The organism is Pseudomonas sp. GW821-FHT10B02 (assembly GCF_059415665.1).
Genome location: NZ_JBWKNR010000013.1, coordinates 171727 through 229397, shown reverse-complemented (window position 1 = coordinate 229397; position 57671 = coordinate 171727). Strand labels below are relative to the sequence as shown.

Here is a 57671-nt window from a genome sequence, read left to right as displayed (position 1 = left end):
ATTTATGGCATGGCACTGGGCGGCATGAACCTCCTCTTCTATATGTCCTTGCGCACAGTGCCACTGGGGATTGCCGTAGCCCTGGAGTTCACCGGCCCGCTTGCAGTGGCTCTGTATGCCTCGCGGCGAGCGGTGGACTTCCTCTGGATCGGCCTGGCCGTGGCGGGATTGTTGCTGCTGATCCCCATTGGCCAAACCGGCGGCGGAATCGACCTGATCGGCGCTGGTTATGCGCTGGGCGCCGGCGTATGTTGGGCCCTGTACATCCTTTATGGTCAAAAGGCAGGGGCCGAGAACGGCATTCAGACTGCGGCGCTAGGCGTAATGATTGCCGCCCTGTTTGTAGCGCCCGTCGGCATCGCCCATGCAGGCAGCGCATTGCTCAACCCGGCACTACTGCCGATCGCTCTTGGTGTCGCGATACTCTCAACCGCCCTGCCCTACAGCCTGGAGATGGTCGCGCTCACACGTATGCCTACCAGGACCTTTGGCACGCTGATGAGCATCGAACCTGCTTTTGGCGCACTCTCGGGATTGCTGTTTCTCGGGGAAGTCCTGAGCGTTACGCAATGGCTGGCCATCGGGGCGATCATTGCCGCGTCAGTGGGGGCAACACTGTCAATGCGCAAGGAAAGCCCGGCCCTGATAGCCGCTGACTGATTTGAGAAATATTTGCATTTAAATCAAAACTGGTCATTGTGCCGAGCATCTACGATCTTTAAGCTGTCATGGAACGTCAATCTTGGTGTTATCTAATTGACAAGACAGGGACGCAAGAAGCATCAGGAATAAGCTACAGACACAGACCCGGGCGACAGATCCGGCACGTATTAAGGACGGGAATGAAACGAATTTTGCTCATCCTGGCCATGTTGGCCATTGCTGGGTGCGCGGCGACTGCGAAAACTGAAGTCAAGCGCGGCAAGAAAGGCCTGCATATCAGTTGCTCGGGCCTCTCGTCATCCTGGGACAAGTGCTATAGCAAAGCGACCACGGCCTGCGGCGAAAAAGGCTACAAGGTGATCGCCCGCTCTGGCGACGACGACGCGGAGTCTGGCGACTTCCTTTTCGGACTCAACCCGGCCGGATACACCAGTCGCAGCATGATCGTGATCTGCAAATAAAGAACATTCAGCACAAAGGGCAGCCAGATGGCTGCCCTTTGTGCTTACGCCGATACCCTCAGGATCAGAGCGCTTGAGTGCGCGCCCGCAACCATTGCAGCGCTGCCCCATCGAGCAGCGGTGCAAGACGCTCTCGCACCAGTTGATGGTAGCCATTGAGCCAACTGCGTTCCTGCTCGCTCAACTGTTCCGACAGCAGGCAGCGAGTGTCGATCGGGCACAGCGTCAGGGTTTCGAATTCAAGGAAGTCGCCAAACTCGCTGCTCCCCGCTTCACGGTTGAAAACCAGGTTCTCGATTCGTACCCCCCACTGCCCTGGACGGTAGGTGCCCGGTTCGATTGAGGTAATCATCCCGGCCTGCATCGCTGTCTGCGGTGCCGTTGCCGCCTGGTAGGCAATGACCTGTGGTCCTTCATGCACGTTCATGAAGTAACCGACACCATGCCCGGTACCATGACCATAATCGACCTGATCGGCCCAGATCGGCGCCCGGGCGATGGCATCGAGCAACGGTGAAAGGATGCCTCGCGGGAACCGCGCGCGTGACAACGCAATCACGCCCTTGAGCACCCGGGTACAGTCCTGCTTCTGCTCAAGACTTGGTATGCCTATTGGCACCATGCGGGTGATATCCGTGGTACCACCCAGATACTGCCCTCCCGAGTCAATCAGCAGCAAGCCATCGCCTTCGATACGGGCATGGGACGCTTCGGTCGCACGGTAGTGCGGCATGGCACCGTTGGCATTGAAAGCGGCGATGGTCGAAAAGCTCAACGACACGAAGCCGGGGCGACGGGCACGGGCAGCGCTGAGCTGCTCATCGATGGTCAGCTCAGTGACCGACTCGCGCCCCAGCGCGACCTCGAGCCAGGCGAAGAACTCACATAGCGCTGCACCATCCTGCTCCATGGCATTGCGGATGTGGTCCAGGTCCTGCGTACTTTTCTGCGATTTGGCCAGGGTCGTGGGATTGATACCTTCGACCAGTCGTACTTCACTCGACAAATTGTCAATCAATCCCTGGGTAACCCGTGCCGCATCGATCAGCAGGCTATCGCCGCCCGGAACGGCGGCCAATGCCGCATGGATTGCCGTGTAATCGCGCACTTCAATGCCATCGGCCTCGAGCGCTTGGCACAGCGATGCATCCAGCTTGCTGGGCGCAACAAAGAGGATCGCCTTTTCCTGGCCAACCAGTGCAAAGGATACGAACACCGGATTGTAGGAGACGTCACTGCCCCGCAAGTTGAACAGCCAGGCGATATCGTCGAGGGTGGCAATGAAGTGCCAGTCGGCGCCACGTTCGCGTAGGGTCTGGCGCAGTCGGGCAAGTTTTTCGGCGCGACTCACCGTCGCTTCGGGCGGCAGGTGCTGGTACACCGGGTTGCCTGGCAACTCTGGACGATCATTCCAAACCTGGGCAAGCAGGTCGTTCTTTGTGAGCAGGCGCGCATTGCGGGCCGTGAGGCGCTCCGCCAGCTGACGCGCCGAAGCCAACGCCATGACCGCACCATCAACAGCCACCGCGCCGCCCTCAGGTACCTGTTCGGCCAACCAGTCCAGCGGACCCGGCTTGCCCGGCTGCAACTTCATCAACTGAATACTGCTACCGGCCAGCTCTTTCTCAGCCTGTTCCCAATACCGGCTATCAGCCCACAGGCCTGCGAACTCTGGCGTAACGATCAATGTGCCTACCGAGCCCTGGAAGCCGGACAACCATTGCCGGCCTTGCCAATACTCTGGCAGGTACTCGGAAAGATGCGGGTCGGCCGACGGCACCAGCAGGGCGTCGACCCCTTCCCGATTCATCACCTGGCGAATCGCTGCCAGGCGTGCGTTCACCGCTCCCTGCGTTGAAGACTGAGTGTTCATGCTGACTCCTGCTACCACGGCATCCGTTGTTATAGCCGCAGATAATGGAGCAGGCTTCAGCCCCCGGCAACCGCCCAGAAAGGTTGCGACTGTAACGAGGCTTTGATTGCCGCCGCAGCCTGATCGACATCCTGCTCCCGGGTATAGCGGCCAAGGCTCAAGCGCATGGTCTGGCGCGCAAACTGCGGTGTGAGCCCCAATGCCAGCAACACATGCGAGGGCTTGTTGCTCGACGAGTTGCAGGCCGAGGTCGAAGAGAACGCCAGGTTATCGGCAAGAGTCGCAAAGTGCGGACTCGCGCCTTTGAAGGTCAGGCTCAGGGTATGGTCGATGCGCTGCACAGGACTACCGTTGATCTCAAGTCCGGAGATTTCACCAAGAGCTTCAAGCAAGCGCTGGCGCAATTGGCCAATGCGCTGCGCTTCTTCTGCCTGCAGGTCACCCGCCAGGGCAAACGCCGCGCCCATACCGACAATCTGATGAGTGGCCAGCGTTCCTGAACGCAAGCCGCCCTCGTGTCCGCCACCATGAATCTGCGCGTGAAGCAACGGCCGGGCGCGCTCACCAACATACAAGGCGCCGATCCCCTTGGGCCCATAGACCTTATGGGCCGAGAACGACATCAGGTCTACAGGCAACTGCCTCAAGTCGATACCGAGCTTACCGGCCCCCTGGGCGGCATCCACATGCAGCAACGCGCCATGATCACGAACAAGCTGGCCGATTGCAGCGATATCATTGACGGTGCCCAGCTCATTATTGACCAGCATCAGTGAGACCAGCACGGTGTCATCGCGCAGCGCCGCAGTTACTGCCTCAGGGCTGATCAGGCCCTGGGCGTCAGGGGCCAGACGCGTCACCGCAAAGCCTGCCTGCTCCAGTTGAAAAACGCTATCGAGCACGGCCTTGTGTTCGATCTGACTGGTGATGATATGGCCTGCCCGGTACCCCTGGGCAACGCCTTTGAGCGCAAGGTTGTTGGACTCGGTAGCCCCCGAAGTCCAGACAATCTGCCCGGCGTCTGCACCGACCAGTGTGGCAACCTGGACACGCGCCTGCTCCACAGCCTCGCGGGCTTGCTGGCCATAGCGGTGCGACCCGGATGCCGGATTGCCAAAGTTGCCCGAGGCACCAAGGCACTCGACCATCACCTGAATGACTCGCTCGTCGACAGGTGTCGTGGCGGCGTAGTCGAAATACAACGGGAAGCTGTTCATTGCTGCAGGCTCTCTGGTTGTCCATGCCTAGTAAAGAAGACGCTGCCTTTATATGCGCAGGCACGCATTGACTCTATAGTGCCTCAGAACCAATTAGAACGATAAATTATCAATACATATATTTATATAACCAGAAGTCAATTCCTCTTCCATTCTAGTGAACTTCCGAGCCCTCAGGCCTTCACAACATTACAGTCCTTGCATGAGGAGTGACCTCATGCCTGGAGGACCTGACGCCGCCGAGGAACTCGCCCATGCCCCGTTCGACCGACCACAAGCAAGGCGTCGTGCTGCTCGATACCCGCCAGCACACCCCCGAACACGAACACAGCGTGCACCTGAAGCTTGCCGAACGCCTGGCGCAGTTGCTCGATACACAGGTGGTTGTGCCAACCCACCCTCCAACCGCACATGACAACTTCTATTACCTACCCACCGAAACCCTGATCGATCCCGCTCGTTATCAGGAGATCGGCATTGCCTCGACCCAGGACCTGTTCGGTGGTGTGGTAGCCAGACCCTACATGGCCACCAAAGCCATTTCCCACCCCTTGCCTGCCAATGCCCGCTATCCGCTAGGCTGGACCGATGACTTTGCGCGTCAGGCCAGTGATGCCTTGTTACGCGGCTACACGGCGTTCAGCCTGGAAGACGCTGCGCATGCAGCCGCATTGTTGTTGCGTGACGGCCCATTACGGATCAAACCGGTTCGCGCCACGGCAGGCAGAGGGCAAACCGTGGTCACATCGATGGCAGAGGTCGAACAGGCGCTTACCGGCCTTGATGAGAAAGAGCTCGCGCTCTGGGGACTTACCCTGGAAGAGAACCTGACCCAGGTGCAGACCTTCAGTGTCGGCCAGGCTCTGGTGGCTGGCATCCTGTGCAGCTACTACGGTACCCAGCAGTTGACTCACGACCATAGCGGCGAAGAAATCTACGGTGGTTCGGACCTGGTGCTGGTACGCGGCGACTACGACACTTTGCTGCAACTCAGGCTCGAAGATGCTCTGCGCCTGGCCATCACCCAGGCCAGAACCTATGAGCAGGCGGCATTGCAGAACTTTCCCGGCTTTATCGCTTCACGCCGCAACTATGACGTCGCTCGGGGCATGAACTGTGAGGGCAAACCGCGCAGCGGCGTGCTCGAGCAATCCTGGCGCATCGGTGGTGCCAGCAGCGCCGAAATTCTGGCCTTGCAGGCATTTGCCGCAGACCCTGCACTGACACACCTGCGCGCCTCGACCCATGAAGTCTTTGGCACACCCGACCTGCCCGCCGATGCGACCATTTTCTACCAGGGGGATGACAGTGAACTCGGAAGAATCTGCAAATATGCACGGTTACGCGACTATGACCATCCATAGCGAGCCCATCGAGATCCACGTCGACGATGAGACCATTGCCGCAACCATCGTCAGCCCCGGCGACAAGGTGCCGGGCATTCTCTTCGTTCACGGCTGGGGCGGTAGCCAGCAACGCGACCTGGCCCGCGCCAAGCAGATCACTGGCCTGGGCTGCGTGTGCATGACCTTCGACTTGCGCGGTCATGAAAAAACCGAGAGCCAGCGCCTGAGTGTCACCCGTGAGCAAAACCTGGCAGATCTGCTGGCTGCCTATGACCGGCTGGTCAGCCATCCTGCCGTCGATACCAGTGCGATTGCCATAATCGGCAGCAGTTACGGGGGCTACCTGGCGACCTTGTTGACCGCCTTGAGACCAGTTAAATGGCTGGCCCTGAGGGTGCCGGCGCTGTACTGGGACGATGACTGGACAATGCCCAAGCACGGCCTTGATCGCCAACGCTTGAACGACTATCGCCGACGCCCGCTGGGGCCCGCCGATAATCGCGCCCTGGGGGCCTGCGCCGAATTCGCCGGTGACGTGCTGCTGGTCGAATCGGAGCAGGACGATTATGTCCCGCACAGCACGCTGATGAGTTACCGCTCAGCGTTCGTCAGCGCCCATTCCCTGACCCATCGAATCGTTGACGGCGCTGATCACGCGCTGTCCAGCGACCGCAGCCAGAAAGCCTACAGCTCGATTCTCGGCGCCTGGGTCAGCGAGATGATCATCGGTGCCCGCCTGGACCACTACCCTCACCACTCACCCTGGTATTCCTGAGCGACCGGCAGTTGGCAATGCAGCCCCTCCGTCGCGCTGCGCGACAAGCTGCTCAAGGTCTGAAAGGCGGCGAAGTTCACACCCTTGGCCTGATGCTGCTGAATCAATTGCAGGAAGGGCTCCTGTGCAAAGCTGCTGGCCGCCGCCTCCCAGGCGCTGCGCGACTGCCATTGCAGGTACTGCAGTACGCGGCAGCCATCAACACTGGCCTGAATGCTCGCACCCAGCAAGCCCGAATGGCGCAGCACCAGCGCTTCACTTCGCTCGTTCAGCGCCTGGGCCAGAGCATGCTGACGCTCTGGCATCACCTCGAATTCGATCATCTGGATAAAGCACAAGCTGCGCTCTGAAACCATCATCGGCATTTTCTCCCTGCCATTGAACTTGCGACGCGACGGCAGGCAGGGTAAAACCTCTAGTTAACTCAAGGTCAAGAGATTTATCACCATGCCTCAACCTTGCACCGCCGAGAAGATCATGACCGTCGGCCAGCTGGCTGCCCGCAGCGGGGTTGCGGTCACCGCCCTGCACTTCTACGAAAGCAAGGGGCTGATCCACAGCACCCGCAGCAGCGGCAACCAACGACGCTATCCTCGCGAAACCCTGCGCCGGGTGGCGGTGATCAAGATGGCCCAGCGCCTGGGCATCCCGCTGGCGACCATTCATGCTGCATTGCAGACGCTACCTGTAGGCCGTGCGCCCAGCGTCACGGACTGGCAACGGTTGTCCGAACAATGGCGCCAGGACCTGACCCGGCGTATCGACAAGCTGATGGTACTGCGCGACCAGCTCGATGGCTGCATCGGCTGCGGCTGCATGTCGTTACAGAGTTGCCCGCTGCGCAATTGTAATGACCAGTTGAGTGAGCACGGACCGGGACCGCAGCTTTTGGAGCCCGGACCGGAAGCAGCCGAATAGGCCAGGCTCAGGGCCAGCCCCCGGCAAGGCAGGATCAGCCGATACTACCCGCCACCCGCCGCCGATAGTCACTGGGCGCAAGCCCGGTGACCTTGTGGAAGACCTTGCGAAAGGCACCCGGGTCTTGATACCCCACTCCCCAGGCGATCTGGTCGATGCTGCGGTTGGTGAACTCGAGCATCCGGCAAGCACGACCAACCCGCACCTGCTGGCAGTACTCGGTAGGCTTGAGGCCCGTGGCGCTGCGAAAACGACGCAGAAAGGTACGCGACTCCAGGCCTGCGCAATCAGCCATGACCTTCAGGTTCACATCCCGCGCACCGCTGCTTTGCAACCAGTGCTGAACCTTGAGCACCGCTTCGTCGCCATGATCCAGGCGCGGACTGAAAACACTGCCGGGGGCGCTGCCACTCACGCGCTTCACCGCAAGGAACCGTGCGGTCTCGGCAGCCAAGGTCTCGCCCAGGTAACGCTCAACCAACCTCAAACCCAAGTCTGTCCAGGCCATCAGTCCGGCTGAAGTAATGATGTCACCGTCATCGAGCAGTGGCAGATTGGCCTCGACTCTCACCGCCGGGAAGCGCTCAGCCAGGGATTGAGCGAAATTCCAGTGAGTCGTGGCTGGCCGCCCATCAAGCAGGCCGCTGGCGGCGATGAAAAACACCCCAACACATACCGACACCAGCAAGGCGCCATTGCGATGCCACTGGCACAGATCCTGGCGATAACGTTCGAGCAACTCAGGGGACGGCGTCTGGGTCAGGCTCGGCGGAATGATCATTACCCGCAGCCGATGGTGACCACCCGGATGGCTATCGAACACCGCTGTCAGCTGCTGACCTGCGGTTTCGCTCCAATGACTGATACGCAGCTCCGGGCGCTCCAGCGCACCCAGCTCATGACGCAGGCGATTGGCGATAGCAAACAGGTCGGTTAACCCATGCACCGCTGCCGCCTGTGCACCAGGGTAGACCAACAGGCCGATTTCCAGCGTGTCGCAGCCTTGTGTCATTGTCAGTTTTTCCCGCCAATTTGTCGTTCGCGCCAATCTGCAAGCCTAGCGCTCAAGCCTATAACTATCACCAGGCCACAACCACTCACCGATAGAGGCTTTTGAAATGAGCAAGCACGCCCTGATCATCATCGACATTCAGAATGACTACTTCCCAGGCGGCAAATGGACTCTGGATGGCGCCGATCGCGCCGCCGACAATGCCGCCAGGATTCTTGCCGCAACCCGGGCCGAAGGTGACCTGGTGGTACATGTGCGCCATGAGTTCGAATCGGCTGATGCACCGTTTTTCACCCCGGGGTCAGAAGGTGCGCAGATCCACCCCAAGGTTGCCGCGCGGCCAAGTGAACACGTCGTGCTCAAGCATAAAGTCAATTCGTTCCTGAACACTGAGCTCAAGGCGCTGCTGGACGAGCACAAGGTCGAAGCGGTGACGGTGATCGGCAGCATGAGCCATATGTGCATCGACGGTTTCACCCGTGCCGCCGCCGACTTCGGCTATGCCGTCACAGTGATCCATGATGCCTGCGCCAGCCGTGACCTGGAATTCAATGGTGTGACCGTGCCTGCTGCCCAGGTACATGCGGCCTACATGGCATCGCTGGCATTCGCCTATGCCCAGGTGATCGCCACCGAAGAGTATCTGGCCGGCAATCACTGTGATGCGGCCAACTAGATCACTACGTTACGCACAAACCGCGTAGCCACCTCGCCATCGTTGCGATAGGCATGAATGCAATTGCTGGCATAACTGAAAAAGTCACCGGCCCGCAGCAAGTGTTGCTGATCGCCGATGGCCAGGGTCAGGCAACCCTCGGCCACATACAGTTGCTCGCTCCAGCCATCGGCATCAGCTTCGCATTGATACACCTCACCCGGCTCCAGTCGCCACTCCCACAACTCCACCTCGCGACTGGCGGCCGAGCTGGCCAGCAAAACCGCGCGGCTGCCGGGATGGACCCCGGCCCAGGCCAGCTCGTTGATGCGGCTCGGGTCGCGGTTGTCAGGGGCCTGGATCAGATCGGTAAAGGCCACTCCCAGCGCCTCGGCGAGGCGATCCAGGGTGGTCAGGCTGACATTGTTCTCCCCGGCCTCAATGGCCACAAGCATGCGTCGGCTGACGCCGGACTTTTCTGCCAGAGCACTCTGACTGAGCTCAGCGACGTGGCGCAGGCGACGAACGTTCTGGCTGACATGTTGTAGCACGGAGGCGCGCTGGCTGGAATTTTTGTGCACTATATTGCTCACCAATTGTATTTGCGCAGTATACTGCCCACTTCGCCGCAATTGTGCGTCGCCCTTCTTCCGTGTGCAAGGCCATGACTTCCATCAACCGCGCAGATCGCCCTTCCGTTTCGTTCCGGCTGAGCAGGGCCGAACTGGTCCTGGTGTTTATCACCATACTCTGGGGCGGCACCTTCCTGTTGGTGCATAACGTCATGACCGTCAGCGGACCGATGTTCTTTGTCGGCCTGCGTTTTGCCGCTGCCACGCTGTTCGTCGGCCTGGTCTCGGCCCGTGCTTTGTCGGGACTGACCGCTACCGAATTCAAAGCCGGCGTACTGATCGGGATCTCGATCATGCTCGGTTATGGCTTGCAAACCTATGGGTTACAGACCATCAGCAGCAGCCAGTCGGCCTTTATCACTGCCTTGTACGTACCCTTTGTGCCTCTGCTGCAATGGCTGGTACTGGGCCGTCGCCCAGGCCTGATGCCAAGCCTGGGGATTGGCCTGGCCTTTGTCGGTTTGATGTTGCTGGCTGGCCCGGAAGGCGGCTCACTGCAGTTCAGTACCGGCGAGATCGTCACGCTGGTCAGTGCCGTGGCGATCGCCGCGGAAATCATCCTGATCAGCCGCTATGCCGGCAAGGTCGATGTGCGCCGGGTCACCGTGGTGCAGCTGGCAACGGCCTCGGTGCTGTCGTTCTTGATGGTGCTGCCTACCCAGGAGCCACTGCCGGATTTCTCCTGGCTGCTGCTGCTCAGCGCCCTGGGTCTGGGCGCCATGAGTGCGGTCATTCAGGTGGCCATGAACTGGGCGCAGAAATCGGTTTCACCGACCCGGGCTACGCTGATCTATGCAGGTGAGCCGGTCTGGGCCGGTATCGTAGGACGCATCGCAGGCGAGCGCTTGCCGGGTATCGCCCTGTTTGGCGGGTTGCTGATCGTCATTGCCGTGATCGTCAGCGAACTTAAAATCAAACGCCGGGAACAGGCGCCCAACGTACTTGAAGCGCCTGAACAAGGACAAGAAGCGGGGCTGTAGGAGCCAAAACCGGTCTATCCTTTGAAAAAAACTGTTATAAAAAAAACGTTTGATACAGCGCCTTTGTAGAATTCTGCCACAGCTTCTGTGTTGGTGATCGACGGTACGCCACGTATGATCCCTTACAAACTCCTGCAGATTAGAAATCTATGTCCTTGATAGTGCTACTGCTTCTGCCGTTCATCGGCAGCTGCCTGGCGGCTGTCTTGCCGCACAACGCCCGCAACAGCGAGTCGTTGCTTGCCGGGCTCGTCGCCCTGGTCGGTACCGTCCAGGTAGCCCTGCTGTACCCGCAGATCGCCCACGGCGGGGTGATCCGCGAAGAATTTCTCTGGCTGCCGAGCCTGGGCCTGAACCTGGTCCTGCGCATGGACGGCTTTGCCTGGCTGTTCTCCCTGCTGGTGCTGGGTATCGGTACCCTGGTGTCGCTGTATGCGCGCTACTACATGTCGCCCCAGGACCCGGTGCCACGGTTTTTCGCCTTTTTCCTGGCATTCATGGGCGCAATGCTCGGCCTGGTAATCTCCGGCAACCTGATCCAGATCGTATTCTTCTGGGAACTGACCAGCGTTTTCTCGTTCCTGCTGATCGGCTACTGGCATCACCGCGCCGATGCCCGCCGCGGTGCCTACATGGCCCTGATGGTCACCGGTGCTGGCGGTTTGTGCCTGCTGGCGGGGGTACTGCTGCTCGGCCATGTGGTTGGCAGCTATGACCTGGACAAGGTCCTCGCTGCCGGCGAGCTGATTCGCAATCATGCCCTGTACCCCGTTCTGCTCCCCCTGATTCTCCTCGGCGCCCTGAGCAAAAGCGCGCAATTTCCCTTCCACTTCTGGCTGCCACATGCCATGGCTGCGCCTACGCCGGTCTCGGCGTACCTGCATTCGGCGACCATGGTCAAAGCCGGGGTGTTTCTCCTGGCACGTCTGTGGCCGGTACTTTCCGGCAGCGAAGAATGGTTCTGGATCGTTGGCGGCGCCGGGGCCTGCACCCTGTTGCTCGGCGCTTTCGCAGCCATGTTCCAGAACGATCTCAAGGGCCTGCTGGCCTATTCGACCATCAGCCATCTGGGGCTGATCACCCTGCTGCTGGGCCTGAACAGTCCCCTGGCGGCAGTGGCGGCGGTGTTCCATATCCTCAACCATGCCACCTTCAAAGCCTCGCTGTTTATGGCTGCAGGCATCATCGACCATGAAAGCGGCACGCGTGATATCCGTCGCCTTAGCGGCCTGTTCCGGCTGATACCGTTCACTGCGACCCTGGCCATGGTGGCCAGCGCTTCGATGGCCGGGGTCCCATTGATGAACGGCTTCCTGTCCAAGGAAATGTTCTTCGCCGAAACCGTGTTCATCAACTCCAGCGCCTGGATCGAAGCCGCCCTGCCGGTAATCGCCACCCTGGCCGGCACGTTCAGCGTGGCCTACGCCTTGCGTTTTACCGTCGATGTATTCTTCGGCCCGCCGGCCACGGACCTGCCGCATACCCCGCACGAGCCGCCGCGCTGGATGCGCGCGCCGGTCGAGTTGCTGGTGCTGACCTGCCTGGTGGTCGGCATGTTTCCGGCCCAGTCGGTCGGGCCGCTGCTGGCTGCCGCCGCCCTGCCGGTAGTGGGCGGTACGCTGCCTGAATACAGCCTGGCGATCTGGCATGGCTGGAATGCACCGCTGATTATGAGTCTGATCGCCATGAGCGGCGGCATCCTGCTCTACCTGCTACTGCGTAACCAGCTCAAGCTGGGCCGCTTCCCTTATCCACCACTGATCGAACGATTCAATGGCAAGCGGCTGTTCGAACACGGCCAGGTGCAGCTGATGCGCATGGCCCGCCGCTTCGAGCGCACCATGACCACCCGGCGCTTGCAAAAGCAGCTGTTCATGCTGGTGCTGGTAGCGTTCCTGGCAGGCCTGCTGCCGATGCTGCAAAGCGGCCTGAGCTGGGGTGACCGGCCGAAAATCCCGGGCTCCGGGGTGTTCGTCACGCTCTGGCTGATCGCTATTGCCTGTGCCCTGGGCGCCGCCTGGCAAGCCAAGTACCACCGGCTGGCAGCCCTGACCATGGTCAGTGTCTGCGGCCTGATGACCTGTATCACCTTCGTCTGGTTCTCGGCACCGGACCTGGCCCTGACCCAACTGGCGGTTGAAGTGGTTACCACGGTACTGATCCTCCTCGGCTTGCGCTGGTTGCCACGACGTATCGAGGGGGTTTCGCCTTTGCCTGGCAGCCAGGAGCAGGCACGCCTGCGGCGCCTGCGCGACCTGATTCTTGCGGTGCTGGTGGGTACCGGGATGGCGCTGCTGTCCTATGCGATGCTGACGCGCCCGACCCCCAACGACATTTCTTCGTTCTACCTGAGCCGCGCTCTGCCCGAGGGCGGCGGCAGCAACGTGGTCAATGTCATGCTCGTCGACTTCCGCGGCTTCGACACCCTGGGTGAAGTGACCGTGCTGGTTGCCGTGGCGCTGGCGGTGTTTGCCCTGCTGCGGCGCTTCCGTCCCCCCCGCGAGAGCATGCAACTACCGGCCCAGCAACGCCTGCTGGCACCTGACGTGGTCACCGATCTGGTCAACCCGCGCCAGGCTGCCGACACGGCACTGGGCTTCATGATGGTTCCGGCGGTGTTGGTGCGCCTGCTGCTGCCAATCGCCCTGGTGGTATCGATGTACCTGTTCATGCGCGGACACAACCAGCCCGGTGGCGGTTTTGTCGCAGGGCTGGTGATGTCGGTGGCCTTCATCCTCCAATACATGGTTGCCGGCACCCAGTGGGTGGAAGCGCAAATGAGCTTGCGCCCGTTGCGCTGGATGGGTACCGGCCTGCTCTGCGCCACCCTCACTGGCGGCGGCGCCATGTTGCTCGGCTACCCCTTCCTGACCACGCACACCGCACACCTGCATCTGCCGCTGCTGGGCGATATCCATTTCGCCAGTGCATTGTTCTTCGATGTCGGCATCTTCACCGTGGTGGTCGGTTCGACCCTGTTGATTCTTACTGCCCTGGCTCACCAGTCGGTGCGCGGCCACCGCCCGGCCAGCCAGCCCAAAGCCACCCAGACAGGAGCCGCCTGATGGAAGAAGTCATCGCAATCGCCATTGGTGTACTCGCTGCCTCCGGGGTCTGGCTGATCCTGCGCCCGCGAACCTTCCAGGTGGTGATGGGCCTGTGCCTGCTGTCCTATGGCGTCAACCTGTTCATCTTCAGCATGGGTAGCCTGTTCATCGGCAAGGAGCCGATCATCAAGGATGGCGTGCCTCAGGACCTGCTCAACTATACCGATCCCCTGCCCCAGGCCCTGGTGCTTACCGCCATCGTCATCAGCTTTGCCATGACCGCACTGTTTCTGGTGGTGCTGCTGGCATCGCGCGGGCTGACCGGCACCGACCACGTGGACGGCCGGGAGCCCAACGAATGAGTTTCATGAATCAACTGATTGTCGCGCCGATCCTGCTGCCGCTGCTCACTGCGGCACTGATGTTGCTACTGGGCGAAAAACGCAGGCCTCTCAAGGCCCGCCTTAACCTGTTCTCCAGCCTCCTGGGGCTGGCGATCTCGATTACCTTGCTGCTGTGGGTCCAGGCCCAGGGGCAAGCCAGCTCGATTGGTGTCTACCTGCCGGGCAACTGGCCGGCACCGTTTGGCATCGCACTGGTGGTTGACCGACTTTCGGCATTGATGCTGGTGCTTACCGGGATCGTCGGTGTCAGCGCACTGATTTTCGCCATGGCCCGCTGGGACGGTGCCGGGGCCAGCTTCCACGCGCTGTTCCAGATTCAGCTGATGGGCCTCTACGGGGCGTTCCTGACTGCCGACCTGTTCAATCTGTTCGTATTCTTCGAGGTACTGCTGGCAGCGTCTTACGGTTTGCTGCTGCACGGCTCCGGGCGGGCTCGGGTAAAGGCCGGCCTGCATTACATCGCCATCAACCTGTTCGCCTCGTCGCTGTTCCTGGTCGGCGCCGCGATGCTCTATGGTGTCACCGGCACCCTGAACATGGCCGACCTGGCCCTGAAAATCCCGCTGGTGCCGGAAGCCGACCGCGGCCTGCTGCACGCAGGTGCCGCAATCCTGGCCACTGCCTTCCTGGCCAAGGCCGGGATCTGGCCGTTGAACTTCTGGTTGGTGCCGGCCTACTCCGCCGCCAGCGCGCCCGTGGCGGCGCTGTTCGCAATCATGACCAAGGTTGGCATCTATACCGTGCTACGCCTGTGGACGTTGCTGTTTTCCGGTCAGGCTGGCGCTTCATCGTTCTTTGGTGGCGAATGGCTGGTCTATGGCGGCCTGGCAACGCTGGGCTGCGCAGCCGTGTCGATCCTTGCCGCCCAGCGCCTGGAGCGAATGGCGAGCATAAGCATCCTGGCTTCGGCGGGCACGCTCATGGCTGCCATCGGCTTCGGTCAGGCCGCACTGACGGCCGGGGCGTTGTTCTACCTGGTCAGCTCGACCCTGGCTTTGTGCGCCCTGTTCCTGCTGGCCGAGCTGATCGAGCGTTCGCGCTCGGCCAACGAGTTGCCACTGGATGACGACGACTGCCACCCTTCGCCGCTCGAATCCTTGCACCCACCGAAAGGCATCAACCTCGATGACGAACAGAAGGCCGTCATCGGCCAGGTGATCCCCTGGACCATGGCCTTCCTCGGATTGAGCTTTATCGCTTGTGCGCTGCTGATCATCGGCATGCCGCCACTCTCAGGCTTTATCGGCAAGATCAGCCTGATTGCTGCACTGTTCAATCCCCAAGGCCTGGGCACCAGCCCCGAGCAACCGCTCTCGATCCAGGGCTGGACCCTGGTAGCGCTACTGATACTCTCCGGCCTGGCCTCGTTGATTGCCCTGACCCGCGTCGGCATCCAGCGCTTCTGGACCCCCCAGGAGCGCCCCTCGCCGGCGCTGCGTCGCTATGAGTGCATTCCCATCGTGGTTCTGCTCGGGCTGTGTATCGCCTTGAGCGTACGCGCCGAGCCGCTGCTGCGTTATACCCAGGACACCGCCGCGAGCCTTCAGGACCCTGAGCAATATGTCAGCGCGGTGCTCGCTACCCGGCCAATCCCCGGCCCCACCAGCCAGGCCGCCAGCGCACAGGTGCAACCATGAAACGCCTGTTTCCCGCTCCGCTGCTGTCGTTGTCCCTGTGCCTGTTGTGGTTGCTGCTGAACCTCTCTGTAAGCCCGGGCAATCTGTTGCTTGCTGTAATGCTGGGCGTGTTTGCGCCACTGCTGATGGCGCCGTTGCGGCCCGTGACAGTACGCATCCGCCACCCCTGGACGGTCCTGCGCCTGATCATGCGGGTCGGCATTGACGTGCTGATCTCCAACCTGCAGGTGGCTCGTGGAGTCTGGGCCGCCAAGCGCCGTGCGCCGCGCTCTCGCTTCGTGCATATTCCACTGGACCTGCGCGATGCCCACGGCCTGGCGGCGCTGTCGATGATCACCACAGTGATCCCCGGCACTATCTGGTCGGAGCTGGCACTGGATCGCAGCATCCTGCTGCTGCATGTGTTCGACCTGGACGATGAAGCGCAATTCATCGAACACTTCAAACAGACCTATGAACGTCCGCTGATGGAGATCTTCGAATGACTGGCCTGCTTGCCAATGCCATTCTCGCCAGCCTGTTCATCTTTGCCCTGGCCATGGCTCTGACCCTGTTCCGGCTGTTTCGCGGCCCTTCGGCCCAGGACCGGGTTCTGGCGCTGGACTACCTGTACATCCTGGCGATGCTGATGATGCTGGTGCTGGGTATTCGCTATGCCAGCGACACTTACTTCGAGGGGGCACTGCTGATTGCCTTGTTCGGCTTCGTCGGCTCGTTTGCCCTGGCCAAATTCCTGTTGCGTGGCGAGGTGATCGAATGAATAACCTGAACGAACTGCCCTTCTGGGTCGAGTTGTTGGTTGCCGCATTACTGTTACTGAGCAGTCTGTTCGCCTTGAGCGGGGCGGTGGGCCTGATCCGCCTGAAAGCGTTCTTTCAGCGCATGCACCCACCGGCCCTGGCCTCGACCCTGGGAACCTGGTGCGTCGCACTGGCCTCGATCCTGTATTTTTCGGCGCTTAAGCAAGGGCCAGTGCTGCATGCCTGGCTAATACCGATCCTAATGGCAATCACGGTACCAGTGACCACCTTGCTGCTGGCACGCGCTGCACTGTTTCGCAAGCGCATGGCCGGTGATGACGTGCCGGAGGAAGTCAGCAGCGGGCGTGATCGTGGCCACTAAGCGCTATTGGGTCAGCGCCTGCAGTTCGCGGCGGACCATGGCCGCATACTCAGGCGGGCTCAACTGATACAACTGGCTGGCTACCCAATCGAACCAGCGCCCCTGCAGGCGCTCGCGTTGCGCAAGCCACTGCTCGGCTTGCTCACGGGCTTGGGCCTGATGCCGCGCATGGAAACCGGCACGTCCCAGTGATGCATCATTCGGCTCGCTCACTCGCTGGCCTTGAACGTGGTCAGCTCGCCTTTGCGCCATTTCGCCGCCTTGCCGGTGGCAGCCTTGAGAATCTTGCCCAGGCCTTCCTGCAGTTGCTCGCGAGCAGCAAAGATCATCACCACGCCCTGGCCTTCACGCAGGACGATGCCCTCACCTTCAGGTACCGAGACAAACGCATAATCACCCAGACCGTAGACGGTAAGCTTGATATCACGGAAACGAACTTCCAGCTTGCCACCTTCGCGACTGGGCAATACCGCAGCGCGGAAATGATCACCGACCTTGAGCTCCAATCGCTGTTTGTCATCGACAACCAGCGCGGTTTCAGTGTCGATTTCGGCCATGTACAGGCCTTCCGCGTTTTGTTCGGTGACATAAACAAAACGCGATTGAAACTGTTTGACCAGTTTGGCCCGAAGATCGCCCAGTACAAACAAGGCGTGTGTATCCAGATTACTGACTGCCAATGAAGAATTCCTCAAACCGATTACACGACGTCCCCCCACAGGAACAGCATGGCTCCCTGAAGGCACCGTCACTTCAATGTCGAAGTCTGAAAGACTAATGGGTATAAGCACGAAGCGTCTGTGCGGGCGGGTGCTGCCGCCTGAAGGAATCGTCATCCTTGCAGGCCAGCCAAGGCCCCACGACAGGCATTCGGCGGATTTCCGTCGACGGAAACGTACTTTCTGACATCAAAACTGCCAGGAAAATGCGATAGATACATCCAGGGCCCTCGGCAGAACGGGCCCCCGGATCAATCTACACATCACAGGGAAGGAATATGCACGAAAATACCGAAATCCGTCGAGAGGCAAGCAACATTTCTTACCTCAATATTACAAACCAAGGTTCAAGCGCGCATAGCACGCGCTACATCGTGGTGCCTGCCGGGATCAACTTCTTCCACATCACCGAACACACTACCGGGCAAGTGAAAGGCTTTCGCTGTCGACACATCGATGCCTGCGAACTGGCGCGAACACTGGAGCGTTGAGCCCGCCTTCAAACAGCCTGGCGTACTGCTCCAGGCTGTTGCTTACCGCGTAATTGCTCCAGCCATGCAAGCCGGCATTCCTCAGCCTCATCACGGCTGGCGAACGCAGTGCCACGCCGCTCGCCATTGACCAGCACAACCCAGCAAATACGCTTGCCAACCGCTTGCAGAGACGCAGGAACGCCACTGCCAATCATCACGGCGACATCGACTCGGCTATCCATCATTCCCTCCGGAATTTAATTAGCAACCTAACGATATCGCCATCATACGCCCGCTCCCGCGGCGGAAAAAGCTATTGCTGGTATAGCTGTATTGCATCGCAAGCAACAAACAGGCGAAAAGCATCAAGGCCCCGAGGATCGCTCCACGGGGCCTTGGAAAGACTGCCGGTCAGGCCTGACGCTGGTGCTTGTCGATCTGCTCGTGACGCTCCTGAGCTTCGATGCAGTACTTGGTGGTCGGACTGATCAGCAGGCGCTTGAGGCCAATTGGCTCACCGCTGTCGTCGCACCAACCAAAGCTGTCGTCCCTGATTCGCTCCAGGGCCATCTCCAGTTGTGGCAACAGGCGCTGGTCGCGATCGATAGCGTTGACCAACCAGGTACGTTCTTCTTCAACAGAGGCGGCATCTGCAGGGTCAGCTGGAGTGTCCAGACTCTCGATAGCTATGCGGCTCTGTTCGATGCGCTCCTGGGTCTCGATTTTCATCGACTGCAGCAACTTGGTGAAGAACGCATGTTGCTCGGCGTTCATGTAGTCATCGGCCGGCATGGCCAGCAACTTTTCCTTGGTCATCGATTTCTCTATGAAAATAACGTGCATTTAAGCGATTGGATTGCCATCACCGACAGTTCGCCGACGGCGGAATTCTTCAAGCACCCTACGGCACTCTATTTACGAGGGGCGGGAGTCTAAGGCGCCACGTCGCACTGGGCAACAAAAATGACAGCGCAACAGGCTTAAACGGCCTGGAATCCGCCAATCGGCCCCGTAGACCTGCCCGCCAGCCCTCCAAGGCATGCCTGTTTACCCGTCCCTGGCGCAGTAAACACCTAACATGCAGTAACAATTGCCCTGCTGCCAGCCCGGCAACGGGCTCTGAGCACAGCTGAAGCAAGAGCCGCTTGCCGAAACTGAACGTCCTGTCGCCGCAGGTGCTATCCCGTTACGACCCTGTTGACCGATGCCTACGGCTGAATCAGCGCTTCACCCTTTGTGGAGCCGCCCCCCTATGAGCCTGCAAGAACGTCTCGCCCTCAACACCGATCTCGATTGCGCTGTCGCCGATCATTTCAGTCTGCGCCCGACCCTGTTCGAGGTATGCGCACGCCTCCTGGTCGAGCAATGGTCCGAGCGCAAGATAAGTCATCACGACCCTCTCTTGCTCTTTCTGGTCAGCATCGACAGCACGCCGCAAAAGACTTACGTGCGGCCCCTGTACCAATCCCTGGCGGAGCGATTTTGCCGTCGTGCGACACTTAACCTTACCACTGGAGAGGACTTTCTCAGCCTCAATGAAGACGCAGACCCGCAAGGCGCCGTTGACATCGACCTGCATGCAATTGAACAGTTGATCAATGAATGCGGTCCTTTCCTGCTGGAGCAATACCAGCGTGCCCTGGTATCGTTCTGGAGCGAATCGGACCGGTCAGGGCAGACGCCTTGGCAGTGGTATGCCAACTACCTCAGACAACACTTCAAGTCAGCCATCGACAGCAACTTCGACGCTGGCACGTTGAGCCAGACCACCGCCGCCATGGCCAGGCTGATCTACAGCTACCCTGCCCCTCAGGACCGTAGCGCTTGGCCCAATGCCAGTAAACTTGACCTGCTGCAACTCGAACTGGACACCTCAGCCAGCGCCTACCTGGATATCGATCTAGCCAGTGCGCTACTGCTCGAACATCCAGACAGTGCCCCAGAACGCTCTGTCACACTAATTTACACAACCTCCGGACAGTTGGTTCCGATTGCCTCACGCCAAGCACTACTCGACGGGCTTGGTCGACTATGGCCGAAGCTGACCGCCTCGCGCCCGAAACTGCAACTGACGCAAACAACAACCAACAATTTCGAGGCCCAGGCCCAGGGAGTACTCCATCAACAATTGCGGACTATTGCCGCACTGGCGCAGCAGTATCAATCCGAATACAGCGCCCCGCTGATGAGCCTCGAAATGGACCGCCTGACTTCCATGATCACCCTGTGCAGTGCCACGGAGCAGAGTCTGCGCAAGCAACTTGTCGAACACCTTCCAGACTGGCTGCGCAGCACCACAGGTCCACTCATGCGCCGCTATGGCGCGATGCTCCTCGATGCAGCCCAAAGCTACGACGACGCAGCGGGGCAATTCTGGCTCGATGGGATAGACGACGCCGAATCGTTCAGCTACCAGCAACTGGCGAAGCAAATCAGTATTGACCATCCGGGCAGCGATCTGGCGGTTCGCGACGTCGTGATCATCAACCATCAGGTCGAAGCGGCAGCGATACCCGGCCAGGATGCGTTGATCATCGATGGAACGGTGCATCCAGTGCGCTTCTCACTGGCCCAGCTGGCAATCGGCAACCTCGGCCTGCTAGCACCCGGCCGGATCGAACTGACCTCGGCTTCAGGGCAGACCTTGCCTACCTGGCTGGACGAACGCTACATGCGTCAGTTGATCAGCAGGCTGGACATCGGGACGTCCTACCCGCAGATGCTCAAGCACAACATGCTCGATGATGCTGACCAGCGACAACTACGCCAGCGCCTGTTCACTGCCCAGTTACGCACACAGATCCCCGCATTCGCCCTGGAACTGCACCTGCGTGACAACAGCTTGAGCGAGACCGCGGTGAACGGCATCAGCCAAGTGTTCCAGGCGTTGCCCCCGGCCACGCCGGATGACTGGGTGATGCGCCCGCTGGGCTTGATCAGCGAGGCCGGGGCGACGCCGGACCTGCTGCACAACGCCTGGGTGATCGAGCCCAAAAAACCGGCTGAGCGCCCTTGTGTGCTCTATCGCCCCTTGCATCCACAACCCTTGCTGGAGTTCTCTGACCGCCTGGCCCTGTTCGTTGCCATCAGCCTCCCGGGAGAGCTGCAGGACGATCTGCTCCAGCGGCTGCCCGAAGCTTCCCGCCGCATTTATGCTCACGGCGGGTTTATGGAGCCGCACCTGTATCACTCCGTCGAGGATGATTTCAGCGTGCCGTTCGGCACACCGGCTCCAGCCGAGCTTTCGCTCGAAGTCCCCGTACCTGACATCGGTACATCGCTCTACCAGGCGTGCGTCGATGAAACTATCCAGCACTTCAAGGCACAGTCCAGCAGCACTGCGGCGACGCGCTGGGCGCGCTGGCAGACACTGGGCTGGCTGCTGTTCAACACGCTCCTGCCACTGGCAGGCAGCACTCTGGCCAAAGCCGCCTGGCTGGTACAGATGAGTGTTGCCCTGGCCGACTTCATCCGCACGGATGCCCAGCGCGACCCGGTGGGCCAGCGTATCAGCCTGATCAACCTGCTGGTCAACGTCGCTGTGCTGTTGTTCTCCCATTCCTACCAGGGCGTGAGCCTGGACACGCAGGAGGTTGAACCTCTTCCGGCGGTCCCCGCCGAACCGCCACCACCCCCACTGCTACCCATCCAGGCCAGTGAAAGCCCGTTGGAATTCAGCTGGGCGCGCCCCGATCACACGCTTAGCGCAACGCAACGCATCGCGCTGGCAAAGCTGCAGGCCGACATCCCCCTGTCACAGTTGCGCAGCCCAATACCAAGTGGTCCCCTGCGCGGTCTGTTCCTGCACAACGATCAGCTTTGGGCAAGTCTGGACAACCAGGTCTACCGGGTCGAGATTGACCCGCAGCGCGAGCAGCCGCGCGTCGTCGGGGCATCCACCACAGATGACGCCGGACCCTGGCTGGCCCGAGACGAGGCCGGTCGCTGGCGGTTCGACCTGGCGCTGCGGTTGCGCGCAGGTATGCCGTTGAGCAAGCAACTGGAGCAGCGTAAACAGGAAAGAGCGCAAGCAAGCAATGCTCTGAAAACCAAACTGCTCAGCGACGTTGAACAGATCAAAAGCCAGAAAGCGACACGCGACAGGGTACTGGAGATGGCCTTAACCGCCACTGATGAACGCCTGGTGCGCAGTTTTCTGGAGAAAACCCAAGGCTATGCCAGGTTCTGGAGTGAACATCTGCACACTCTGCAGGAAAGCAACAAAGACGAATCGTTCCAACAGTACAAAGTGGTGCGGGCAACGGCGCTGTACGAGCTTATTCGTTGCGAGCGATCGAGCTATAGCTCACTGAAAAAACTCTATCGTCCACTGCGTTTGCAACTGGTCGCCCTGGTCAATCAGGCGCCTGAGCTTGAAGGGCTTCCCGAAGCCGATAAGCGAATCAGCAGAAATCGCCTGGACACCATGAAGTCGCTGCTTGATCAATTGATCATCGGTACTGAGGCGCTGAACGACGCTCGCGGGCAACTAAAGCGTTTGGCCAGCCGACACCAGGCAAAGATCGCCGAGCTCAATCAAGAAGTACAGTCAAACCAGGAACCCAGCTCAGAGCATCTGAGGTGGCATTTCCTGCGGGCGGAAAACAACTTCAACCGGTTGGCCCTGCTCTATTCACTGGACGACCTGGGCACCTACTGGCTTGACCGTGCCTGGAAAACCCTCAACCTGAGTATTGCGCAAAGACTGCGTCTGACCGATCTTGAGCAGCCTGCGGTCGAATTGAAGGTCCGCCTGCTGCGTAGCATCGATGAGCAGCTCAGTGCCACGTTGCGCCAGCTCGACAACCTGAAAGCACTGCTCAATGACCCCGCTGAATTGCAGGTACTGGGCGAGCTGCGTGGTGATGTACAACATATAACCGATGGTGTGCAGCAGGACCTGACCGATTTTCCTGACTACCCGCCCAGCAGCACGGTCAACCAACTGCGCAATCAGGCGCCCGGTTTGATCGAGACAACCGAACATGGCCTGCTGTTGGCACAGCCCCGGACGGGTAATGATTCGCTGGTCGACATTCCAGGCCCGGACAACAAGACACCATCACGCACCTATCGACGGCAGCAGGATGACTGGATCGAAGTAGCAGACCACCCGGCCCCCAGCCTTTCGCAAGGCTCATCACGCTCGCTGAAACGCTTGCTCAAGGACAGCCGTACGCGGATGGCAAACGCGCACCAAGTCCTTGAAAGCCTACAAACGACAGCGTCGGCCAGCTATCTGCCGATCGAGATCGAGGAGCTGCTTGAACACCAGCAATCGCTGTTGGAAACCGAGCGTCAGGCCATCGAACAGCGCTTGACCGATGCAAACCAGACCGATGAAGCAACCCACGCTGAGGATGCTGCGCTGACGATGAAGGCGCTCGACGAGCTGGCCCAAACCCTCGTAGCTCAGGCTCTGGAGCTGCGGACCCAGGCTGCGTTAAGACAGAACCCGAGAATGGGTGAGGTGCAGTACCTGATTGATCACGATCAGGTCCAGGTGCGCGCTGCCGGCCCGCGCAGGCAACTGGCCAAGGTCAAAGGCCGGGCAGACGATTTTCTCGACGAATACGAGATCAGCCACCATGACACGGGGCTGTGGTATGCCCACTTCCACTATCCCGCCATGAGCACACCGCGCGAAGGCTTCATCGTCGGGCACCTGAAAACTGCGGCCCAACGCCATGCCGCCGGCTCCAGTATGATCGATGCTCGCACCGGAAAAACGGTCGACGTTTACCGCGCGCCCATCAATGCGGCATCAGCGGCAAGGTACTTCTTCAGCTTGTAGCGAGATAAGAGGGGCTGGTTCGCACCGGTGCGTAGCAGCCCCTTGGTTTCAACGGTCCTTGAACTGCGCTTCGCGCTTGGCGATGAACGCCGCCATGCCTTCCTTCTGGTCTTCGGTGGCGAAGGCGGCATGGAACACCCGGCGCTCGAAGCGCACGCCTTCTGCCAGATTGACCTCGAAGGCACGGTTGACGCTTTCCTTGACCATCATGGTCATCGGGATCGACTTGCTGGCGATGGTTGCCGCCACCTTCAAGGCTTCTTCGAGCAACTCGGCCTGCGGTACTACGCGTGCCACCAGACCTGCCCGCTCGGCTTCCTCGGCGCCCATCAGACGACCACTCAAGCACAGCTCCATGGCCTTGGCCTTGCCGACGGCACGGGTCAGACGCTGAGTACCGCCCATGCCGGGCAACACGCCGAGGTTGATTTCCGGCTGGCCGAACTTGGCATTGTCGGCGGCGAGAATGAAGTCGCACATCATCGCCAGCTCGCAACCACCGCCAAGCGCGAAACCGGATACCGCAGCAATGACCGGCTTGCGACGGTTGGCGATACGGTCGGCATCGCTGAACAGGTCATCGACATAGATCTGCGGATAGCGCAGATCGGCCATTTCCTTGATATCGGCGCCCGCGGCAAAGGCCTTGGCCGAGCCGGTGAGCACGACGCAACCGATGTTCGGGTCGGCTTCCAGCTGATCCAGGGCCTGATTGATCTCGCCAACGATCTGCGCATTGAGCGCATTGAGTGCCTGCGGACGGTTGAGGGTGATCAGGCCGACCTTGCCGTGGATGTCCAGCAAAATGGTTTCAAATGACATGCAAGCTGCTCCCTTCAAAGATTGCGCGCAATAACCATGCGCTGAATATCACTGGTGCCTTCATAGATCTGGCAGACCCGCACATCGCGGTAAATACGCTCCAGCGGAAAGTCGCTCAGATAGCCATAACCGCCGAGGGTCTGCAAGGCATCCGAGCAGACCTTTTCGGCCATTTCCGAGGCAAACAGCTTGGCCATCGACGCTTCGACCAGCGCCGGACGCCCGGCATCGCGCAGGGCGGCGGCATGCAGGACCATCTGCCGGGCGACAGCGACACGGGTGGCCATATCAGCCAGGCGGAAAGCCACAGCCTGATGCTCGATCAGCGCTTTCCCAAAACTCTGGCGCTCACGTGCATAGTCGCGGGCCACTTCAAAGGCGGCGCGAGCCATGCCCACTGACTGCGATGCGATACCGATACGGCCGCCTTCGAGGTTGGCCAGCGCGATCTTGTAGCCCTCGCCTTCCTCGCCCAGGCGGTTGGCGACCGGCACCCGCACATCGTCGAAAACGATCTGGCAGGTGTCGGAAGCGTGCTGGCCGAGTTTGTCCTCGACCCGGGCAACCTGATAGCCGGGGGAGTCAGTCGGGACGATAAAGGCGCTGATACCGCGTTTGCCGGCAGCGGGATCAGTCACGGCGAAGACAATCACCACCCCGGCATTCTGCCCGGAAGTGATGAACTGCTTGCAGCCGTTCAACACGTAATGATCCCCCTCACGCCGGGCGCGGGTCTTCAGGCTGCTGGCATCGGAACCGGCCTGGGGCTCGGTCAGCGCAAAGGCACCGAGCATTGCGCCACTGGCCAGAGGCTTGAGGAACTGCTGCTTCTGCGCGTCATTGCCAAACTTGAGGATCGGCACACAACCCACCGAGTTGTGCACGCTCATGATGGTCGAGCAAGCGCCATCGCCAGCGGCAATCTCTTCCAGCGCCATGGCGTAGGCCACGTAGCCGGTATCGCTGCCGCCCCATTGCTCCGGCACCAGCATGCCAAACAGACCCAGTTCGGCCATCTCCTCGATGGCCTCTTTGGGAAAGCGATGCTCACGGTCCCATTGCTCGGCAAACGGCCGCAGGCGTTCCTGAGCGAACTGACGGACCGCGTCACTGATTTGCTGTTGTTCGTCATTGACTAGCATGGTGCACCTCAGTACAAACACTCGACGGCCATGGCAGTTGCTTCACCACCGCCGATGCAGATCGCCGCGATACCGCGACGCAGGCCTTTCTGGCGCAGGGCTGCCAGCAGGGTGACCAGGATTCGTGCGCCCGAAGCGCCAATCGGATGGCCCAGGGCGCAGGCGCCACCGTGGATATTGACCTTGTCGTGCGGCAGGTCCAGGTGCTTCATCGCCGCCAGCGTGACCACGGCAAATGCCTCGTTGATTTCGAACAGATCGACCTCGGCCAGGTTCCAGCCGGTGCGCTTGATCAGTTTGTCGATGGCGCCAATCGGTGCAGTCGGGAACAACGCCGGGGTATCGGCAAAAGCGGCGTGACCATGGATGACCGCCAGTGGTTTGAGCCCGTGCTTTTCAGCCTGGGAACGGCGCATCAGCACCAGGGCCGCAGCGCCGTCGGAAATGGAGCTGGAGTTGGCTGCCGTGACCGTACCGCCGTCACGGAACGCCGGTTTGAGCTGGGGAATCTTGTCCAGGCGCGCCTTGGGCGGCTGCTCGTCGTCACTGACCAGGCGCTGGGTCTTGCCTTCGGTCACTTCTACCGGGACGATTTCGCTGGCAAAGCTGCCGTCCTTGATTGCCTGCTGGGCACGAGTCAGCGAGGCAATGGCAAAGTCGTCCTGCTGCTGACGGGTAAAACCGTTGCCCTCGGCGCAGTCCTCGGCAAAGGTGCCCATCAGGCGGCCCTTGTCGTAGGCATCTTCCAAGCCGTCGAAGAACATATGGTCGATGATCTTGCCGTGGCCCATGCGATAGCCGCTGCGCGCCTTGTCCAGCAGGTACGGGGCGTTGGACATGCTCTCCATGCCACCGGCCACCACTACATCGGCGCTGCCGGCCAGCAGCAGGTCGTGCGCCATGATCGCCGCCTGCATGCCCGAGCCGCACATCTTGTTCAGTGTGGTGCAGGTGGTGCCCTTGCTCAGCCCTGCGCCCAACGCCGCCTGGCGTGCTGGCGCCTGGCCCAGACCGGCTGGCAACACGCAGCCGAACAGCACCTGTTCGACGCTGTCCGGGGCAACCCCGGCACGCTCGACCGCAGCACGAATGGCCGCAGCGCCCAACTGTGGCGCGGTGAGGCTTTTCAGGTCGCCCTGCAGGCCGCCCATGGGGGTGCGCACGGCGCTGACGATTACAATCGGATCATTGGCGAGGGTCATGATAGGTACTCCTGCAATTACTTGGCGGCCATACGCAAGGCACCGTCAAGACGGATCACCTCGCCGTTGAGCATGCTGTTTTCGATGATATGCCGCGCCAGCGCAGCGTATTCCTGTGGACGACCGAGGCGTGGCGGGAACGGTACTCCGGCGGCCAGCGAATCGCGCACTTCCTGGGTCATGCCAGCCATCATCGGGGTCTCGAAAATACCCGGGGCGATGGTCATCACGCGGATGCCAAAGCGCGCCAGTTCACGCGCCGCAGGCAGGGTCAGACTGGCGATCGCGCCTTTGGACGCAGCGTAGGCGGCCTGACCGATTTGCCCGTCGTAGGCGGCAATCGAGGCGGTATTGATGATCACTCCACGCTCGCCATCGGCAGCTGCTTCGCCTTCAGCCATGGCCGCGGCGGCCAGGCGCAGCAGGTTGAAGCTGCCAATCAGGTTGACGTTGATCACCCGGCTGAAGCTTTCCAGACCGTGTGGGCCGTTCTTGCCCAGGACTTTCTCGGCGCCGACGATGCCTGCGCAGTTGACCAGCCCGTGGAGACTGCCGAAAGCGCCAATGGCAGCATCCACCGCAGCCTTGGCGGCGGCTTCCTGGCTGATGTCGGCGACCGCAAAGCGCGCCTTGGCGCCCAGTTCCTGGGCCTTGGCGGCTACGGCTTCGGCATTGAGGTCGACCAGCATCACCTGAGCACCGGCCTCGATGAGCATCTGCGCGGTAGCAGCGCCCAGACCTGAGGCGGCGCCGCTGACGATAAAGTTCTTGTTGGCAATCTGCATGATGGTCTTTCCTCAGGCGCCGGCGGTCGAGGCCAGCGCAGCTTGTTGTTTGGCTATTTCCTGGTTGCGCAGGATGAAACGCTGCAGCTTGCCGCTCGGGGTTTTGGGCAGCTCGCTGACAAATTCGATTTCACGTGGATAGGCGTGGGCATAGAGGCGCTGACGCACATGCTGTTTCAGTGCCTCAGCCAACTCCTCGCTGGGCTGCTGACCGCTAGCCAGCACCACAAAGGCCTTGATCAGTTCGGTACGCTCCGGGTCCGGCTTGCCAACTACGGCAGCCTCGATCACTGCCGGGTGCTCGATCAGCGCACTCTCGACGTCGAAAGGCCCGACCCGGTAACCGGAGGTAGTGATCACGTCATCGCTGCGGCCGACAAAACTGATGCTGCCGTCGCTGTTGAGTTCGACAGTGTCACCACTGAGGTAGTACTTGCCGACGAAGGATTTGGTCGGCAAACCGTGATAGCCCGCGAACCAGCACAATGGCGACTGTTCGCGGTCCACAGCGAGAATGCCTGGCTGGCCGGCCGGCAGCTCGTTGGCCTGCTCGTCCAGCACGACGATGCGGTGACCGGGAATGGCAAACCCCGCCGAGCCCAGGTGCACCGGGTGCTGCAGGCCATGGTGGTTGCACAGCACCATGCCCAGCTCGGTTTGCCCGTAATGGTCGTGAATGGTTACCTCCAGCTCGTCGGCAAACCAGCGGATGACTTCCGGATTGAGCGGCTCGCCGGCGCTACTGACTACCCGCAGACGGCCCTTGATCGGCGCGCTGAATTCGCTGCCGGCGGCGATCAACAGACGATAGGCGGTAGGCGAACCGGCCAGATTGCTGATGGCGTATTTGTTGATGACCCGGCAGGTGCTTTCAACGCTGAACGGGCCATCGAAAAAGGTCGTGGAATGGCCCAGTGCCAGCGGTCCGGTGACCGCGTAGTAAAGGCCGTAGGCCCAGCCCGGGTCGGCGAGATTCCAGAAGTTGTCTTCAGGACGCAAATCGATGGCGTCGCGCATGTAACCCTGGAAGGCGACGATGGCACGCAACGGCACTTCCAGCGGTTTGGCCGGGCCGGTGGTACCGGAGGTGAACATCAGCAGGAACGGCGCGTCGGCACCCAGCAACACAGGCTCGCAATGATCACTGGCAGCCGCCAGCGCCGTGTGGAAGTCGACATCACTGGATCCGTCCCGGGCACCGACGCAGATGATCGTCGGACACCCATGCACATCGTCGAGCTTGCTGCGGTTGAGTGGCTCGGTGACCACTGCCTTGGCGCCCGACTGCTCCAGCCGGTGTTCAATGGCTTTAGGCCCGAAGGCAGTGAACAAAGGTTGATAAACCGCACCCAGGCGCCAGGTGGCCAGTACGGTGATCAGTAACTCGGCGGTACGCGGCATCAACCCGGCGACCCGGTCCCCGACGCCCACCCCCTGGGCCTTGAGCACATTGGCCAGGCGCGCGGCGGACTGTTGCAACTGCTCGAAGCTGTACTGGGCGCTGCTGCCATCGCGGCCCTCCCAGTTCAGTGCAACACGATTGCCGCCGACATGCCGGTCACAGCATTCGACACAGGCATTGAGCGCATCGAGACTGCCAAACAAGGTTGCGCTGGCCACCCGGGGATAGTCGAAGCCGCTTGCGGCCGTAGCGTAATCACGCATCGTCAGACTCCTGATTTTTTATTGTTGGAGTATCACCTTTGATCTGACGATGTTGTCGCCGCGAACGGCGCTCGGCAATGGCCAAAGCGCTCAATTGGGATGAGCGGTTTGGCCGGCGCATAGACCCTTCAATCGTCCGCAGGCAACGTCCGCAGGGCTTCGCGGGTCAGCTGCCCGATCAAATCGCCTTCAGCTTTCCTGAAGTCTTTTTTGATCTGCTCACTACGTGCCAGTACCTCTCCTTCCGGCAAACCGTGCAGAGCCTCCAGTTGATCCCAGAATGGCTGTTCAGCCTGCTGGAACCGCGCAGCATGCTCGCGCTTCAGATACGCTATCCAGAAATCCCTCTGACAGATGTCAGTCACCAGGGCGTCGGTGCCTGACTCCCATCGCACCGTAGCGGCGGCGTTGTGTAGCTGCTGCTGCGTTACCCCGGCGATTCGCTCAAATTGCATGGTCCTTGGTTGACCAGGCAGGTCCAGGGTTCGGGCAACACCGATACGGTAAGCCAGGATGATCTCAACCTCATCTATGCGCACACGCGCCGCTGCATCTTCCTCGGATAATCCGCTATTTCGCAGTCTGTCCGTCTCTAGCGCCACGCGCCGCTCAATGTCCTGACGTGCAATCGCCTCGACTCTATCCAGACGAAACAAGCCTCGCGCCAGACCAAGCAACGATGCCTGCTCTTCCCCTGATGCGCGCCCGCGTAGCGCCTGAGCAACCAGGACACGCACCTCCAGCGTGCTGAAGCACGTGATCACCAGGTCCGCACATCCGCGCTCGCTTGCCAGTTTGAACAGTTCCTGGCGCAGCACCTGTTCGTCACTGACAGCGTCGATTACCGCCCACACCCGTCGAGAGAGGTCCTGTCGGGCTTGCCGATAATCACTGGTTTCGGTCAACTTCCCAAGCAAGAGAAAAAACTCGTTACTGCCGGGTTGCGCCTGCAGGTCATCCCATTGTTTTTCGCGATCCGCTCTTGCCGATGCCTCCAGGGTTGCAAGCCAGGTCTCCCTGGCCTGCGTATGCGCAACCACTGGCGGTGGCAGCACATCCGGCACAGGGTCGGGTGCGTACAAACGGTCAAGCATACCCACCGGTACAGGGTTGTTACGCAGCTCCACGGCACGGCGCGTCTCCAGTGGAGCATTGAGCAAGGCTTCCGGCAACACCGCGATCTGATTGTCACGAAGATCGGCCATCTCCAACAGTCCACACCACTCCAGCCCAACGGGTACCGCCTGCAAATTCGCCCGACGCAGGTTCAGCTCGCGAAGCCGAGACAGCTGGTGGAATTCAAGGCTGATTACACCCAGCGGATTGGCGCTCAAGTCCAGGGTGTGCAAGCGAGATAGACCGCGCAAGGACTCGACGGCTGTCGGAGTCATACGTATCCGGTTACCTGACAGACGCAGGGTAGTCAATTGGTTCAACTGGCGGATTTCTGCAGGCACATCAACCAGCGCGTTGTTGCTCAGGTTAAGCCAGCGCACCCCGGAAAAACAGCGCAGGAACCCTACCGGCATTGCGTCCAGATGCAGACCTACCAGGATCAGATCGCTGATGTGGTTAAAATCCGCATTTGCAGGCAACGTTGGCAAGGTTCTGATGTCCATGCCGACCAGGCTCAGACGATAACCGGCCGATTCCCCGCTCGACGTTACAAGCCGTCGCCCCTCCAGACGCCAGCTCCGACGCAACTCATCGGCAAAGTGTTGGCGAGCCCCGGAAAGATTGCCGGCATGCCCTTGCACCACCCAGGCATGCAGCGCTTCATCAAGCTGACGGTACTGCCGAAATTGCTGAATCAGCCTGATGTAGGCTGTTTCCGGCGTCGCTAATAGATCCGTGACTATGTTGTCCAGAATCCTGGAGCCTAACGTTGGATAGAGTGAGCGTGCCGCGTCGATGAGTGCACGCCGCGAGGGGTGTCGGCCTTCGCCACGACCGCTGAGCAGGTAGCCGAAGCGCCCATCGGGAAGCCGTCGGAGCGGACTGTAGCGCGGCTTTATCTCGCTCAGCCCTGTCAGTTCGAAAAGGGCCTTGCGTCCCGAGGGTAGCCAGCTGCGCAGGGCAGTGTTGATCTGGTCTTTTGCGTTTGCGCCATCCCATGTCAAACGCGCGAGATCGCTCTTGGACAGATGCCTGAGCAGGACTTCGGCCAGACTGTCAGGATCGTCGAGATCGTTGTCCAGTTCTCGACCCTGCGGGTCATAGCAGCGGAAACCGCCGACACCTCTCACCAGCGTGACAGTGACCCCCTCCGGGTCATTGCCCGGATGCAAACGCGCCAGCACACGCCCGGTATCGGAGCCTTCACGCAATTCTATGTCGGCGCTGCCTGATAACCTGGCATGCTTGCGCAACAGGGCAAACACCAGCGAGACCGTTTCTGGCTTATAGCTACTGTTGAGGTACAAGCCTTCGCGCATGCGTGTCAGCTGTGCGAGCTGTAGGTGCGCACGGGCCTGCTCGGCGACTGCCAGGGGAATCCGCTTGTCCGCGACCATCCGTAGACGGTGCGCGTCAGTGGCAAGTTTCAACACATCCAGCGCATAGGCGTCGGGCAGGCCTTTGAAGTCCCGCTGGATCAATGCCAGCATCGCTTTGATATCCTGCGATGTCTGTGTCAACAGCGGATCCTTTGCCACATATTGACGCGAGAAGTACTCGAGCAATTGCTCGCGTAGCGCCGGCGCATCATCAAGGAGGTCTACCCTTTGCTCCTCGATCGACAGCGTGTCAATCTTCAAGGCATCAATGCACCATTGAAACAACTCCGAGTCGTCTTCTCGCCCCTCGCCCAGTTGCTCGAAGAATGTATCTACGCGGGCATCCACGGCAAAGCGCTCCAAGCTGTCACGCAACTCCACCGGTAACGGCCGACGTTCCACCAGCAGACCGCGAAGCTGCGCTTCATCTACATCCGCGACCTTCAGTATCTGCTCGATACGCTGAGCACTCAGGCTCGAAGCCGGCGGCCATAAACGCCCCAGCATCAAGCCGGCCCCTTGCCACTCAATGGGATGTTCGGTGAACAGCTTCCAGCATCGTTCGCCGTTGAATTCTAGCAACGGCCCGAAGCTCGCCTCACGTTGCGGATGACGCAGTTGCCATACGCTACGTCCCTTGACGGACCTGACCTGATAATAGGTTTCGCCGTGACGCCACCAATGCCCGGTGCCATCGGACAGCAGACCATTATCCAGCTCAATCAGGTCGCCGGGCGGGGCAGTGTCCTCATAAGCCGTCACATCACCGGACCACAATCGTGGCTTTCCCGCATCATTCAGCACAGGGGTCAGTTGATCGACCACCGCGCTACGTGTGAAACCCCGGGCCACCAGCGCCGTGCCGGCCACCAGCGCGGCGCTGACCACTACCGTCTCGGCAACCCCGAGCAGGTGATCGATAGCTTCATGCTGGTGACCTTGACTCCAGTCCTGGACCCCTTCGCACACCTCGCAGAGGGTCTGGGCGACCAGGTCGGCCGCCAGAACGGCACCGATAGCCGGGACGAACAAACCTGCCAGGTTGAGTACGGTCAACCCGGCAGATTCGAGAACCAGCAGGCGCTCGGCGCTGGCGCGGGCATTGGCCTGGGCGGTAGGCACCGCAAGAAACCGCGCGTTGTCGCGAATGCGTTGCAACTGCTGGATGGCCAGTGTCTGAAACAGCGGGTCGTAAATGACCTCACAGCTCGCCGTTGCATCGGTCTTCACATCGGCCAGGCGCTTGCGCAATGTCGCCAGATAGTCCGGGCGATCCGCCAATGCTATGCGCTGATTGAATCCTCGCTGATAACCTGGATCGCGCAGCAGATTACCGAGGGCCAGACTGGCTTCGTGCCAGGTGTCAAACGCACGCAGGGATTGCGCAGGATCGTCAGGCAGAAAGAGGATCACACCCTGCACTTTGGTTCGCGGAAAACCGCCAGCTACAGGAATGATCTCTTGCAGCTCAAATGCCAGGGCACCTTCCACACGATGGCCCAGTGCCTGCAGAGCACCGGCATGAACCCTGTCACTTTGCGCGTGGGTCGGGGGCTTATCAGCGACTACCCGACGCAGCATGTCCAGGTCATCAGCCTTCAACTGCTTTTTCAGCGCCGCTATTTCAGTGGCCAGTGCCAATTGCAGGCGCTTGTCCTCGGTAAGCGTGGTCGTGCAATCAGCGTCGAGTACGCTGTCCAGGTGTTGCTGGTATTGCTTGCCCACATCCAGCTCACGACAGAGTCTGACGAGCTGGGCACTGTCTGTCGTCAGCACTTGCTCCGTATGCTCCGCCGACATATCAGCCGGATAGACCAGGCCGGTCTGTTCGAAAAATGGCTCGGCGTCCTTGAAGTTCTGCAGGAACTTCTGCAAAGCCGGCACACGGACAAAATAGCTACTGTGTTCCGTGGGCCCTGTTGCATCGACGCCCAGTTTACGGCGCTCTTCCCGCCATTGTGCCTTATCAAGCTCGACCGTCAGGGAAAGGGACGAAAGCAGCTTGGCCTCCAGCAGAGGTGTGGCGAAGCTGTCCAGCGATTGCAGCTTGGCAAGTACTTTTTGAACTTCCTGCTGGCTTTGCACATGCTTCTCGAAGCGGGTGCGCAAAGTCTCGAACTGTTCATGACTGGTGTCTTTCAGCCAGGCAGGCAGTGTTTGTGCGATGAACGCATCGGTGGCTTTTTCGAGCGGGATATCTTTAGCTGATTCGGACATGGTCGGTACCGATAGGTTGACAAGCTGCCACTCTGCAGTCGCTTGCCCCCCCCCGGCACCGGGAAAACCACCCGTTCAGCCGCCCTCGTCTTCGCGCGCCTGCACCAGCGCGCGATAGTGCCCAGGGTTGCAGCCGAACCACTTGCGAAAGGCTTTGTAGAACGAACTGCTATCGGCAAACCCCAGCCGCTCGGCGATATCGCTCAAGCCTGGCTCTGCCTGGGCCAGCCAGGCGATCGCCAGCTCACGGCGCACACTGTCCTTCAAACCCTGATAGGTCTGCCCCTCCTCGGCCAGTCGTCGGCGCAGGGTCGCACTGGACAGGCACAAGAGACCGGCCAGACTGCGGGCGTCCGGCCATTGGGCGGGATCGAGGCCAAGAAGGTTGGCGCGGATACGCCTGGCCAGGCTTGCCGGGTCACGGTACTTGACCAGGATGTTACCCGGCGCCTCGGCAAGAAAGCGCTGCAGCTCTTGTGGCGTGCGCTTTATCGGCAGTTCCAGGCAGTCCGCAGCGATGATCATGCGGGTGCGTGGACGGTCGAATTGCAGGTTTTCCGAAAACATTACCCGGTAGTCATCACAGAACGGTGGCTCCGAGCAGCGCAGATCGATGGCCAGTATCGGGATACGCCGCCCTGCCAGCCAACAGGCCACGCCATGCACGATCATCCAGAAGGTAAAGTAGGTAAAGGCACGGCGCGGCTGTTCGCGTGGTTCGTTGACGACGATTTCGGCCAGACTCTGTTGACGCACCAGTCCTGGCTGCAAGTCTTCAAGCATCAGTGAGAGAAAGCCCAGGGCAATATCAAGGCCGGCGCCCAAACTCGGTTGAGCCATGGCAGCGCGGGTCAGAAAAGCCAGGCTGCCATTGGGCAGACCGCGCTGGTCCATGGCGAAGAACTCATCGTTGCAGCGCCGCGCCAGCAACCGCCACAGCCGTGCATAGGCGTCCGCGGTAACCCGTGCCTGGGGCAACTCGAGCTGTTCCGGATCGATACCGGCACGCAGCAGCATACCGGCATCGGGCAATCCCGATGGACAGGTCTGCAACAGCGCTTCGCGCACAAGCTGCATGGAAATCGTGTCTTTCTCGCTCATCGGCCATCCAGCGCCAGGTTGCTCGGTGCCGGCCATCTTAGGCCGACCGCTGAAGAATGCCAGCGCTGCATCAATGCTGTTCGGCCAGACTCAGGAACGCCTGGATCAGCCGCAGCTCACGACGCCGTTGCAAACAACCGATCATGTGCCGGTTGATCAGGCCGTTGCCGGCAATCGGACGCGCCACCACCCGCGGATCATGAGCCACTTCCACCGACGAGACGATGCCGATGCCCAGCTCCGCCGCCACCGCCTCGGTGACCGCTTCGCGGCTGTCCAGCTCCAGTAACACCCGTGGCTGCACCTTGGCCTCGGCGCAGGCCTGATCGAATGTGCGCCGGGTAATCGAACTGGGTTCGCGCAGTACCATGATCTGCCGATCCAGCTTGGCCAACGGTAACTCGCCCTGGCCATCCACCCACGGATGGCCGACGGGCAACAGGGCACACATCCGCGATTCACCCAGGCTTTGCAGGTGCAGCCCCTTGCGCGGCTCGACTTCGGTCAACACGGCCACATCCGCATGTTCGCTAAGCAGTGCGGCCAGGGTTTCCTGGGCATTGCCCAAGCGCAGGTTGACGGTAATGCCAGGGTAACGTGCGCGGAGCTGGGCAAGCATCGGCATGACCCGGTGCGGTCCATCGGCAGCCACCTCCAGGCGCCCGGTAAGCAACTGGCGATTGGCCTCAAGCATGGCCTGGGCCTCCTCGGCCAGACCAAACATCGCCCGGGTGATCGCCGCCAGGCGCGTGCCCTCCTCCGTCAGCTCGACGCGCCGTGCGGTGCGCCGCAGCAAAGTGATCTGGTAATGCTCTTCCAAAGCCTTGATATGCCCGGTGACCGCCGGCTGGCTGATGAACAGCCGCGCCGCAGCACGGGTAAAGCTGCCCTCACGGGCCACGGCGTCAAACGCGCGGAGCTGGAACAAATTCATATCTATCGGCCTGACTTATGGCTGGCATAACAACAAACAATTTGATTGATGACGCGCAGAATTGCAACTTAGGCCCCGTAGTTTCAGCCCACCGCTTGTGAGGAACTTCGGAATGAGCAACGCCCCTATCCTGCTGACCCCTGGTCCTTTGACCACCTCGTCCCGCACCCGCCAAGCGATGATGGTGGACTGGGGTTCCTGGGACCGTGACTTCAACCAACTGACCGCCAGCCTGTGCGAACAATTGCTGGCCATCGTCAACGGCGCCGACAGCCACCACTGTGTGCCCCTGCAAGGCAGTGGCACCTTCGCCGTCGAAGCCGCCATCGGCACCCTGGTGCCTCGCGATGGCAAGGTTCTGGTACTGATCAACGGTGCCTATGGCCAGCGCCTGGCGAAGATCTGCAAGGTCCTGGGCCGCGCCTACAGCACCTTTGAAACCGCTGAAGACCAACCGACCACCGCTGCCGATGTCGATCGCCTGCTGACCGCTGACAGCAGCATCACCCATGTGGCGCTGATCCACTGCGAAACCAGCACCGGCATCCTTAATCCGCTGCCGGAAATCGCCGAGGTGATTGCCCGTCACGGCAAGCGTCTGATCATCGATGCCATGAGCTCATTCGGCGCACTGCCGATCGATGCCCGCGAAGTGCCGTTCGACGCCCTGATCGCCGCCTCCGGCAAGTGCCTGGAAGGGGTGCCTGGCATGGGTTTCGTCTTCGCCAACAAAGCCTCCCTGGCCGCCGCCGAAGGTAATTCGCCGTCCCTGGCCATGGACCTGCAGGATCAACATGCCTACATGGCCAAGACCGGCCAGTGGCGCTTCACTCCCCCCACCCATGTGGTCGCCGCGCTGCACGAGGCGTTGCTGCAATACAACGAGGAAGGTGGCCTGCCTGCCCGTCACCAGCGCTACGCCAGCAACTGCAAAGTGCTGCTCGACGGCATGGCGGCGATCGGCCTGCGCAGCTTTCTGCCGAGCGAGATCCAGGCACCGATCATCGTGACCTTCCACGCCCCGAACGACCCACGCTATCAGTTCAAGGACTTCTACGAACGGGTCAAGGCCAAGGGTTTCATCCTCTACCCGGGCAAGTTGACCCAGGTCGAAACCTTCCGCGTCGGTTGCATCGGCGTCGTCGGCCCGGACGGCATGCAAGCCGCGGTGAATGCGGTGGCCGAAGTGCTGCGGGAAATGGAAGTACTGGATATCTGAAGCGTTGCCACTCTCTCTAGGAATTCGCACATGAACTACAGCAACCCAACACAACTGCAAGCCGCCATCCTCGACTGGGCCGGCACCGTGGTCGATTTCGGCTCCTTCGCGCCGACCCAGATCTTCGTCGAAGCCTTTGCCGAATTCGACGTCGAAGTATCCATCGAAGAAGCCCGTGGCCCGATGGGCATGGGCAAGTGGGACCATATCCGTACCCTGTGCGACCAACCGCAGATTGCCGAACGTTATCGCAAGGTGTTTGGTCGCACCCCGACCGACGACGATGTCACGGCCATCTATGAGCGCTTCATGCCCTTGCAGATCGAGAAGATCGCCGTGCACTCGGCACTGATCCCCGGTGCCCTCGACACCCTGACCGGCCTGCGCAAGGACGGCCTGAAAATCGGTTCCTGCTCCGGCTACCCGAAAGTGGTGATGGACAAGGTGGTTGAGCTGGCCGCTCAGAATGGCTATGTCGCCGATCACGTTGTGGCAACCGATGAAACCCCTAACGGCCGCCCTTGGCCTGCGCAGGCCCTGGCTAACGTGATTGCCTTAGGGATCGACGATGTCGCGGCCTGCGTCAAGGTCGACGATACCGTGCCCGGTATCCTCGAAGGCCGCCGCGCCGGCATGTGGACGGTGGCGCTGGTGTGCTCGGGCAATGCCCTGGGCCTGACCTACGAAGGCTACCGTGCCCTGGCCTCGGACACCCTGGACAGCGAGCGCAAACGCATCCACGCGCTGTTCGAAGGCTCACGCCCGCATTACCTGATCGACACCATCAATGAGCTACCGGAAGTGATCGCTGATATCAACAAGCGTCTGGCTCGCGGCGAGATGCCTCAAGCGGTGTAAATCCTCAGATCCCAATCGCCGGCAAGGCCGGCTCCCACAAGACTGAAGACATCAGGCCACTGTGGGAGCCGGCCTTGCCGGCGATGAGGCCACCGGACTATTTCTGATGCTGGTCAACCCACGCCGCATACTTATCAATGAAAGTCTGCAAAAACGGCTGTACCTTCTCCGACAGCTTGCCATTTTCGTCGAACAGGCTCGCTGCCCCACCGATATACGCCTCAGGCTGCTGCATGCACGGCACATCGAGAAACACCAGTGACTGGCGCAGATGATGGTTGGCCCCAAAACCGCCCACCGCTCCGGGCGAAACACTGATCACCGCACCCGGCTTGCCGCTCCAGGCACTTTGCCCATAAGGCCTTGAGCCGACATCGATAGCGTTCTTCAACACCCCCGGCACCGAGCGGTTGTACTCCGGGGTGACGAACAGCACCGCATCACTGCTGCGGATCTGCTCGCGGAACGCCTTGTAAGCCGCTGGCGGGTCGACATCAATATCTTCGTTATAAAGAGGCAGATTGCCGATTTCGACTATCGTCAATTTGAGGTTCGAGGGCGCGAGCTCCGCCAGCGCCAGGGCGACTTTGCGATTGAAGGACTCCTTGCGCAAGCTGCCGACGACAACGGCTACCGAATACACCTGGCTCATGGCAATTTCCTGACATGTAGGACAAAGGAACTTGTAGGTATAGATGATCTACCCAGCGCCTGAAGTTTTTTTCCACACAAGCAAAACTTACCCGGCAAATCAGTGGTCTATGCCTGACAGAAAACTTTTAGAGGTTGCACGGTAAATGACAGCAGTACTGGTCGGACAGTTTCATGCACGGGACGCAGAAGGCCGCATCTACCCTGTTCATGAGTTTCAGGAAGCCACCCTTGAGGCCGACGGTAGTGCCGCATCCCTGCCTATTACCACTTACAAGCTGGCCATCGGTGACAAGGTCAACCACCTGGGCGACAACCGCTTCGAGCTGGCGCGCAGCGGTGTCGAGATCATCCGCATCCCGTGATGCAATCGACGGTGTAGATCCGCCCTTGCCCGCTGGTTTCATGTTGCAGGCCATGAACGTCGGCAACAAAGCCGGGAAAGCCGCTGTCGAACGCGGCGGCAAAGGCCAGATAGTCAATGATTGAACGGGTCGCCTCGGTAAAGCGCTCGCCTGGCATGACCAGCGGAATCCCCGGTGGGTACGGCACCAGCATCACGGCGGCAACACGTCCAAGCAATTGGTCAATCGGTACCGCCTCCACCTCTCCACGCACCATCCGGTCATAAGCATCGGCGGGTTTCATCACCACTTCTGGTAAACGCGTGAACAGCCGTTTGAGCTGCTTGGCGGTGGCATTGCTGCGGTAGCAGGCATGCAACTGATCGCACAGGTCGCGCAGGCCCAGCCCCTGATAGCGCTCAGGGTCAAGACGGGCGACGCAGGGCAGGCTTTCGAGCAGGTCGGTGTTGGCGTCATAGTTGCGTTTGAACTCCAGCAGCTCGGTCAGCAAAGTGCTCCATTTGCCCTTGGTGATACCCATGGAGAACAGCACCAGGAAGGTATAGAGCCCGGTCTTTTCCACCACCAGGCCACGCTCCCAGAGAAACTTGCTGACCACCGCCGCCGGGATTCCGTGCTCGCTCAAGGCACCGCCTGCGTTAAGCCCTGGCATGACCAGAGTGACCTTGACCGGATCAAGCAGCACATAGTCATCGCTGACTTCACCAAACCCGTGCCAGTCCGCTTGCGGCGCCAACAGCCAGTCACTTGTGCTCACCTGCTGCACACCCTCGACCTGCGGCGGTTGCCAGATACTGAACCACCAGTCGTCGGCAGCAATATGCTTGCGCAAGTTGGCCATGGCCCGACGAAAACTCAGCGCTTCGTCGAACATTTCCTGCAACAGCGAACGCCCGGCCGGCCCTTCCATCATTGCTGAAGCTACATCCAGCGAAGCCAGGATGCTGTACTGCGGCGACGTGGAGATATGCATCATGAACGCTTCATTGAAACGGTCACGGTCCAGCTGTCGTGCGCCACCATCCTGCACATGGATCATCGAAGCCTGGCTGAAGGCCGCCAACAGCTTGTGGGTCGAGTGGGTGCTGAACACCAGAGGGCTGTCAGCAGTGCATGAAGTGCCCATGGCATAGCGGCCGGCAAAGAACGGATGAAACGCCGCGTAGGCGTACCAGGCCTCGTCGAAATGCAGCACCTCGACACTGTTGCCCAGCATTTGCTTGATCAGCTCGGCGTTATAGCAAAGCCCGTCATAGGTGGAATTGGTTACCACCGCCAGTTTCACCTTGGGCGCCCGCCCCTGGGTCAGGGGGTTGGCCTGGACCTTGGCGCGAATCGACTCGGGGCTGAACTCGCTCAGCGGAATCGGCCCGATGATGCCCAGCTCATTGCGCTCCGGGCACATATACAAGGGAATGGCACCCGTCATGATGATCGCGTGCACCACCGACTTGTGGCAGTTGCGGTCCACCAGCACGAGGTCATCGCGACCGACCATCGAATGCCAGACGATCTTGTTGGCGGTGGAAGTGCCGTTGATGACGAAGAAAGTGTGATCGGCGCCAAAGTTCTTTGCCGCCCTGGCTTCAGCCGCCGCCAGAGGGCCGGTGTGATCCAGCAACGAGCCGAGCTCGGGGACTGAAACCGAGAGATCCGAGCGCAAGGTGTTCTCACCGAAAAACTGATGAAACGCCAGCCCCACCGGGCTCTTTCGATAGGCCACCCCGCCGCCGTGCCCCGGCGTGTGCCACGAGTAGTTGGATTGTGCGGTGTGCTGCACCAGCGCTTTGAAAAACGGTGGCAGCAAGCCGTCCAGGTAGTTGTGTGCCGCCCGCGCCACTTGCCGGGCCAGAAACGGCACGGTGTCTTCAAACAGATAGAGAATGCCACGCAGCTGGTTCAGCTCGCTCATGACATCGGCAGGGGCATTTTCCAGGGTCACCTGCTCGCCCAGGGCAAAGATCGGCAAGTGCGGCGCACGCAGCCGGGCCAGGCGGATCAGCTCGACCATGTTCTGCAGCAAATGGGTATTTTCACCAGCGTCTTCGGCAGCGATCAACATGCAGGCCAGACCATGATGGGTCGAAGCCAGTAAGCGGCCTTCAGCATAATCGATCGCCGGAAGAATACTGAAGCCATCCTGGGCCAGTTCCTCGGCAATACCGCGCACGCGCTCACCGGCTAAGGTATCGGCCTTGATGTCGCGGTGAACGATCAGAACAGGGAACTTGAGGTCCTTGTACATGAGGGGGCGCCTGCTCCGAATGACGGGTCGGTCATTTCAGGGTAGAAGCTCGCCAGCCCCCTTGCGCGGATTCTGCCTCAGTTGGCCTCGGACAATTGCTGCCACAACGCCGGACCGCCCGCCGATTTGGCTATGGCTTCCAGGCGTGCCAGATGAGCTTCCAGTTCCTGCTCGGTAGCCGGAATGATGCGTCCCGGCTGACGACCGATGAGGCGGCGGATTTCGCTGCCACGGCTGTCTTCGCCGTTTTCCTCGCCATCGGCGCCCTGCCCGGCCAGTGACAGGCTGGTCTGGCCGCCGGTCATGCTTAGATAGACGTCGGCCAGCAACTCCGAGTCGAGCAACGCGCCGTGCAGCTCACGGCCGGAGTTGTCGATGCCGTAACGCTTGCACAATGCATCGAGGCTGTTGCGCTGCCCCGGATGCCGCGAGCGGGCCATCATCAGGGTATCGAGGATGGTGCAATGCTGGGAGATATCGGCGCGGTCTTGCTGGCCGATCAACGCGAATTCGTTGTTGATGAAGCCAACGTCGAACGCCGCGTTGTGGATGATCAGCTGAGCGCCCTGGATGAAGTCGAAGAATTCATCGGCCACTTCGGCAAAACGCGGTTTGTCGATCAGGAAGGCGTCGGTGATGCCGTGTACGCCGATGGCGCCTTCGTCACTTTCGCGATCCGGTTGCAGATAGACGTGGAAGTGCCGCCCGGTCAGGCGCCGGCCCATCAGTTCGACACAACCGATCTCGATGACCCGGTGGCCGTCGGTAACCGGCATACCCGTGGTTTCGGTGTCGAGGACGACCGACCTGTTGCTCTGAATCTCCACGCCGGTGGTCTCCTGTCGCGTACAGCTTGTCTGGTGAAAGCCGGGCATTCTACCTCAGCTGGTGGGCAAGTGGCGGCTGGCGTGCTCAGCGCAGCCCGCGTACTTCGTCAACGCCGCGGTTGGCCAACTGGTCGGCGCGCTCGTTGCCATGATGGCCGATGTGCCCGCGCACCCACTTCCAGGTCACCTTGTGGCGCCCGACCTGCTCATCGAGCAGTTGCCAGAGGTCGGCGTTCTTCACCGGCTCCTTGGCAGCGGTTTTCCAGCCGCGCTTTTTCCAGTTGACCATCCACTCGTTGATGCCTTTCATCACATATTGGGAGTCGGTGACCAACAGCACTTCACACTCACGTTTGAGCGCTTCCAGGCCCTTGATCGCCGCCATCAGTTCCATGCGGTTGTTGGTGGTCTCCGGCTCGCCGCCCCATAGCTCCTTTTCGACGCCCTTGCAGACCATCAGCACTCCCCAGCCGCCCGGGCCAGGATTGCCCTTGCAGGCACCATCGGTAAAGATCTCGACGCTATCGCTCATTTACAGCCTATTCATCAATGATTGGAGCCCGCGCCTTGCAGGCCCGGAACTCAGGGTTCGGAATGGCGCCGGTTGACCTTGGCCATCGGCAATGGCAGCAGTTTGCCCATCGGTTCACGACGTTCCAGACGCAGTGGCCGCAGGCCGACCACCATTTTACGCGCCACCAGCAGGTAGACACCGCCACCCGCGCCTTGCCAGCCGCCGGCGACCCGCTCCCAGCCCGCCAGGCGCTGTTGCCAGGCCGGCGATGCGAGCGGCGGACGATAGCACCCGAAGCGGCGTTTCTCCAGCGCGAAGCCGAGCAGGTTCAGCCAGTCGCCGACCCGTGACGGGGAAATGCAGCGTGCCTTGCGCAGGGCATCATGGGCAAACACCCGACGCACACCCCAGCTGCTCCAGGGGTTGATACCGATGATCACCAGGTGCCCACCCGGACGCACGCTACTGGCGGCTTCACGCAGCAGGCCGTGGGGCGACAGACTGAAGTCCAGGCCATGCTGCAGCACCACCACATCGGCGGCGTGCTCGCTCAGCGGCCAGGCCTGTTCTTCGCAGACGATCTCAACCCCGGGCAACGGCGCGCCCAGACGCACGTTGCGTTGCACTTGCGGGGCCTTGGGCGGCGCTTCGGCACAAGGACCGTAGTGCACCAGATAGCCGCCGAAGTAGCGCCCCAGCTCTTCTTCGAGCAGGCGTTGTTCTTCATGCAGCATCAACTGCCCCAGGGGGCCGGCGAACCAGTCGCGGGCCAGGCTGATCAGCTCCAGCCACTGCGGATCGGCCTGGGCGAAGGCTTGATCGGTCATTGCAGTCTCCCTTGAAGGTTCTCGACAGCGTGCATAACTACTAAGATGCACCCATGTCCAACGTTTGGCGAATCGCACCATGATACAGATCGATGCCCTGCCCGCTTTCAGCGATAACTACATCTGGTTGTTACAGGATTCTGCCAACCAGCGCTGTGCGGTGGTCGACCCAGGCGATGCGGCACCGGTGCTGGCCTGGCTCGAGCGTCATCCGGGCTGGCAGCTGAGCGACATTCTGATCACCCATCACCATCACGACCACGTCGGTGGTGTCGAGCAGCTCAAGAAAGCCACCGCTGCGCGGGTTTGCGGCCCGGCCCACGAACGCATCCCGGGGCGTGACCTGGCCCTGGACGACGAAGCCAGCGTGCGCGTCCTGGGTCTGGATTTCCAGATCATTGCAGTACCTGGACATACCTTGGGACACATTGCTTATTATTGCGGGCAAACTGCCAGCCCGCTGCTGTTTTGTGGCGATACCCTGTTTGCGGCGGGCTGCGGTCGCCTGTTCGAGGGTACCGCCGAGCAGATGCACCATTCCCTCGAGCGCCTGGCGGCCCTGCCTGCCCAGACTCTGGTGTACTGCACCCACGAATACACCCTGAGCAATCTGCGTTTTGCCAGGGCAGTTGAACCCGATAACCAGCACATTGCCCAACGCTTCGACGACGTTACCCAACTGAGGGCGCACGATCGCATCACGTTGCCATCAACCTTGGCACTGGAAAAGCTGACCAACCCCTTTTTGCGTACTGCCGAAACATCCGTTAAAGAAAAATTAGACGAACGGAATACCCTGAAAAACCCCACTCCAAGTGCTGTTTTTGCTGGGTTGCGGGCTTGGAAGGACAGCTTCTAAACAGCCGCTGCTAGGTCCTGAAAGTTCTCAAAGGTTGACCACAGGGGGGCTGCTTTCTAGAATCGCCCGACATTTTTGCCCGGAACTTTGTCCCAGCCAATGTCGTCCAATAGCCGCAGAACCTTCAATTCCGTCGCCCTGACGCGCCTGGCCCAAGCCAGTGCGCTGGCCCTGGCCGCCACCCTGGTGGGCTGCCAGAGCACCCGTCAGCTTGACGAATCCGAGAGCGTTCGCGCGCACAACTACCAGGCGAGGATGAAGCAGAAACCGGTGTTCGTGCCGGTCAAACAGGCCGAGCAGGCACCTCAGGATGTCTGGGAGCGCATGCGCCAAGGCTTCGCCCTGCAGGACGACATGGCGGCCAACCCGCGCATCGAGCAGCAACGCCTGTGGTTCGCCAGCAATCCCTCGTTCCTGGAAACCGCCGGCGACCGAAGCAGCCTGTACATCCACTACATCGTCGAGCGCCTCGAAGAGCGCAACATGCCGCTTGAGCTGGCTTTGTTGCCGGCCATCGAAAGCGCCTACAACCCCATGGCCTATTCCCGGGCCCATGCGGTAGGTTTGTGGCAATTCATTCCGTCCACCGGTCGCCACTTCAACTTGCGCCAGACCCGTTTCTACGACGGCCGTCGCGACATCACCGCCTCGACCAACGCCGCACTGAACTACCTGAGCCGCCTGCACGACATGTTCAATGGCGACTGGTTGCTCGCCCTGGCCGCCTACAACGCCGGTGAAGGTACCGTCAGCCGGGCCATCGAGCGCAACGAGAGGCTCGGCCTGCCGACCGACTACTGGAACCTGCCTCTGCCTCAGGAAACCCGCAACTATGTGCCCAAGTTGCTGGCCCTGTCGCAAGTAGTAATGACGCCGCAGGCCTATGGCGTGAATCTCAACCCGATCGCCAACGAACCCTACTTCGAAGCCGTCGCCATCAATGACCGCCTGGACCTGTCGCGGGTCGCCGAGCTGGCCGATATCGACGAAGACGAGATGTTCCAGCTCAACCCGGCGTTCAAGAAACGCATGACTGTCGATGGTCCCAAGCAACTGCTGGTACCGACCGCCAAGGCGCAGTTGCTGACCGCCAGCCTGTCGAACATGAAGCCCGAAGAGCTGCTCTCGCTGCAGCCGAAAAAGGCCGTATTCGAAGCTGCACTGGCCGAGGCCGCACCGCGCACAACCACAACCCGCAACAGCCGTTACCGGGTCAAACGTGGCGACAGCCTGGGCAGCATCGCCAAGGCCAACAAGGTCAGCGTCAAAGACCTGCAGCGCTGGAACAAACTGTCTGGTCATGGCCTCAAGGCCGGACAGACGCTGGTCATGCAAAGCGCCCAGCCGGTGCAGGACAAGAACCAGAAAAAATCCACCCAGTACAAGGTCCGCAAAGGCGACTCGCTGTACCTGGTGGCCAAGCGTTTCAACGTCGAAATGCAGCACCTCAAGCGCTGGAATCCGCGTAGCGGCCATGCCCTCAAGCCAGGCCAGACCCTGACTGTTTACCTGCCACACTGAACACCAGGCTCCGCACTCTAGACCGGAGCCACACCGACCGTCCTGGCGGACCTCTTTTTCCAGCCGATACAAGCTGTTACTGTAGCTGGAACAAAGCCCAAGCCGCCTGGATCGGATCGCCGACTTGATACGTCCCCTCCTGTTGCTGTCAATCAGCCTGGTCTTGAGCTTTCCCGCGGGCGCAACAATCAGCGAAAGCCATGGTTACGCCCAGTTCGGCACGCTCAAGTATCCAGCCAAATTCACCCACTTCGACTGGGTCAATCCGCAAGCGCCCAAGGGCGGCACCTTGCGCGCCATGGCATTTGGCACGTTCGATACGCTCAACCCCTACACCTTCAAGGGTTCAAGCCCGGTCACCACTCCCAACTTCTTGCAGTACGGGGTAACCGAGCTGAATGAACCGCTGATGGTCGGCACCGGTCAGTACGACCCCTCGGGCGACGAGCCGACCTCAAGCTACGGCCTGATTGCAGGCTCCGTGGAATACAGCGAGGACCGCAGCTGGGTGGTGTTCAACCTGCGCCCGGAAGCGCGCTTTCATGACGGCCATCCCATCACGGCCAGCGACGTGGCTTTTTCCTATCGCACCCTGCTCAAGGAAGGTCACCCGATCTACCGTACCAACCTGCAGGAAGTGCAGCGGGTCGACATCCTCAACCCAAGGCGTATCCGCTTCGTGTTCAAGCGCGCCGGCAATCCGTTGCTGATCCTGCGCCTGGGCGAGATGCCGGTGCTGCCGGCACATTACTGGAAAAGCCGCGACTTCAAAGCCACCACCTTCGAGCCACCGCTGGGCAGTGGCCCCTACCGCATCACCCAGGTCCAGCCAGGGCGGCGCCTGGTGTTTGAGCGGGTCAAGGATTACTGGGGCAAGGACCTCGCGGTCAACCGCGGCAAATACAACTTCGCCCGGGTCGAGTATGAGTTCTACCGCGACAGCGCCGTGGCCTTCGAAGCGTTCAAAGCCGGCGAGTTCGATATTTACATCGAGCACCAGGCCAAGAACTGGGCCAATGGTTATAACTTCCCGGCGGTGCGCCGTGGCCAGGTGATCAAGGCGCAGATTCCACACAAGATCCCGACCCAGACCCAAGGCCTGTTCATGAACAGCCGCCGTGCAGCCTTCAGCGACGCAAGAGTCCGCCAGGCCCTGGGGCTGATGCTGGATTTCGAGTGGACCAACCGCGCCCTGTTCAGCAGTGCCTATCGCCGCGCCAGCAGCTACTACCCCAACAGCGAATTCGCGGCCAGTGGCCTGCCGGTAGGCAAAGAGTGGCTGCTACTTGCGCCCTATCGCGAGCAGTTGCCCGCTGCCTTGTTCACCGAGCCCTACAAAGTCAGCCACACCGACGGGCGCGGCATCAACCGCCAGACCCTGCGCCAGGCCCTCAACCTGCTCGGCCAGGCTGGCTGGAAACTCAATGGTCAGCGCCTGCTCGACAACAAAGGCAACCCGCTGAAGCTCGAGCTGCTGCTGGTCAATCCGAACCTGGAGCGGATCCTGCAACCTTATGTCGAAAATCTTGCCAGCATCGGCATCGATGCGCGCTTGCGCACCGTGGACCGGGCCCAGTACAAACAACGTCTGGACCAGTTCGACTTCGACATGATTCTGATGACCCTGAACCAGACCCTCAGCCCCGGCCTTGAACAATGGTTGTACTTTCACTCCAGCCAGGCCTCGACCAAAGGCAGCAAGAACTACGCTGGGGTCAAAGACCCGGTGGTCGATCACCTGCTCGACACCCTGCTCGCCGCCCAGAGCCGCGACGAACAAGTGGCAGCAGCACGGGCCCTGGACCGGGTGTTGCTGTGGCACTACTACATGATTCCCAACTGGTACCTGGACAATCACCGTCTGGCCTACCGTAACCGGTTCGCCTTCGTCACCACGCCGCCCTACACCCTGGGGCTCAACAGCTGGTGGATAAAGCCTTCGGAGAACGCCCAATGATGTCACTGCCCGGCCTGCGCCTGAAGGCCTTCGCCCTGCTGCTGGCCTGCTTCAGTTTCCAGGCACTGGCTGCCCCGCAACATGCCCTGACCCTGTACGACGAAGCACCGAAGTACCCGGCCGACTTCAAACACTTCGACTATGTCAACCCGGACGCCCCCAAAGGCGGCACTTTCCGCCAGGCTGGTTTTGGTGGCTTCGACAGCCTCAACCCGTTCATCAACAAGGGCGTCCCGGCCGATGACATCGGCCTGATCTACGACACCCTGATGACCCAGAGCCTGGACGAACCCTTCACCGAGTACGGCCTGGTGGCCGGCAAGATTGAAAAGGCACCGGACAACAGCTGGGTGCGCTTCTACCTGCGCCCGCAAGCACGCTTTCATGATGGCCACCCGATTCACGCCGAAGACGTGGTGTTCACCTTCAACACCCTGATCAAGAGTGGCGCGCCGCTGTTTCGTGGTTACTACGCCGATGTCGCCGAAGTGATCGCCGAAGACCCGCAGCGGGTGCTGTTCAAGTTCAAGCACAGCAACAACCGCGAACTGCCGTTGATCCTCGGGCAGTTGCCGGTACTGCCCAAGCACTGGTGGGAGGGGCGCGACTTCACCAAAGGCAACCTGGAGATTCCGCTGGGCAGCGGCCCGTACAAGGTCGCCGAGGTCAAGGCCGGACGCTCGGTCCGCTATGAGCGGGTCAAGGACTACTGGGGCAAGGACCTGGCGGTCAATCGCGGTTTTTACAACTTTGACGTGATGACCACCGATTATTACCGCGACAGTACGGTGTCTCTGGAAGCGTTGAAGGCCGGTCAGTTCGACTACCGCCTGGAAACGGCGGCGAAAAGCTGGGCCACCGCCTATGACGTGCCCGCCGTCCGGGAAAAGCGCCTGATCATGGAGGAGTTGCCCAATGGCAACCCGACCGGCATGCAAGGCTTCGTCTTCAACATCCGTCGCCCGGTGTTCCAGGATGTGCGGGTGCGCGAGGCCCTGAGCCTGCTGCTGGACTTCGAGTGGACCAACAAACAACTGTTCAACGGCGCCTACACCCGCACCGGCAGCTACTTCGAAAACTCCGAAATGGCGGCCAAAGGCTTGCCCTCGGCAGCCGAACTGAAACTTCTCGAACCGCTACGCGGCAAGATTCCCGAACAGGTCTTTACCCAGGCGTTTGCCAATCCGGTCACCGATGGCAGCGGCATGATCCGCGAACAACAGCGCAAGGCTTACAAACTGCTGCAGGAAGCCGGCTGGCGCATTGTCGATGACAAGATGGTGGACACCCAGGGCAAACCGGTGTCGATCGAGTTTCTCCTCGCCCAGACCGAGTTCGAGCGGATCCTGCTGCCGTTCAAGCGCAACCTGGCCGACCTCGGCATCGACCTGGTGATTCGCCGGGTCGACGTATCTCAGTACATCAATCGCCTGCGCTCACGTGATTTCGACATGATCGTCGGCGGCTATCCACAGTCCAACTCGCCCGGCAACGAGCAACGCGAATTCTGGCAGAGTGCCGCCGCCGACAACCCGGGCAGCCGCAACTTCATTGGCCTCAAGGATCCGGCTATCGACGTTCTGGTCGAAGACCTGATCAATGCCGACTCCCGGCAGAGCCTGATCGAAGCCTGCCGCGCCCTCGACCGGGTCCTGCAGTGGGGCTACTACGTGATCCCCAACTGGCACATCAAGACCTGGCGAGTTGCCTACTGGAACCACATTGGCCACCCGAAGGTATCGCCCAAGTACGACATCGGCATCAACACCTGGTGGATCAAGCCGGACGTAGAACCGGCCGTGCCGCTGAATCCAGCGCCAGATGCGCCACCGACCGCAGGGGCGCAATAACATGCTGGCGTACATTTTCCGGCGTTTACTGCTGATCATTCCGACCTTGCTGGGCATCCTGATCATCAACTTCGTGATCATCCAGGCCGCACCCGGCGGCCCGGTCGAGCAGATGATCGCCAAGCTCGAGGGCTTCGAGGGCGCGACCAGCCGCATCGCCGGTGGCGGTGCCGAAGTCTCGGTGGCTGGCTCCAACTACCGCGGCGCGCAAGGCCTGGACCCTGCCCTGATCAAGGAAATCGAAAAGATGTACGGTTTCGACAAGTCGGCGCCGGAACGTCTGTGGATCATGATCAACAACTACGCCCGCCTGGATTTCGGTGACAGCTTCTTCCGCGATGCCAAGGTCATCGACCTGATCATCGAAAAGATGCCGGTGTCGATTTCCCTGGGCCTGTGGAGCACCTTGATCATGTACCTGGTGTCGATTCCTCTGGGGATCGCCAAAGCCACCCGTCACGGCAGCCACTTCGACGTCTGGACCAGCTCGGCGATCATCGTCGGCTACGCAATTCCGGCGTTCCTCTTCGCGATCTTGCTGATCGTGGTGTTTGCCGGTGGCAGCTACCTTGACTGGTTCCCCCTGCGCGGCCTGACCTCGAACAACTTCGACGAACTCAGCACCACCGGCAAGATCCTCGACTATTTCTGGCACCTGGTCCTGCCGGTAACCGCGCTGGTGATCGGCAACTTCGCCACCATGACCCTGCTGACCAAGAACAGCTTCCTCGACGAGATCAACAAGCAATATGTGGTCACTGCCAAAGCCAAAGGGCTGAGCCCGAACCGGGTGCTCTATGGCCACGTGTTCCGCAACGCCATGCTGCTGGTGATCGCCGGCTTCCCCTCGGCCTTCATCGGCATCTTCTTCACCGGCTCGCTGTTGATCGAGGTGATCTTCTCCCTCGACGGCCTGGGCCTGATGAGTTTCGAAGCGGCCATCAACCGTGACTACCCGGTAGTCTTCGGCACCCTGTTCATCTTCACCCTGCTCGGCCTGGTGGTGAAACTGATCGGCGACCTGACCTATACCCTGGTCGACCCCCGTATCGACTTCGACAGCCGGGAGCACTGAGATGACCTTGTCCCCTCTCAACCGTCGACGCTTCGAGCGTTTCAAGGCCAACCGCCGCGGCTGGTGGTCGCTGTGGCTGTTCCTGATCCTGTTCGGCCTGAGCCTGGGCGCCGAACTGATCGCCAACGACAAGCCCCTGGTCGTACGCTACGACGGCGAATGGTATTTCCCGGCACTCAAGCGCTACCCGGAAACCGCCTTTGGCGGCGAATTCCCGCTGGAGGCCAATTACAAGAGCCCCTACATCCGCGAGTTGCTGGCCGCCAAGGACAGCTGGGTACTCTGGGCGCCGATCCCATTCAGCTACCAGAGCATCAACTACGACCTCAAGGTGCCCGCTCCGGCGCCACCTTCGACCCAGAACTGGCTGGGCACCGACGATCAGGGCCGTGACGTGCTGGCTCGGGTGATCTACGGCTTCCGCATCTCGGTACTGTTCGCCCTGACCCTGACCATTCTCAGCTCGATCATCGGCGTGATAGCCGGCGCCCTGCAGGGCTTCTACGGCGGCTGGGTGGACCTGGCCGGGCAACGCTTCCTGGAAATCTGGTCGGGCCTGCCGGTGCTGTACCTGCTGATCATCCTTGCCAGCTTTGTGCAGCCCAACTTCTGGTGGCTGCTGGGGATCATGCTGCTGTTTTCCTGGATGAGCCTGGTCGATGTGGTGCGCGCCGAATTCCTGCGTGGCCGCAACCTGGAGTACGTTCGTGCGGCGCGCGCCCTGGGCATGCAGGACGGCCCGATCATGTTCCGCCACATCCTGCCCAACGCCATGATCTCGACCATGACCTTCATGCCCTTCATTCTCACCGGCGCCATCGGTACGCTGACCGCCCTGGACTTCCTCGGCTTCGGCCTGCCACCTGGCGCGCCATCGCTGGGCGAACTGGTGGCCCAGGGCAAGTCCAACCTGCAGGCGCCCTGGCTGGGCATCAGCGCCTTTGCCGTGCTGGCGCTGATGCTCAGCCTGCTGGTATTCATTGGCGAGTCCGCCCGCGACGCCTTCGACCCGAGGAAATGACATGAGCAATGAAACCTTGATCGAAGTGCGCAACCTGGCGGTCGAGTTCATCACCGGCGAGCAGAGCCAACGGGTGGTCGAAGGCATCAGCTTCGACATCCGCCGCGGCGAGACCCTGGCCCTGGTCGGTGAAAGCGGTTCAGGCAAGTCGGTGACCGCCCATTCGATCCTGCGCCTGTTGCCCTACCCGCTGGCGCGCCACCCATCCGGCACGATTCACTACGAAGGGCGCGACCTGCTGACCCTGGATGAAAAGCAGATGCGCCGTATTCGCGGCAACCGCATCGCGATGATCTTCCAGGAGCCGATGACCTCGCTCAACCCGCTGCACAACATCGAAAAGCAGATCAACGAGATCCTCCTGCTGCACAAGGGCCTGCGTGGCAAGGAGGCCACTGCGCGCACGCTGGAGCTGCTTGACCTGGTAGGCATCCCTGAGCCACACAAACGCCTCAAAGCCCTGCCACACGAGCTCTCAGGCGGCCAGCGGCAGCGGGTAATGATTGCCATGGCCCTGGCCAACGAGCCGGAGCTGCTGATTGCCGACGAGCCGACCACGGCGCTGGACGTCACCGTGCAGTTGAAGATTCTCGAATTGCTCAAGTCGCTGCAGGCGCGCCTGGGGATGGCCCTGTTGCTCATCAGTCATGACCTCAATCTGGTCAAGCGCATTGCTCACCGGGTGTGCGTGATGCAACGCGGCTGCATCGTCGAACAGGCCGACTGCGAGACTTTGTTCCACAGCCCGCAGCACCCGTACACGCAGATGCTGCTCGGCGCCGAGCCCAGCGGCGGTCCGGCCGGCAACCCGGCAGGCAAGCCGATGCTGGAGGTCGAAGACTTGCGCGTCTGGTTCCCGATCAAAAAAGGCCTGCTGCGGCGCACCGTCGATCACGTCAAGGCGGTGGACGGCATCAACTTCAGCCTGCCGCAGGGGCAAACCCTGGGAATCGTGGGCGAAAGCGGCTCGGGCAAATCCACCCTCGGCCTGGCGATCCTGCGTTTGCTCGGCAGCCAGGGTGCCATTCGCTTCCAGGGCACCGCGCTTGAAAACCTGAATCAACAACAGGTGCGTCCGCTACGCCGGCAGATGCAGGTGGTGTTCCAGGACCCGTTCGGCAGTCTCAGCCCGCGTATGTGCGTCAGCGACATCGTCGGCGAAGGCCTGCGTATTCATCGCATCGGTACCGCGGCCGAACAAGAGCAGGCAATCATCGCCGCCCTGCACGAAGTTGGCCTGGATCCCCAGGCTCGCCATCGCTACCCGCACGAGTTCTCCGGCGGCCAGCGCCAGCGTATCGCCATCGCCCGCGCACTGGTGTTGAAGCCGGCGCTGATCCTGCTGGACGAGCCGACCTCGGCGCTGGACCGGACAGTGCAACGCCAAGTGGTCGAGCTGTTGCGTTCACTGCAGAGCAAATACAACCTCACCTACCTGTTCATCAGCCATGACCTGGCGGTGGTCAAGGCGCTGAGCCATCAGTTGATGGTGGTCAAGCAGGGCAAGGTGGTGGAACAAGGTGCCGCGGCGGATATCTTCGCCGCACCGCAACATGCCTATACCCGACAGCTGCTGGAGGCAGCCTTTCTCGCCCCCGGGGGAGCCAGATGCTAAAAACAGAAAAGGCCGCATAAGCGGCCTTTTCTGTTTCTGGCGTGGATCACTCAATAGCGAGTGATGTCGGCCTTGGCTTCCAGCTGCTTGCGGTAAGCAGCGAAGTCCTGCTGGCCAGCACGCGAAGCGAGGAAGCGGCGGTATGCCGATTTCTCTTCATCGGTGGCCGCAGCGCCTTCGTTGACGCCATTGAGGCGCAATACAACCAGGCTACCGTCGTTGAGCGTCACGCTGCTGTAGACCGGCTTGTCCTTGGCCTCTGGCTTGGCCATACGGAACACTGCCTGCAGCTCGACCGGATCAATGCCCTCCTGGCTGCGCGAGACCGCTTCCTGGACCTTCCAGCTCTGACCTTCCTGGGTAGCACCCAGTGCGATGCTACCGTCACGCAGACCGGCGATCAGCTTGTCAGCCTTGGCTTTCAGGGCAGCGGTCGCCTGCTCTTTGGCCAGGTGCTTACGGATGCTGTCAGAGACCACGTCCAGCCCCAGTTGCTCAGGCTTGCGGTGTTCCTTGACGCGCAGGACCACGATGGTTTCCGGATCCAGTTCGATGGCAGTGCTGTTGGCACCCTCTTCCAGCACTTCAGTGCTGTAAGCGGCCTGGATCACGGCACGGTTGGCAGTGATGCCTTCGCCACCTTCACGACCGAAGGCCGCCGAGGTGTGAACCTTCAGACCCAGATCCTGAGCTGGCTGAGCCAGGTCGGACGCTTCGAATGCAGAGTCTTCCAGTTGCTTGGTCACTTCGACAAAGCGCTGCTCGACCTGCTGGGTCTTGAGTTCGCGGGTCAGCTTGTCTTTCAGGCTGGCGAAGCTCGGCACTTCAGGTGCCTGCACGTCCAGCAGCTTGATCAGATGGAAACCGTATTCGGTGCGCACCGGCACCGAAACCTGGTCTTTGTTCAGCGCATACAGCGCCTCTTCAAAGGCCGGGTCGTAAACGCCCTGCCCGGCATAACCGAGGTCACCGCCGTTGTTGGCCGAACCCGGGTCCTGGGAGAATTCCTTGGCCAGCGCGGCAAAGTCTTCACCTTTGGCCAGACGCTGCTGGATCTCTTCGATCTTCGCCTTGGCCTGCGCTTCGTTTACCTTGTCGTTGACTTCGATGAGGATGTGCGCGGCATGGCGCTGCTCGGCCAGGTTGGCGATTTCTTTCTCGTACAGTGCCTTGAGCTCGTCTTCGTCGACATTGACCTGATCGAAGAACGCCGACTTCTTCAGCTCGATGTAGTCAATGACCACCTGATCCGGGCTCATGAATTCTTTGGCGTGCTCATCGTAGTGCGCCTTGACCTGCTCGTCGGTCACCTTGACCGCAGCCGGATCGGCCTTGAAGGTCAGCGAAGCGAAGTCGCGGGTCTGCTTTTCCAGACGAGCGAAAGCATTGACCTGGTCATCGGTGACAAAACCGCTGCCGGCCAGGCCTGCGCGCAGTTGCCCAATGAGCATTTCCTGAGCCAGCATTTCGCGGAATTGCAGACGGCCGTAGCCCATCTGACGAATCACCTGGTCAAAACGCTCGGCACTGAACTTGCCATCAACCTGAAACTCAGGCGTTTGCAGGATCAACTGGTCAAGTGCAGCTTCGGAAAAGGCGAACTTGGCGTCTTCGGCGCCTTGCAGCAGCAACTTGCGGTCGATCAGCCCTTTGAGCGCCGCTTCACGCAGCATGTTCTCGTTGAGCAGCGACGGATCGAAATCCTTGCCCAGCTGTTGCATCAGCTGTCGGCGTTGCATGTCGACGGCCTGGCTCAGCTCGTTCTGGCTAATGGTTTGACCATTGACCTTGGCAGCGTCCTGGCTGTTGGTGGTGGCCTGGAAGATGGCATCGAAGCCGGTCAGTGCCATCAAGGCTACGATGACACCGATGATGGTCTTGGCAATCCAACCTTGTGAATTGTCCCTGATATTCTGCAGCATGCGTCCCCCAGAAACGGCTGTACTGAATGAAACAACCGTGGAGCGTGGGTAGATTCCTGATAGAAGAAAGGCGCATCCGAAGATGCGCCTTCTCGTAACCGACCGAACATCTGGTGCTTTTCAGCGTGTCCCGATGCTCAGCAGCCAAGCCAGGCATGAGCCAGGCTCGGTTAGGCGTAAGCCTGAAGGAAGGTCTTAGTTGACGGCTTCTTTCAGTGCCTTGCCAGCCTTGAAGCCTGGCTTCTTGGCAGCAGGGATTTCCAGAGTCTTGCCGGTTTGCGGGTTGCGGCCGGTGCGAGCTGGGCGATCGGTGACGGAGAAGGTACCGAAACCTACCAGTACCACGGAGTCACCTGCCTTCAGGGCGCCGGTGACGGATTCGATTACTGCGTCCAGCGCACGGCCAGCTACAGCTTTCGGGATGTCAGCAGATGCGGCGATAGCGTCAATCAGTTCCGACTTGTTCACTCTAAGTCCCCTTATATCTCTATTGAGTTTGTTTCTAAGTATGTAATGAAAAGCTAAACGAGCGCTGGGTGGCCTATTGACGCTTAGGCGCCGCTTTATAACAAGGGCCTGAAAATACTGTCAAGAAAGCCCCCCAGCCAAATACGTACTAATGCGTGCTAATTCTTTCCTTGGAATCGCTGTCGCGCTTTTCATCCTTGGCGACAATCTCGGGAGCCACATCTGGTAAGGGCTCCGGGGCGTATTGCAGCGCAATTTGGAGGACTTCGTCAATCCATTTGACCGGTTTAATCTGAAGATCCTGCTTAATATTCTCAGGAATTTCTTTCAAATCCCGCACATTCTCTTCAGGAATGATCACGGTCTTGATCCCACCACGGTGCGCGGCCAACAGTTTCTCTTTCAAACCACCGATGGCCAACACCTGTCCACGCAGGGTGATTTCACCGGTCATGGCAACATCTGCGCGTACCGGGATCTGGGTCAGGGCCGAGACCAGGGCGGTGCACATGCCGATACCGGCACTTGGACCATCCTTGGGCGTCGCGCCTTCGGGCATGTGGATGTGGGTGTCACGCTTCTCGTGGAAGTCGGCCGGGATACCCAGGCTTCTCGCCCGGCTACGGACAACCGTCTGCGCCGCGGTGATCGACTCGACCATGACATCGCCCAGGGAGCCGGTCTTGATCAACTGGCCTTTACCCGGAATCACCGCCGCTTCAATGGTCAGCAACTCACCACCGACCTGGGTCCAGGCCAGGCCAGTGACCTGCCCCACCTGATCCTGTTGCTCGGCCAGACCATAACGGAACTTGCGCACCCCGAGGAAGTGCTCCAGCTGCTCGCCAGTGACCTTCACAGCCACTTGCTTGAGGCCTGAGTGCTCCTTGACCACCTTGCGACAGACCTTGGCGATCTGGCGCTCCAGGCCCCGTACACCGGCTTCGCGGGTGTAGTAGCGGATGATGTCGCGAATCGCCGTGACGTCGACTTCCAGTTCGCCCTTTTTCAGGCCGTTAGCCTTGATCTGCTTGGGCGTCAGGTACTTCACCGCGATGTTGATCTTCTCGTCTTCGGTGTAACCCGGCAGACGGATAACTTCCATCCGGTCCAGCAGCGCTGGCGGGATGTTCATCGAGTTGGAGGTGCAGAGGAACATCACATCGGAGAGGTCGTAATCGACTTCCAGATAGTGATCGTTGAAGTTGTGGTTCTGCTCGGGATCGAGCACCTCAAGCAGCGCCGAGGCCGGATCGCCACGCATATCGCTGCCCATTTTGTCGATTTCATCGAGCAGGAACAGCGGGTTGCGCACACCGACCTTGGTCATTTTCTGAATCAGGCGACCCGGCATCGAACCGATGTAGGTACGCCGGTGACCACGAATCTCGGCTTCGTCACGCACGCCCCCCAGGGCCATGCGCACGAACTTGCGGTTGGTGGCACTGGCGATCGACTCGGCCAGGGAGGTCTTGCCCACCCCGGGAGGGCCGACCAGGCACAGCACCGGGCCACGGATCTTCTTCACCCGTTTCTGCACCGCGAGGTACTCAAGGATGCGCTCCTTGACCTCTTCCAGACCGTAATGGTCGGCATCGAGAATCTCTTCGGCCTTGGCCAGGTCCAGACGCACCTTGCTCTGGGCTTTCCACGGCACCTGCACCAGCCAGTCGAGGTAGGAACGTACCACGGTGGCCTCGGCAGACATCGGCGACATCTGTTTGAGCTTGTTCAGCTCGGCCTGAGCCTTGGCATAGGCATCTTTTGGCAGGCCAGCGGCGTCGAG

50 protein-coding genes (2 of these 50 only partly in view) are annotated in these 57671 nt (G+C 60.6%); 25 read left to right on the top strand and 25 right to left on the bottom strand.

The genetic code is table 11. The features are described 5' to 3' along the window. On the top strand, positions 1-660 hold the 3' portion of the coding sequence (gene rhtA / locus AC07OF_RS20220; RefSeq protein WP_157193282.1) for a threonine/homoserine exporter RhtA. It extends 228 nt beyond the left edge of the window; the window shows 660 of its 888 coding nt (coding positions 229-888); its start codon lies beyond the left edge, outside the window; it ends in the stop codon at positions 658-660. 182 nt (positions 661-842) lie between these two features. Continuing rightward, positions 843-1124 (top strand): hypothetical protein, encoded by a 282-nt coding sequence (locus AC07OF_RS20215; RefSeq protein ID WP_038612949.1) that lies wholly within the window; start codon positions 843-845, stop codon positions 1122-1124. Between the two features lie 64 nt (positions 1125-1188). Here AC07OF_RS20215 and AC07OF_RS20210 read toward each other — a convergent pair whose 3' ends face one another. Together AC07OF_RS20210 and AC07OF_RS20205 are read right to left on the bottom strand one after the other, a co-directional pair. After that, on the bottom strand, positions 1189-2997 hold the full coding sequence (locus AC07OF_RS20210; protein WP_157193283.1) for an aminopeptidase P family protein: 1809 nt from the start codon (positions 2995-2997) through the stop codon (positions 1189-1191). Between the two features lie 56 nt (positions 2998-3053). Beyond that, positions 3054-4214 (bottom strand): cysteine desulfurase family protein, encoded by a 1161-nt coding sequence (locus AC07OF_RS20205; RefSeq protein WP_157193284.1) that lies wholly within the window; start codon positions 4212-4214, stop codon positions 3054-3056. Between the two features lie 254 nt (positions 4215-4468). Here AC07OF_RS20205 and AC07OF_RS20200 point away from each other — a divergent pair, with 254 nt between their 5' ends. Together AC07OF_RS20200 and AC07OF_RS20195 are read left to right on the top strand one after the other, a co-directional pair. Further along, positions 4469-5578 carry a DUF3182 family protein gene (locus tag AC07OF_RS20200; protein ID WP_157193285.1) on the top strand — a complete coding sequence of 370 codons (1110 nt, stop codon included), beginning with the start codon at positions 4469-4471 and terminating at the stop codon, positions 5576-5578. Next, the gene (locus AC07OF_RS20195) at positions 5565-6335 is read left to right on the top strand and encodes an alpha/beta hydrolase family protein (RefSeq protein ID WP_157193286.1); all 771 of its coding nucleotides are present in this window, start codon (positions 5565-5567) and stop codon (positions 6333-6335) included. The genes AC07OF_RS20200 and AC07OF_RS20195 overlap by 14 nt, the downstream gene beginning before the upstream one ends. On the opposite strand, the gene AC07OF_RS20190 is transcribed toward AC07OF_RS20195, so the two are convergent. Next, a complete protein-coding gene (locus AC07OF_RS20190) occupies positions 6311-6694 on the bottom strand; it encodes an antibiotic biosynthesis monooxygenase (RefSeq protein ID WP_038612959.1) in 384 nt (127 codons plus the stop codon). The two genes, AC07OF_RS20195 and AC07OF_RS20190, sit on opposite strands and share 25 nt — an antisense overlap. Positions 6695-6782: 88 nt before the next feature. Between AC07OF_RS20190 and soxR the strand changes: the two genes are divergently transcribed. Then, positions 6783-7253 carry a redox-sensitive transcriptional activator SoxR gene (gene soxR / locus AC07OF_RS20185; protein WP_157193287.1) on the top strand — a complete coding sequence of 157 codons (471 nt, stop codon included), beginning with the start codon at positions 6783-6785 and terminating at the stop codon, positions 7251-7253. A 34-nt stretch (positions 7254-7287) separates the two neighbouring features. On the opposite strand, the gene AC07OF_RS20180 is transcribed toward soxR, so the two are convergent. Beyond that, positions 7288-8265: a GlxA family transcriptional regulator gene (locus AC07OF_RS20180; RefSeq protein ID WP_157193288.1), complete on the bottom strand. Its 978-nt coding sequence runs from the start codon at positions 8263-8265 to the stop codon at positions 7288-7290. A gap of 106 nt (positions 8266-8371) precedes the next feature. On the opposite strand from AC07OF_RS20180, the gene AC07OF_RS20175 reads away from it, so the two are divergent. Next, complete coding sequence (locus tag AC07OF_RS20175; protein ID WP_157193289.1) at positions 8372-8941, top strand: cysteine hydrolase family protein; 570 nt, start codon at positions 8372-8374, stop codon at positions 8939-8941. On the opposite strand, the gene AC07OF_RS20170 is transcribed toward AC07OF_RS20175, so the two are convergent. After that, the gene (locus tag AC07OF_RS20170; RefSeq protein WP_157193290.1) at positions 8938-9501 is read right to left on the bottom strand and encodes a helix-turn-helix domain-containing protein; all 564 of its coding nucleotides are present in this window, start codon (positions 9499-9501) and stop codon (positions 8938-8940) included. The two genes, AC07OF_RS20175 and AC07OF_RS20170, sit on opposite strands and share 4 nt — an antisense overlap. Positions 9502-9584: 83 nt before the next feature. Here AC07OF_RS20170 and AC07OF_RS20165 point away from each other — a divergent pair, with 83 nt between their 5' ends. The 7 genes from AC07OF_RS20165 (at position 9585) to AC07OF_RS20135 (ending at position 16742) form a co-directional block, all read left to right on the top strand. Further along, positions 9585-10532: a DMT family transporter gene (locus AC07OF_RS20165; RefSeq protein WP_157193291.1), complete on the top strand. Its 948-nt coding sequence runs from the start codon at positions 9585-9587 to the stop codon at positions 10530-10532. Between the two features lie 149 nt (positions 10533-10681). Continuing rightward, complete coding sequence (locus tag AC07OF_RS20160) at positions 10682-13597, top strand: monovalent cation/H+ antiporter subunit A (protein ID WP_038612971.1); 2916 nt, start codon at positions 10682-10684, stop codon at positions 13595-13597. Continuing rightward, the gene (locus tag AC07OF_RS20155; protein ID WP_010224297.1) at positions 13597-13941 is read left to right on the top strand and encodes a Na+/H+ antiporter subunit C; all 345 of its coding nucleotides are present in this window, start codon (positions 13597-13599) and stop codon (positions 13939-13941) included. Before AC07OF_RS20160 ends, AC07OF_RS20155 begins: the two co-directional genes overlap by 1 nt. Further along, positions 13938-15620: a monovalent cation/H+ antiporter subunit D gene (locus tag AC07OF_RS20150; RefSeq protein WP_495073368.1), complete on the top strand. Its 1683-nt coding sequence runs from the start codon at positions 13938-13940 to the stop codon at positions 15618-15620. Before AC07OF_RS20155 ends, AC07OF_RS20150 begins: the two co-directional genes overlap by 4 nt. Beyond that, the gene (locus AC07OF_RS20145; RefSeq protein ID WP_157193293.1) at positions 15617-16105 is read left to right on the top strand and encodes a Na+/H+ antiporter subunit E; all 489 of its coding nucleotides are present in this window, start codon (positions 15617-15619) and stop codon (positions 16103-16105) included. The genes AC07OF_RS20150 and AC07OF_RS20145 overlap by 4 nt, the downstream gene beginning before the upstream one ends. Continuing rightward, the gene (locus AC07OF_RS20140; protein ID WP_038612978.1) at positions 16102-16380 is read left to right on the top strand and encodes a K+/H+ antiporter subunit F; all 279 of its coding nucleotides are present in this window, start codon (positions 16102-16104) and stop codon (positions 16378-16380) included. The genes AC07OF_RS20145 and AC07OF_RS20140 overlap by 4 nt, the downstream gene beginning before the upstream one ends. Further along, positions 16377-16742, top strand: coding sequence for a Na+/H+ antiporter subunit G (locus AC07OF_RS20135; protein ID WP_038612980.1), 366 nt, complete (start codon positions 16377-16379; stop codon positions 16740-16742). The genes AC07OF_RS20140 and AC07OF_RS20135 overlap by 4 nt, the downstream gene beginning before the upstream one ends. Before the next feature lie 3 nt (positions 16743-16745). On the opposite strand, the gene AC07OF_RS20130 is transcribed toward AC07OF_RS20135, so the two are convergent. Both AC07OF_RS20130 and AC07OF_RS20125 read right to left on the bottom strand, forming a co-directional pair. Next, positions 16746-16994 (bottom strand): hypothetical protein, encoded by a 249-nt coding sequence (locus tag AC07OF_RS20130; protein WP_495073367.1) that lies wholly within the window; start codon positions 16992-16994, stop codon positions 16746-16748. Continuing rightward, on the bottom strand, positions 16952-17422 hold the full coding sequence (locus AC07OF_RS20125; RefSeq protein ID WP_157193295.1) for a hypothetical protein: 471 nt from the start codon (positions 17420-17422) through the stop codon (positions 16952-16954). Before AC07OF_RS20125 ends, AC07OF_RS20130 begins: the two co-directional genes overlap by 43 nt. Before the next feature lie 317 nt (positions 17423-17739). On the opposite strand from AC07OF_RS20125, the gene AC07OF_RS20120 reads away from it, so the two are divergent. Continuing rightward, complete coding sequence (locus AC07OF_RS20120) at positions 17740-17952, top strand: hypothetical protein (protein ID WP_157193296.1); 213 nt, start codon at positions 17740-17742, stop codon at positions 17950-17952. An 8-nt stretch (positions 17953-17960) separates the two neighbouring features. Here AC07OF_RS20120 and AC07OF_RS20115 read toward each other — a convergent pair whose 3' ends face one another. Together AC07OF_RS20115 and AC07OF_RS20110 are read right to left on the bottom strand one after the other, a co-directional pair. Then, positions 17961-18176, bottom strand: coding sequence for a hypothetical protein (locus tag AC07OF_RS20115; RefSeq protein ID WP_157193297.1), 216 nt, complete (start codon positions 18174-18176; stop codon positions 17961-17963). Positions 18177-18345: 169 nt separating this feature from the next. Beyond that, positions 18346-18750 (bottom strand): TraR/DksA family transcriptional regulator, encoded by a 405-nt coding sequence (locus AC07OF_RS20110; protein WP_038612989.1) that lies wholly within the window; start codon positions 18748-18750, stop codon positions 18346-18348. Between the two features lie 436 nt (positions 18751-19186). On the opposite strand from AC07OF_RS20110, the gene AC07OF_RS20105 reads away from it, so the two are divergent. After that, the gene (locus tag AC07OF_RS20105) at positions 19187-23728 is read left to right on the top strand and encodes a hypothetical protein (protein WP_495073366.1); all 4542 of its coding nucleotides are present in this window, start codon (positions 19187-19189) and stop codon (positions 23726-23728) included. 48 nt (positions 23729-23776) lie between these two features. Here AC07OF_RS20105 and AC07OF_RS20100 read toward each other — a convergent pair whose 3' ends face one another. From AC07OF_RS20100 to AC07OF_RS20065, 8 genes are all read right to left on the bottom strand, one after another. Beyond that, positions 23777-24550, bottom strand: a complete 774-nt coding sequence (locus AC07OF_RS20100; RefSeq protein ID WP_038612991.1) for an enoyl-CoA hydratase — start codon at positions 24548-24550, stop codon at positions 23777-23779. 14 nt (positions 24551-24564) lie between these two features. Further along, complete coding sequence (locus tag AC07OF_RS20095) at positions 24565-25692, bottom strand: acyl-CoA dehydrogenase (protein ID WP_038612993.1); 1128 nt, start codon at positions 25690-25692, stop codon at positions 24565-24567. Between the two features lie 8 nt (positions 25693-25700). After that, positions 25701-26894, bottom strand: a complete 1194-nt coding sequence (locus tag AC07OF_RS20090; protein ID WP_157193299.1) for an acetyl-CoA C-acyltransferase — start codon at positions 26892-26894, stop codon at positions 25701-25703. Positions 26895-26911: 17 nt separating this feature from the next. Beyond that, positions 26912-27679: an SDR family NAD(P)-dependent oxidoreductase gene (locus AC07OF_RS20085; RefSeq protein ID WP_157193300.1), complete on the bottom strand. Its 768-nt coding sequence runs from the start codon at positions 27677-27679 to the stop codon at positions 26912-26914. A gap of 12 nt (positions 27680-27691) precedes the next feature. Then, positions 27692-29344 carry an AMP-binding protein gene (locus tag AC07OF_RS20080; protein WP_157193301.1) on the bottom strand — a complete coding sequence of 551 codons (1653 nt, stop codon included), beginning with the start codon at positions 29342-29344 and terminating at the stop codon, positions 27692-27694. Positions 29345-29472: 128 nt separating this feature from the next. After that, complete coding sequence (locus tag AC07OF_RS20075; protein ID WP_495073365.1) at positions 29473-34056, bottom strand: NEL-type E3 ubiquitin ligase domain-containing protein; 4584 nt, start codon at positions 34054-34056, stop codon at positions 29473-29475. A 75-nt stretch (positions 34057-34131) separates the two neighbouring features. Continuing rightward, complete coding sequence (locus AC07OF_RS20070) at positions 34132-35157, bottom strand: AraC family transcriptional regulator (RefSeq protein WP_157193303.1); 1026 nt, start codon at positions 35155-35157, stop codon at positions 34132-34134. Between the two features lie 70 nt (positions 35158-35227). Continuing rightward, positions 35228-36091 (bottom strand): LysR substrate-binding domain-containing protein, encoded by an 864-nt coding sequence (locus tag AC07OF_RS20065; RefSeq protein WP_157193304.1) that lies wholly within the window; start codon positions 36089-36091, stop codon positions 35228-35230. 112 nt (positions 36092-36203) lie between these two features. Here AC07OF_RS20065 and AC07OF_RS20060 point away from each other — a divergent pair, with 112 nt between their 5' ends. Continuing rightward, complete coding sequence (locus AC07OF_RS20060) at positions 36204-37310, top strand: 2-aminoethylphosphonate--pyruvate transaminase (protein ID WP_038613007.1); 1107 nt, start codon at positions 36204-36206, stop codon at positions 37308-37310. A gap of 30 nt (positions 37311-37340) precedes the next feature. Beyond that, positions 37341-38168 carry a phosphonoacetaldehyde hydrolase gene (gene phnX / locus AC07OF_RS20055; RefSeq protein WP_157193306.1) on the top strand — a complete coding sequence of 276 codons (828 nt, stop codon included), beginning with the start codon at positions 37341-37343 and terminating at the stop codon, positions 38166-38168. A 97-nt stretch (positions 38169-38265) separates the two neighbouring features. Here phnX and AC07OF_RS20050 read toward each other — a convergent pair whose 3' ends face one another. Continuing rightward, entirely contained in the window at positions 38266-38820 is a 555-nt protein-coding gene (locus tag AC07OF_RS20050; RefSeq protein WP_157193307.1) for an NADPH-dependent FMN reductase, read from the bottom strand. 145 nt (positions 38821-38965) lie between these two features. On the opposite strand from AC07OF_RS20050, the gene AC07OF_RS20045 reads away from it, so the two are divergent. Next, positions 38966-39184, top strand: coding sequence for a hypothetical protein (locus AC07OF_RS20045; protein WP_157193308.1), 219 nt, complete (start codon positions 38966-38968; stop codon positions 39182-39184). Here AC07OF_RS20045 and AC07OF_RS20040 read toward each other — a convergent pair. The 4 genes from AC07OF_RS20040 to AC07OF_RS20025 all read right to left on the bottom strand — a co-directional run bounded on the left by AC07OF_RS20040 (position 39168) and on the right by AC07OF_RS20025 (position 43597). Beyond that, positions 39168-41429 carry an Orn/Lys/Arg family decarboxylase gene (locus tag AC07OF_RS20040; RefSeq protein WP_495073364.1) on the bottom strand — a complete coding sequence of 754 codons (2262 nt, stop codon included), beginning with the start codon at positions 41427-41429 and terminating at the stop codon, positions 39168-39170. The genes AC07OF_RS20045 and AC07OF_RS20040 overlap by 17 nt on opposite strands. A 77-nt stretch (positions 41430-41506) precedes the next feature. Then, on the bottom strand, positions 41507-42304 hold the full coding sequence (gene dnaQ / locus AC07OF_RS20035; RefSeq protein ID WP_157193310.1) for a DNA polymerase III subunit epsilon: 798 nt from the start codon (positions 42302-42304) through the stop codon (positions 41507-41509). 37 nt (positions 42305-42341) lie between these two features. Next, complete coding sequence (rnhA, locus tag AC07OF_RS20030; RefSeq protein WP_038613019.1) at positions 42342-42788, bottom strand: ribonuclease HI; 447 nt, start codon at positions 42786-42788, stop codon at positions 42342-42344. 50 nt (positions 42789-42838) lie between these two features. Next, complete coding sequence (locus AC07OF_RS20025) at positions 42839-43597, bottom strand: class I SAM-dependent methyltransferase (protein ID WP_038613021.1); 759 nt, start codon at positions 43595-43597, stop codon at positions 42839-42841. Positions 43598-43676: 79 nt separating this feature from the next. Here AC07OF_RS20025 and gloB point away from each other — a divergent pair, with 79 nt between their 5' ends. From gloB to AC07OF_RS19990, 7 genes are all read left to right on the top strand, one after another. Beyond that, positions 43677-44456 carry a hydroxyacylglutathione hydrolase gene (gloB, locus tag AC07OF_RS20020; RefSeq protein ID WP_157193311.1) on the top strand — a complete coding sequence of 260 codons (780 nt, stop codon included), beginning with the start codon at positions 43677-43679 and terminating at the stop codon, positions 44454-44456. Between the two features lie 99 nt (positions 44457-44555). Beyond that, entirely contained in the window at positions 44556-45977 is a 1422-nt protein-coding gene (locus AC07OF_RS20015; protein WP_157193312.1) for a transglycosylase SLT domain-containing protein, read from the top strand. A 127-nt stretch (positions 45978-46104) separates the two neighbouring features. Next, positions 46105-47934 carry an extracellular solute-binding protein gene (locus AC07OF_RS20010; RefSeq protein WP_157194777.1) on the top strand — a complete coding sequence of 610 codons (1830 nt, stop codon included), beginning with the start codon at positions 46105-46107 and terminating at the stop codon, positions 47932-47934. Further along, entirely contained in the window at positions 47931-49784 is a 1854-nt protein-coding gene (locus AC07OF_RS20005) for an extracellular solute-binding protein (protein WP_476445757.1), read from the top strand. Before AC07OF_RS20010 ends, AC07OF_RS20005 begins: the two co-directional genes overlap by 4 nt. A 1-nt stretch (position 49785) precedes the next feature. Continuing rightward, positions 49786-50859 carry a microcin C ABC transporter permease YejB gene (locus AC07OF_RS20000; RefSeq protein WP_038613031.1) on the top strand — a complete coding sequence of 358 codons (1074 nt, stop codon included), beginning with the start codon at positions 49786-49788 and terminating at the stop codon, positions 50857-50859. Between the two features lies 1 nt (position 50860). Further along, complete coding sequence (locus tag AC07OF_RS19995; RefSeq protein WP_157193314.1) at positions 50861-51880, top strand: ABC transporter permease; 1020 nt, start codon at positions 50861-50863, stop codon at positions 51878-51880. A gap of 1 nt (position 51881) precedes the next feature. Next, positions 51882-53495, top strand: coding sequence for an ABC transporter ATP-binding protein (locus AC07OF_RS19990; protein ID WP_157193315.1), 1614 nt, complete (start codon positions 51882-51884; stop codon positions 53493-53495). A 50-nt stretch (positions 53496-53545) separates the two neighbouring features. Here AC07OF_RS19990 and AC07OF_RS19985 read toward each other — a convergent pair whose 3' ends face one another. From AC07OF_RS19985 to lon, 3 genes are all read right to left on the bottom strand, one after another. After that, positions 53546-55417, bottom strand: a complete 1872-nt coding sequence (locus tag AC07OF_RS19985; protein ID WP_476445758.1) for a SurA N-terminal domain-containing protein — start codon at positions 55415-55417, stop codon at positions 53546-53548. Between the two features lie 195 nt (positions 55418-55612). Beyond that, the gene (locus AC07OF_RS19980) at positions 55613-55885 is read right to left on the bottom strand and encodes an HU family DNA-binding protein (protein WP_038613039.1); all 273 of its coding nucleotides are present in this window, start codon (positions 55883-55885) and stop codon (positions 55613-55615) included. Positions 55886-56033: 148 nt separating this feature from the next. Then, a protein-coding gene (lon, locus tag AC07OF_RS19975) for an endopeptidase La (RefSeq protein ID WP_157193317.1) crosses the window boundary here: on the bottom strand, positions 56034-57671 show its 3' portion. Its footprint extends 759 nt past the window's final position; the window shows 1638 of its 2397 coding nt (coding positions 760-2397); the start codon falls outside the window, past its right edge — the gene reads right to left on this strand; the stop codon is at positions 56034-56036.

Excerpts from the sequence above, each read along its gene's own strand:
- AC07OF_RS20215 (WP_038612949.1), top strand. The coding sequence starts at position 843 with ATGAAACGAATTTTGCTCATCCTGGCCATGTTGGCCATTGCTGGGTGC.
- AC07OF_RS20210 (WP_157193283.1), bottom strand. The coding sequence starts at position 2,997 with ATGAACACTCAGTCTTCAACGCAGGGAGCGGTGAACGCACGCCTGGCA.
- AC07OF_RS20205 (WP_157193284.1), bottom strand. The coding sequence starts at position 4,214 with ATGAACAGCTTCCCGTTGTATTTCGACTACGCCGCCACGACACCTGTC.
- AC07OF_RS20200 (WP_157193285.1), top strand. The coding sequence starts at position 4,469 with ATGCCCCGTTCGACCGACCACAAGCAAGGCGTCGTGCTGCTCGATACC.
- AC07OF_RS20195 (WP_157193286.1), top strand. The coding sequence starts at position 5,565 with ATGACCATCCATAGCGAGCCCATCGAGATCCACGTCGACGATGAGACC.
- AC07OF_RS20190 (WP_038612959.1), bottom strand. The coding sequence starts at position 6,694 with ATGATGGTTTCAGAGCGCAGCTTGTGCTTTATCCAGATGATCGAATTC.
- soxR (WP_157193287.1), top strand. The coding sequence starts at position 6,783 with ATGCCTCAACCTTGCACCGCCGAGAAGATCATGACCGTCGGCCAGCTG.
- AC07OF_RS20180 (WP_157193288.1), bottom strand. The coding sequence starts at position 8,265 with ATGACACAAGGCTGCGACACGCTGGAAATCGGCCTGTTGGTCTACCCT.
- AC07OF_RS20175 (WP_157193289.1), top strand. The coding sequence starts at position 8,372 with ATGAGCAAGCACGCCCTGATCATCATCGACATTCAGAATGACTACTTC.
- AC07OF_RS20165 (WP_157193291.1), top strand. The coding sequence starts at position 9,585 with ATGACTTCCATCAACCGCGCAGATCGCCCTTCCGTTTCGTTCCGGCTG.
- AC07OF_RS20160 (WP_038612971.1), top strand. The coding sequence starts at position 10,682 with ATGTCCTTGATAGTGCTACTGCTTCTGCCGTTCATCGGCAGCTGCCTG.
- AC07OF_RS20155 (WP_010224297.1), top strand. The coding sequence starts at position 13,597 with ATGGAAGAAGTCATCGCAATCGCCATTGGTGTACTCGCTGCCTCCGGG.
- AC07OF_RS20150 (WP_495073368.1), top strand. The coding sequence starts at position 13,938 with ATGAGTTTCATGAATCAACTGATTGTCGCGCCGATCCTGCTGCCGCTG.
- AC07OF_RS20145 (WP_157193293.1), top strand. The coding sequence starts at position 15,617 with ATGAAACGCCTGTTTCCCGCTCCGCTGCTGTCGTTGTCCCTGTGCCTG.
- AC07OF_RS20140 (WP_038612978.1), top strand. The coding sequence starts at position 16,102 with ATGACTGGCCTGCTTGCCAATGCCATTCTCGCCAGCCTGTTCATCTTT.
- AC07OF_RS20135 (WP_038612980.1), top strand. The coding sequence starts at position 16,377 with ATGAATAACCTGAACGAACTGCCCTTCTGGGTCGAGTTGTTGGTTGCC.
- AC07OF_RS20130 (WP_495073367.1), bottom strand. The coding sequence starts at position 16,994 with ATGGCGCAAAGGCGAGCTGACCACGTTCAAGGCCAGCGAGTGAGCGAG.
- AC07OF_RS20120 (WP_157193296.1), top strand. The coding sequence starts at position 17,740 with ATGCACGAAAATACCGAAATCCGTCGAGAGGCAAGCAACATTTCTTAC.
- AC07OF_RS20115 (WP_157193297.1), bottom strand. The coding sequence starts at position 18,176 with ATGGATAGCCGAGTCGATGTCGCCGTGATGATTGGCAGTGGCGTTCCT.
- AC07OF_RS20110 (WP_038612989.1), bottom strand. The coding sequence starts at position 18,750 with ATGACCAAGGAAAAGTTGCTGGCCATGCCGGCCGATGACTACATGAAC.
- AC07OF_RS20105 (WP_495073366.1), top strand. The coding sequence starts at position 19,187 with ATGAGCCTGCAAGAACGTCTCGCCCTCAACACCGATCTCGATTGCGCT.
- AC07OF_RS20100 (WP_038612991.1), bottom strand. The coding sequence starts at position 24,550 with ATGTCATTTGAAACCATTTTGCTGGACATCCACGGCAAGGTCGGCCTG.
- AC07OF_RS20095 (WP_038612993.1), bottom strand. The coding sequence starts at position 25,692 with ATGCTAGTCAATGACGAACAACAGCAAATCAGTGACGCGGTCCGTCAG.
- AC07OF_RS20090 (WP_157193299.1), bottom strand. The coding sequence starts at position 26,894 with ATGACCCTCGCCAATGATCCGATTGTAATCGTCAGCGCCGTGCGCACC.
- AC07OF_RS20085 (WP_157193300.1), bottom strand. The coding sequence starts at position 27,679 with ATGCAGATTGCCAACAAGAACTTTATCGTCAGCGGCGCCGCCTCAGGT.
- AC07OF_RS20080 (WP_157193301.1), bottom strand. The coding sequence starts at position 29,344 with ATGCGTGATTACGCTACGGCCGCAAGCGGCTTCGACTATCCCCGGGTG.
- AC07OF_RS20075 (WP_495073365.1), bottom strand. The coding sequence starts at position 34,056 with ATGTCCGAATCAGCTAAAGATATCCCGCTCGAAAAAGCCACCGATGCG.
- AC07OF_RS20070 (WP_157193303.1), bottom strand. The coding sequence starts at position 35,157 with ATGAGCGAGAAAGACACGATTTCCATGCAGCTTGTGCGCGAAGCGCTG.
- AC07OF_RS20065 (WP_157193304.1), bottom strand. The coding sequence starts at position 36,091 with ATGAATTTGTTCCAGCTCCGCGCGTTTGACGCCGTGGCCCGTGAGGGC.
- AC07OF_RS20060 (WP_038613007.1), top strand. The coding sequence starts at position 36,204 with ATGAGCAACGCCCCTATCCTGCTGACCCCTGGTCCTTTGACCACCTCG.
- phnX (WP_157193306.1), top strand. The coding sequence starts at position 37,341 with ATGAACTACAGCAACCCAACACAACTGCAAGCCGCCATCCTCGACTGG.
- AC07OF_RS20050 (WP_157193307.1), bottom strand. The coding sequence starts at position 38,820 with ATGAGCCAGGTGTATTCGGTAGCCGTTGTCGTCGGCAGCTTGCGCAAG.
- AC07OF_RS20045 (WP_157193308.1), top strand. The coding sequence starts at position 38,966 with ATGACAGCAGTACTGGTCGGACAGTTTCATGCACGGGACGCAGAAGGC.
- AC07OF_RS20040 (WP_495073364.1), bottom strand. The coding sequence starts at position 41,429 with ATGTACAAGGACCTCAAGTTCCCTGTTCTGATCGTTCACCGCGACATC.
- dnaQ (WP_157193310.1), bottom strand. The coding sequence starts at position 42,304 with ATGCCCGGCTTTCACCAGACAAGCTGTACGCGACAGGAGACCACCGGC.
- rnhA (WP_038613019.1), bottom strand. The coding sequence starts at position 42,788 with ATGAGCGATAGCGTCGAGATCTTTACCGATGGTGCCTGCAAGGGCAAT.
- AC07OF_RS20025 (WP_038613021.1), bottom strand. The coding sequence starts at position 43,597 with ATGACCGATCAAGCCTTCGCCCAGGCCGATCCGCAGTGGCTGGAGCTG.
- gloB (WP_157193311.1), top strand. The coding sequence starts at position 43,677 with ATGATACAGATCGATGCCCTGCCCGCTTTCAGCGATAACTACATCTGG.
- AC07OF_RS20015 (WP_157193312.1), top strand. The coding sequence starts at position 44,556 with ATGTCGTCCAATAGCCGCAGAACCTTCAATTCCGTCGCCCTGACGCGC.
- AC07OF_RS20005 (WP_476445757.1), top strand. The coding sequence starts at position 47,931 with ATGATGTCACTGCCCGGCCTGCGCCTGAAGGCCTTCGCCCTGCTGCTG.
- AC07OF_RS20000 (WP_038613031.1), top strand. The coding sequence starts at position 49,786 with ATGCTGGCGTACATTTTCCGGCGTTTACTGCTGATCATTCCGACCTTG.
- AC07OF_RS19995 (WP_157193314.1), top strand. The coding sequence starts at position 50,861 with ATGACCTTGTCCCCTCTCAACCGTCGACGCTTCGAGCGTTTCAAGGCC.
- AC07OF_RS19990 (WP_157193315.1), top strand. The coding sequence starts at position 51,882 with ATGAGCAATGAAACCTTGATCGAAGTGCGCAACCTGGCGGTCGAGTTC.
- AC07OF_RS19985 (WP_476445758.1), bottom strand. The coding sequence starts at position 55,417 with ATGCTGCAGAATATCAGGGACAATTCACAAGGTTGGATTGCCAAGACC.